We start from the raw sequence: 57,671 nt of genomic DNA, 5'->3' as shown, positions 1-57,671 counted from the left end.
CGCTTCACGATGATAAATTTAGCGTTTATATACGTGGCAAGGTAAAAGCCGGAACGCAGATAAAATTTGACGCGAATTTAAAGGCTACGGTTTTTGAAATTTTTGAAGATGGAACAAGGGTTGTTAAATTTAGCCAAGATGATAAAATTTTAAGCACAAACGAGCTATTTGGTTTGCTTGAAAAGATCGGACATGTTCCGCTTCCGCCTTATATAAAAAGAGCCGATAACAAAGACGATGAGAGCTGGTATCAAAGTATATTTGCAAAGCATCACGGTGCAGTCGCAGCTCCTACGGCAAGCCTGCACTTTAGCGACGAGATGATAAAAGAGCTTAAAAAAAGCCATGATATAAGCTTTATAACCCTTCATATAGGCGCGGGAACCTTTAAAAGCGTGGAGAGCGAAAATATAAACGATCATAAAATGCACGGAGAATTTTATGAAATTCCAAGTCAAACTCAAGAGCTTATCAACTCAAATAAACCGATTTTAGGCATCGGAACGACTGTTACAAGATGCATTGAAGAGTTTGCAAGAAGCAAAAAACCTAGCGGAATTTGCAAGCTGTTTTTAAACCTTAACAACAAGCCAATTCGCCAAAACTACTTGCTTACAAATTTTCACCTGCCAAAATCAACGCTAATCATGCTCGTAAGTAGCTTCATAGGGCTTGATAAGACTATGCAAATTTATCAGACCGCCATAGAAAACAGATATAAATTTTACTCTTACGGCGATGGGATGCTTATAATATGAATATCAGCTATCTTTTTATAGTCTTATTTTTTGTTTATATTACTGCCTTAGCAATCTATTTTTTGTTCTCAAAAGGATTTGGTAAAACCATTAATTATAAACGAATAAAAATATCCGAGAAACAGGAAGAGTATTTTACTCACTTTGAAAAAAATAGACCTAGGCAGACAGATCTATTAAGTAGCCTATTTTTTTTGATGTACTCTATTCACGAGGACGGAAAAAAGAATTGTAATTATGTTATTTTCGACTATAACATGAACTATCCTAGAATTTTTAATATAGACTCCTCAAATATTATTAAACTAACCGATGCTATGGCTCAAATAATGCTACTTAATACATCGGAATCAACTATAATTATAAAATTTCTATTAAGTAGCTACCATAAAGAGCATGTTAAATTTACAATTTCGATTTGGTCCGACAATAATTTTGCAAAAGACTATAGGACGGCAAATATGATCCATGTTAAAATGAACAAAGAGAGTCGAAAATTTTTAAACCTGGCAAGAAAACTTGCCGTTCAAAATCGATCCGACATTAAATTTGACTTTGACACAGCAAATTCTATTAAAATTTCCACAAATATCACAATGCAATTATCAGATACAAAATCAAACACTCTAGATAATGTAAAAATAAACAAAAACAATAATATAAAGGCTTTAATAGCAGAAAACAACTCTCACGCTTTCAAAATACTAAAAAAAGACTTGGAGCTTATAGGGGTAGAGGTAAAGCCAAGCGGAGATTGGAGAATCATTAAACGCCATATAGAAGACGTTATTTTTAATCCAGATATAGTGTTTATACAATCAGCTATAATTAATACCGCCGCATTTAAAGAGATAGAGTCTTTTTTTGTAGATAAAAACATAGCTATGGTTATAATAAAAAATAACAAGTACCAATACAAGCTAGACTCTAAAATTTATATACAATACCTGCCTCAGCCTTATACGCCCGATGTTTTAATTAATATCTTAAACAATATACAAAACTACCGCTTAAGCGGTAAACGAAATACACTTATAACTTTATAAATTCAAATAGCGCTTTAAAATAATCATCGCGGCTATACTATCAAGCCTTCCGTCTTTTGCGGAACTTTTATGAATTTCGCTTGCCTCAAAGCTGCTCATGGCTTCATCTACATAGACTATCTCGCCGCTAAAATTTAGAAGTGATACCAAGTGGCTTATGCGCCTTCTCATCTCATCTTCGCTACTTCCGCCAAGAGGCACTCCTACGACTAAAGTCTTTGCGTTAAGCTCTGATAAAACGGCACTCACGTCGCGAGCCGCTTGATTGCGATTTTTTCTTAGAATCGGCTTTTGAGGCATTACTACACCACCTACTCCAAGCGCTACGCCTATGCGTTTTAACCCCACATCTATAGCAACTACGCTCATGCCAAACTCACTCTAAGTCCTGATATGACAAGCTTTCCAAATAGTTCATACTCATAAATTTTATCTCCGAATTTAGCCAATGCTTCATCCAAATTCGCTCCATTTTTGCAAAAATCCAAAATTTCATCTTTTGCTTTAGGCAAATTCGTTGTAAATTTAGAGGTAAATTCATCAAAATCATTTATAAGCTCGGCTTTGCCACAAGCCAAAAGCTCATTTGTGCCATCACTTTCGCCAAGTCGCTGAGGCAAGACGTAAATTTTAACTCCAAGCTCTTGAGCCATCCTTGCACTTTGCATGGAGCCGCTTTTAAGATCGGCTTGCGCGACAACCAAAGCCTTGCTTAGCGCTACAACTATTCGGTTTCGTTCCAAAAACCTATGCGCAGCAGCAGGAGTAGAGAAATCATACTCGCTTAAAGCAAGGCAAGAGCCGTAAATTCGCTCTATGGCTTTTAAATTCGCTCTTGGATAGACTATATCAAGTCCGTTGCCAAAAACGGCTATCGTGTTTGGAAAGGCTCCTTCATGAGCCTTGATATCCACACCCAAAGCCGCTCCGCTTACTACGCAAATTCCGGAATTTGAGAGAGTTTTAGCTAAATTTAAAACGCAGTTTTTGGTATATACGCTTGCTCTTCTTGAGCCCACTATCGATACCATTGGAAGCTTTAAAAGCTCTAAATTTCCCTTATAATAAAGCTTTTTTGGAGGTTTTTTAAGTCTATTTAGCTGAGGAGGAAGCTCACTTAAAAAATTCACAAAATATCCTTTAGATAAACAACCTCTACATCTTTTAGTATCTCTGAGCTGTTTTTCAAAACATCCATAGTGTTTTTATAAGGATGTCCTATAGCTATAGCTCTACTATGCTTCTTGGCAAGCGCAACGGCGTATTTTAGCTGCTTTGTTATAGCGGCCTTGCTGTCTTCGTGATCTAAAAACACATCCCTTGAGATATAGGGCATGGAGTGCTTTTTGGCTGCGGCTGCGACTTTTGTATTGGCTATCGTTTTACTATCGACAAATATCAAATTCTCATGTTTAACAGCTCTCATAAGCCTATCCATGGCATCAAAATCGCTTGTAAATTTACTGCCTGTATGGTTGTTTATATATATCAAATTAGGAAAATCGCGCTTAATCGCCTGAAGTCGGTTTAAAATTTTCTCATAGCCGTCATCCACTCTTAAAGTATCTATCTCCTCACCTTTAAAATTTTTAGCCTGAAGCGGCAAGTGAATCATATGAAAGCTGAATTTTTTCGCAAGCTTTGGGGTATCGGGATGATCTTTAGTGGCAGGGAAAAACGACGGAGTAAGCTTTAGTTTGATTGATTTTATCGCATCTACTTGATGTTTGTGAGCAACATCGTCTATTATGATTACCAGCTTTGGTTTGCCAAATTGCTTCTTTGTGCCGTTTAGCACCTGAGCTTTACTGGTATCTAAAGAGGATTCGGGCTCTTTTGTCTTCCTTTGAGGAGGTTGCTTCTTGGGCACTTCACCAACTCTGCGCTCATCTTGCTTGGCTCCGTCTTTATCAAACACTTCTATATGTATAGAGCCTTTTTTAGCAGGCTTTTCATCAGGAATTTCAGGTGGATAAAATTCTTGTTGTTCTTTAGGAGCTATTTTTGTCTCCGGTGTGCTGCTATCTATTTCATTTAAAGTACCGTCTTGCTTGACAGCTTCTGATTTTATCTCCGGCTTTACTTCGTTTTGAGTTTTAGGTTTTATCTTTGGCTCAACACTGATTTTAGGCTCGATTTTTGATTCTGTTTTAGGCTCAAATTTGACGGCAGGCTCTTTTGCCGGTGGGTCTTTTTTGACGCTTTGTTTATCAAGATACTTTTCTATTTTTTTTATAGTGTTTTGGCTATCTTTATTTGAGTAGATATAAGACAAAGCCGCGTAGGTAAGAGCTCCTACGATAAGGCATACGATAATGATTTTAAGATAACCCCAAAAAGCGCTCTTTTGCTCTTTTTTCTTAACGCTTTTAGTATTTTTAGCTACGGTGCGCTTTTTGGTAGTTTTTTTCTTTGTTTTAGGACTCAATTTTAATTTTTGCTTTGATCTACGATTTTACCTGCGCTTATCCAAGGCATCATAGCTCTTAACTTCTTGCCGGTTTGATTAAGCAAGCTTCTTTCGGCAATTCCGCGCTCGGCATTCATTCTTACGTATCCCGCTTTGCGCTCAAGGATGAAGTCTTTTGCAAATTTGCCGTTTTGAATCTCTTTTAAAATTTCCTTCATAGCCTTTTTACTGTCTTCGTTTACGACTCTTGTTCCGCTTACATAATCGCCATACTCGGCAGTATTTGAGATAGAGTAGCGCATATCCGCCATTCCGCCTTGATACATAAGATCAACGATGAGCTTTAGCTCGTGAAGACACTCAAAATAAGCCATCTCAGGCTCATAGCCCGCCTCAACCAGAGTTTCAAAGCCTGCATTTACCAATGCACAAAGTCCACCGCAAAGCACAGCTTGCTCGCCAAAGAGATCGGTTTCGGTTTCGTCTTTAAACGTAGTTTCTATGATGCCAGTTCTTCCTCCGCCTATAGCGCTTGCATAGCTTAAAGCAAGCTCTTTTGCTTGTCCTGAAGCGTTTTGCTCAACCGCTATCAGATCAGGAATTCCACCGCCTTTTACAAATTCGCTTCTTACGGTATGACCAGGCGCTTTTGGAGCTATCATTATGACATCAACTCCTTCAGGAGCTTTGATCTGTCCAAAATGAACGTTAAATCCATGTCCGAAAGCTATCGCATTGCCCTCGCTTAAATTTGGTTTGATCTCGTTATAAAAAATTTCAGCTTGCATCTCATCTGGAGTTAAAATCATAATCACATCGGCCATTTTTGAAGCCTCACTAACGGTTTTTACCTCAAAGCCTTTGGCCTCTGCTTTAGCCCAGCTTTTTCCGCCCTTTGCAAGACCTATTACTACTTTTACGCCACTATCTCTTAAATTTTCAGCGTGTGCGTGTCCTTGGGATCCAAAGCCTATCACGGCAACCGTCTTACTTCTAATAAGACTTAAATCGCAATCTTTATCATAGTATATATTTACCGCCATATTTTCTCCTTTGAGATAAAATTTGCGAGATTATACAATCAACCAACTCAAATGTCACTGAAACAAAATCAAATTTACGATTTAAGTTTTTTAAAAAGCCATTTAGTGTAAAATGCCCAAAATCAAATTCAACTTTAAAGCGTGAAATTATGAATCAATCAATATATAAACACATTAAAGCACTACCGCCACTTGATGATACGGTTATAAAAATTCAGGCAGTATGTGCAGACGAGGAAGGATCAATAGGAGATCTTGCTCAAATAATAGAAAAAGACCCCATGCTTACGGCAAACATATTGCGTTCGGCAAATTCTCCGCTTTACGGCTTTAGTCGCGAGATAACCACTATCTCAAGAGCGGTTTCACTATTTGGAATGGCTACGATTCGAGGTTTTGCACTATCAAGTGCGGTAAAAAAGAGCTTTAAGATAGATCTTGACCCATACGATATCACAAGTCAGGATTTTTTAAACATCTCAATTATGCAAAATGCTCTTATGTATAACTGGTACTCTAAGATAAATCCAAGAGCCTTAAATATACTTTCTCCCGCTTCTTTTATGCTTGAAGTAGGCAAAATAGTATTGTCCAATGAAATGGTTGAGATTGGGAAAGCTAAATACTTCAAAGATATGCTTAAGGAAATTTCAAATCCTTTTGATCTTTCAGAGCTTGAAAACGAAATTTTAGACATATCAAACGAAATTGTAACGGCTAAGATATTTGAACAGTGGAATCTTGAGACCGAGCTTGTTGATTCTATCTTTTATTCAAATTCTCCTGAAGATGCTCCTGAACATATCAAGCCTTACTCCGTAGCTTTAAGAATAGTAAAAAATGCAGTAAATATCTTCCATCAGCTTGATGACGAAAGCATTCAAAACACTCTTCCTTTCCTAGACGAATACGGCTTTGCCCACGATAAGTTTTTAGAAGCCGTGGCTAAAGTAAAAGCTAATTTGTGAAAGAATTTTTAACCAAACTACTTGATGGATTAAACGGGAAGGAGATTTCAAGCGAACACAAAGAAACGCTTAGAAATCTCCTGAATTTAGGCGCCATAACCTCTCACAACGACAAATTTTATCTTAATAACGGTTTTGTTTGCGGCAAGCTTGACATAAGCTCAAACGGCACAGGATTTTTGATACCATTTGATAAGAGATTTAAACAAGACATATTAATAGAAAATAAAAATTTAAACAACTCTCACTACGGCGATATCGTCTTAGCCAAACTGCTTCCTCTTAAGAAAAAACGTCAAAGCGCAAAGGTCGTTCTTACTTTAAAATTAGCCAACGAAACGAGTGTGGTTTATACCAAGCATTTTGGTCAAGCTATTTTAGGAGTAAATTTAAAAACAGGGCTTAGCTTATCCTTAAAAGCTACTCAGAAATCACTAAAAGCACTGCCTATAGGAACTCTGCTTAAGATAAATAATCTTAACAACGAGATTACCGAAGTTATAGGCAATATCAACGATCCTTTTTCGGATGAGAAAATTTCACTTGCGATCTATAATAAAAACGATAAATTTAGCGAAGCGAGCGAACTTGAAGCTACATCTTGGGGAGATAGCGTCGATGCTAGCATGTATCCAAGCAGAGTTGATCTAAGCGAGCTTGAGTTTTGCACTATTGATCCCATTGATGCTAAAGACTTTGACGACGCGATATATTTTGATGAGAAAAATTTAGAAATTTACGTCGCGATCGCCGATGTAAGCGAATACGTAAGCAGCTACGGGGCAATTGACAAAGAGGCTAAATCACGTGGATTTTCGATATATTTTCCACATATCGCCATACCTATGTTGCCAAGAAGCCTAAGTGAAAACATCTGCTCGCTTAAACCGAACGTAACAAGGCTTGCGTTTTGTTTTAAGATCAAACTTAATAAAAATTTAGATGTCGTTGGCGAAGAGCTCTTTGAAGCTATTATAAATTCTAAAAAGCGATTCAACTACGACGAAATCGATGAAATTTTAGAAGACAAAAGGACAAGCGAGATATCTTGGATAAAGCCGCTTTTTGAGCTAACATCAAATTTACGTGCAAAAAGGCTTAAAAACGCATTTGATTTTAGAACACAGGAGCTTAGAATGAGCCTTGATGATGAAGGCAAGCTTCTTTCAACCCGTTTTGAAACCGACTCAAACTCCCATAGGCTTGTTGAAGACTGCATGCTTTTAGCCAACAAAGCCGCGGCAAAGCTAATAGATGGCGTAGGAGTTTTTAGAAATCACGGAGCGCCGGATATCAGAAAGATAGAAAATTTACTTCAGGATTTAGCCGCTCTTGGATTTGACTTCACATACGAAAGCGATTTAGCCAACCTGATACGCAAAATTCAAGCCCAAGCAGACGCTATGGGCAACCGCGAAGAGATAGATAAGCTGATCATAAAAGCTCAAAAAAAGGCCGAATACTCAGCTCAGAATTTAGGACACTTCGGGCTTGGGTTTGATCGCTATACTCACTTTACAAGCCCGATTCGCCGCTACTCGGATCTTACTTTGCACCGCTTGCTTAAAGCGAAAATGAAAGATGACAAAAAGCTTTTTAACTACCTGCTTTTAAACATCGAAAGCACTTGTGCGAATTTAAGCGAACTTGAGCGAGAAGCTGATAAAGTGGCATACGACTTTATGGATAGGAAATTTGCCAGATGGGCAAAAGAACGTATCGGACAGAGGTTTAAGGCTTACGTAAGCGAAAATCAAAATATGCTTGTCGCAAAGCTTGACGATGAAATAAAAGGCGCAAGAATATTTTTAAACTCATATTCTGCCGAGCTGCTTCAAAAACTTATCATAGAAATTACCGATGCAGACATAGCAAGCGGTGAAATTTTCGGTAGGGTAATTAAAAAAATCGATGTATAGAAGAGAGCTTGAAGGACTACTGCAAAGTCCAAAATTTCCAAATACATTTCTGCTTTTTGGAGCGGATGAGTATCAAATAGAGCTATTTGCGAAGGAAATTTTAGCCAAATTTGAAGGGCTAAATTTGCTCAGCCTTTACTATGACGAGTATGATTTTAACCTTGCCAAATCACATCTTTGCGAACCTTCGCTTTTTGGCGACGAGGCTTTGCTACACATAAAAAGCGACAAAAAAATCCCTTCAAAAGAGCTTAAAATTTTAATCGAAGCTTGCAAAAACGGTGGCGCTTTTATATATGAATTTTACGAAGCGGACACAAAGATAACCTTTGATACGCAAAAAGCATTCGGCGTAAATTTCGCTAGATTTTTTAAGCCAAATTCGCCTGATGAAGCCGTAACTCTGTTAAGCAGGCAAGCAGGCAAGGTAAATTTAAACATAACCAAAAACGCTCTTTTTGAGCTTTATAGAATTCACAACGAAAATTTATATTTAGCCGCAAGCGAACTAAACAAGCTTGCAAGCCTAAATGAGCCGATAAATGAAAATACGGTCAGAAATTTGGTATTTTCGCTTTCAAGCATAAGTTTTGATGACTTTTTTGATAAATTTATAAATTTAAAAGACATCAGGCAGGATTTTTTCTCATGCGCAGACGATGGAAATTTTAACGAAATGCTATTTATAAATTCACTCTATAGAGCATTTTTTAGATTGTTTAAACTGCATAGCTTCATAAAGATAAACGGAAAATTCGATATCAAAGAAACTCTTGGTTACACACCGCCTCCAAACATCGCAAACGAGCTTAAAAAGCAATGTTTGAGCATAAATTTAAAAACATATAAAGAAATTTTTATGGCCTTAAATTTAATGGAATTTGAGATAAAGACCAATGCAAAGCTTGATAAAACGCATTTTTTATTATCCTCACTTATCTCTATGCAAAATTTAATCCATAAAAACAGCAAATATTAAGTAAAAAAAAGATAAAATCAGTCCTTGTCTTTAAACGGACATCCCCTTGCTCGCATGCGAGCTTAATACCCACAAGGAGAATTAATGAAGCATTACGAACTTTTATTCGTATTTAAGCCTACCTTGACAGAAGAAGAGGTAAGCGCAAAAGTTGATTTCATAAAAGAAATCCTTACAAAAAATGGTGCAGAGATTACGTCTTTGCTATCGCTTGGCACAAGAAAGCTTGCTTATACTGTTAAAAAACACGAGCGCGGCGTATTTTTTGTAGCTTATTTTACAGCCCCTACAGTTGCGATTGCAGAAGTTGAGCGTATCATAAGAATCAATGAAGACATCATCAAATTCTTAACAGTGAAATTTGAGAACAAAAAAGAAGTTGCGGCTTGGGAAAGACTAAGCAAAGGTATCAAGCAAAGCAAAAAAGAACCAAAACCAAAAGCTGAAGAGACTCCATCACAGGAAGTATAAGGACGAAAAATGTTTAATAAAGTCGTTTTAGTAGGAAATCTTACAAGAGATATCGAGCTTAGATACACAACAGCTGGAGCGGCAATAGGAAACAGCTCTATAGCCGTTACTAGAAAATTTACCGCAAACGGCGAAAAACGTGAAGAAACCTGCTTCATCGATATTACATTTTTTGGCAAACAGGCTGAAATAGCAAACCAATATCTTTCAAAAGGCTCAAAACTTCTAGTTGAGGGTCGCTTAAAGTTTGATCAGTGGACGGACAATAACGGTCAAAACAGAAGCAAACATAGCGTAAGCGTTGAAAATATGGAGATGCTAGGCGGTTCAGGACAACAAGGCGGATTTAATCAAAACAGTAATCAACAAGCTAATTACGGACAAAGTAGCGGCTATGGCAATCAAAGCTACAGCAACCAGGGATATAGCCAAAACACAAACAGCCATAATGCCTCAAGAGCCCAAAACCAGCAAAGCTACAATAGGCAACCAAGGCAAGATGATTACAACGATAAAATTCAAGATATAGATGTTGATGCTGACAAATACGACAGCGACGAGACAATACCATTTTAATTAAGGATTAGGATTTAATTATGGCAGAGAAAAGAAAATATTCAAGAAAATATTGCAAATATTGTGAAGCAAAAGTTGATTTTATAGATTACAAAGACACAACGCTTTTAAAATACTCTCTTTCAGAGCGTTTTAAAATAATGCCAAGACGTCTTACAGGCAACTGCAAAAAGCACCAAGAAATGGTAGAACAAGCTATCAAAAGGGCGAGACACGCGGCATTTATACCTTACATAGTAGATCGCGACAACGTAGTTACAAATCCTTTCGAGGGTCTATAATACAAAGCCCTTTTTAGGGCTTTTATCTTTTTATATATTTAAATTTCACTTTTAATTTCTTCAATTTCATAAACTTTATCAATATTTACGTAGTATAATTTCCTTACTCTATTCAAGGAGATAATATGCGACTTCATGAAATTCCAACACCTGCTTTAATAATAGATAAAAAAATCGTAATGCAAAATTTGCAAAAAATGCAAGAGTATGCAGAAAAACACAAAGTAAATTTGCGTCCTCATACTAAAACTCACAAAATGCAGTATTTCGCTAAGCTTCAAGAAAAATTTGGAGCTAAAGGCATAACTGTGGCTAAAGTAGGTGAAGCCGAAGTGATGGCTAGAAATGGGCTTAAAGATATATTTATAGCAAATGAAATAGCAGGCGATGAAAAATTTGAGCGAATCATAAAACTCACAAAAGACGGCATAAATTTAAGCTTTGGCATAGACAGTATCGAGCAATCAAATTTAGTTCAAACTACATTTGAAAAATTTAGCGCCAAAGCCAATGTGTTAATAGAAATAGAAGTCGGTGAAAATCGCTCAGGAGTAATAGAAAAAGAAGATTTTGCAGCTCTTATAAACCATCTTAAAATTTGCAAAAATATAAATTTCAAAGGCATATTTTCACACGACGGTCACTCATACAAAGCTACTAATAAAAAAGAGTGTGAGCAGATTCACTTAAAAAGCCAAAAGCGCACTCTTGAATTTGCGTCTATCGCTAGCGAGCTAAATTTGCCAGCCGAGATAGTAAGTATCGGATCTACGCCTTCGCTGATTAATGATTTTGAGATACTAAAAGGCATAACAGAGATAAGGCCTGGAACTTATATCTTTATGGACGCATCTCAAGCCATGGCTTACGGCGACTTTAGCATGAATGCAGCTACCGTGCTTACGACTATCATCAGCAAGCCTACAGACAAACGCGTGATAACCGATGTAGGAGCAAAGGGTCTAACCCAGCAAAGACGCACCGTAGGATTTGTAGCTACACCGGGACTTGGCAAGATAAAAGGAACTGACGTATGGATTGACTCCGTCTATGACGAGCATGCCATAATCTATGATAAAAATTTAAGAGATAGCCTTAATATAGGGGATAAGATTGAAATTTACCCAAACCACATCTGTCCTGTCGTAAATTTATATGAATTTGCTTATTTAATTGAAGATGGGCAAGTTGTGGACAAAATAAAGGTGAGCTGCAGGGGTAAAATTTACTAAATTTAATCATAGATCATAAAAGAATAAATCATAATCCAAAAATATTGTTAATTATATTTATGTAAATTTGTATCATATGCAAAAAATAAATAAAGTAGAATTTATTACCATAGATAAACAAGAGAAGCATGAATTAATTATGCGGGAAATTTTAAACTAGAGCAAAAATACAATATACAAAAGTATAAAATTTTACTCAGCTACTAGTTAAATCAACAACATAAACGAAGTCTTGCCTTTTCTAGCAAGACTTCATAAAATTTATTTTAAGACCAAAGCGACCTTTAAAACATCCTCTATCGTATCAACAGCAACGATCTTCACGTCGGTTTTTACATCGTTTGGCACATCGTCTAAGTCGCGCTCATAATTTTTGCGAGGGATTATCGCCGTCTTTATACCCGCCTTATGTGCCGCGATAAGCTTTTCTCTAAGCCCTCCTATAGGCAGCACTCTGCCGCTTAGCGTGATCTCACCCGTCATAGCCACATCGCTTTTTACTTTTGTATCGGTTAGTATAGAGGCAATAGCCGTTACCATCGTGATACCGGCACTCGGTCCATCTTTTGGAGTTGCTCCTTCGGGAACATGAATATGCAGATCATATCTTCTATACACGTCGCTTACGGTCGGTTTTTTCTTATCTTCAGCTAAATTTGGGATTATCTTAGCAGGTACTTTTAGCTTCTTCTCATCTATTAGAACTTTAACAAGGCTAAATGCGATATACGCGCTCTCTTTCATCACTTCTCCAAGAGAGCCCGTCACTTGCATAGCGCCTTTGCCTTGTATCCTTATAGCTTCGATCTTCAGCACATCCCCACCCACGCTCGTCCAAGCTAGACCATTCACCTGCCCTACCTGATCAACCTTGTCGGCAAGCTCTATTTCAAAGACCTTTTTTTCCAAAAATTCATTTAAATTCTTAGTCGTGATACTTACCTTACTTAAACTACTGTCCATAAGCAGTTTTTTAGCCGCTTTTCTAAATATATCGGCAAGCCTTCTTCGCAAATTTCGCACACCGCTTTCTCTGGTATAGTCGCTTATGATAAGTTTAAGCACATCTTTTCCGAAACTTACCTCGCTTGGTTTAAGTCCATGCTTTTTTAGCTCTTGAGGAATGAGATATTTTTTAGCTATCTCGAATTTCTCTTGCGGGGTATATGAACTAAGTTGGATAAATTCCATCCTGTCGCGAAGCGCAGGCGGTATCGACCCAACATCATTTGCGGTAGCTACAAATACTACTTTGCTTAGATCGATATTGAAATTTAAGTAATAATCTCTAAATTTATTATTTTGCTCAGGGTCTAAAATTTCAAGCAAAACCGCCGTAGGATCGCCGCGAAAACTTCTGCCTACTTTATCTATCTCATCAAGCACTACCACAGGATTCATCTGCTTAGCCTCTATGAGACCTTGCACTATGCGCCCTGGCATCGCTCCTATATAAGTTCTTCTATGCCCCCTAAGCTCATTTACGTCCTCAAGCCCGCCTAGTGCTACGCGCACCAGCTCTCTTTTAAGCGCTTTTGCGATGGAATTTGCAAGGCTGGTTTTACCCACTCCCGGAGGTCCTGCAAAGCACAAAATAGCTCCGTTATTCACCTTATCGGCAACTCCTCTAAGCTCCAAAAGCTCACGCAAAGCGAAATATTCCTCAATCCTAGCTTTTGGTCTTTCAAGTCCATAGTGATCGGTGTTTAGATGTTTACTTACTTCGGCAACGCTTGATTTTTTATTGGCTATATTTTCAAAAGGCACTTCTATAACCCAGTCAAGATAGCTCTGTATAGTGTTCGCATCGGCAGAATCAGGATGCATCCTACCAAGCTTGTCTATCTGCTTTTTAATCTCCTTATAAGCATCCTCGCCCATAAATTTCTTCTTTTTCTCAAGCTTTTTTCGATACTCTTCGATCTCTTCCTCGCGAGTCGTATCGCTACCTAGCTCTTGCTGAATTTGCTTTAGCTGCTCTTTTAAAAAATACTCTTTATTTACCTTATCGATACGCGAATGAACCTTGCTTTTAATCTCTCTTTGAAGCTTATTAGCTTCTATCTCTTCGATGATAAAGTCGATTAGTTTAAGTAGTTTTTGCTCTAAATTTTCCTCTATGAAAAACTCATATGCGGTTTGTTTTTTAAGTCTAAGCGAGCTTAAAACCAGATCGCACACTCTGCTTACCTCAACGCTTTCTTCGATAGTTTTTAGCAAATCAGGCGGGAAAAAATGGCTAAGCGCAGCTAGATCACGCACTTTTTCGCGAAGCACGGTTACGAGCGCATCGCTTTTTACGGCTGTCGGGCGCTTTTCATGGATGATATCCACTGTAGCTCTTAAAGGCTTGCCTTTAGACTCAAGGACAACCCTACCCTTACTCATGCCTTGAAAGAGAATTTTGACTCTTCCGTCAGGCAAAGGAACCTTGCGCATGATAGTCCCAATAACACCCGCATCATAAATTCCTTCAAAGTCGCGCGCGCCTTCATTTTGAGGCTTTGTCGGAGCTACTAAAATTTGGCTTTGGTTTTCTATAGCCAAATTTAAAGCGGATAAATTTTCATCATCGCTTAAAAATAGCGGAGTTATCATAAATGGATATAAAAATAGCTCGTCTTCAACGATTATAGGAAGCTCTGCGGGAAATGTTTTTGATTCGTTTATCTGCAAATTTATCTCCTACTCAAAAATTTTTCTATACCAAGGAAGCTGAGGCTTAATAAGCTTAGCGTCATTTAACGGCGAATTTTCAACCTTTTTCTTGTAAATTTCAGCAGATTCACTTCTGCCTGTTCGCTCGTACAAATCAGCAATCTGCTCGTCAAGATAAAATATCGCAAGCTGAAATTTCGTAAGCATCGTCTCTATGAGCGGTCGATATTTGGTATTTGGATAGATATAAAGAAATTTTTCTATCTCGTTAATACTATCTTGCATAAGCTTTTGATTGCGATTTGGCTGAGAAAACGAGTCAAAATTCGCTTTTATCTTAAGATAGTGTGCAAATTCGGTCTTAGGTCCGTTGTCGCCGTATCTCTTAATATACTCATCAAGATAGAAATTTGCCAGCAAATACTCCTCTTCGTTTGCGTGAGCCTGAGAAAGGATAAGCAAAATTTGCTCTAAAAGCGGGCTTGCTACGTGTTCGCTTGACATTGAAGTATAGTGCTTATCGGCACTTTCCAAGTCGCGATCTTTTATGTCGGCAATGATTTGAGAGTACCATTCTTCGGGAGTTAAATTATAAAGCTCGCTGTATTTTTCGGCACAACCGCTTAGTAAAAAAATAAAGATCGTCGCATATAATATTTTAGTGACAAATTTCATAAACGTCCTTATATTAGAATTTAAAATGTGATATTTTACTATGCATTGGGTTATTTTTCGATAAATTTAAAATAAATTTACAATTTAGCTTAAAATATAAAAAAATTTGATACAATATTGTAACATTTTAAAAGCAGGAGAACTTTGATGGTATTTGAGGTTAAAAGTCCTATTTTAGGCTTTGAGCACATTAAAAGCATGGAGCTTATAGAGCTTGACAAATTTTTTGTAAAACTTAAAAGCAAAGATGATGAAACATCTTTTACAATGATAAATCCATATGCTTTAAGAAATTACGAATTTGAGATACCGACATACTATCAAGAGCTCATGGATATAAATGACAATAGCGAGTTAAGAGTATATAACATAATGATTGTAAGCGTTCCGATAGAGACTTCAACCGTAAATTTTATGGCTCCTATCGTGTGCAATATGACAAATATGACATTATCTCAAGTGGTTTTGGACGTATATAACTATCCGGACTATAAACAAGCGGAGAAAATTTCAGATTTTATACAAAAATAGGATACCTTAACTTAAAAGGACACCGTATGAGAAAATTAAAGATATTTGCCTTTTTCATTATATTGAGCACAAATCTTTTTGGAGAAACGTATCAGGATTTAGATGGATTAACACACAATATAGAATTAAATGCCACATGGGTTTATGGATATAAAGATTTAAATATAGGAGATGATCAGGTATACGGCAATTTACACAAAAGAACTACAAACTCTGTAAGAATTTTTGGAGATATAGAGACGATAGGTGCTACTATAATGGTTCCGGAGGATGGTGGATTTAATTTTCAATACGGTTCAGGAAGCGGGGGGTCTGTTATAAGACCTTTTGAATTCATAAAAGAAGACAAAGACATCCCTGTTAACTCTGCAAAGTCTACTTTTAAATTTGATAACGAATTTGTTCAAGAAAACTTAACCGGAGACAATATAATCTTTGCAAGACTTTATTGGGGAGGAGGATTATCAAAATTTTGGGAAGATGACTATAAATCAAAGCCAACCAAAGATGAAATTATCCGAGAAACAAGAGCAAAATACTTTGAAGAAATTAGAGGTTTTAATAAGATAAAATTTAAAACTCCGGACGGAACTATTCACGATATAGAAGCGACAAGCGATAGAGATATAAAATGGTACGGCTCTTATTCAAGAAGAGGTATGCAGTTTATGTATCAGGCAAGCGCTGATGTTACGGATATAGTAAGAGCAACTTTTGGCAAAAACATAAAGTCTAGAACATTCAGCGCAGGCAATATCAGGACTTTTAAAGAACAGCCCAAGGATCCCGGTGGCTTTAGAGATCATGGCTGGAACGGTAGCTTAGCGGCTCCTCACTATGGAGGTTGGGTTTTAACTATAATATACGACTTTACAGAAAAAGTAAATGCAAATTTAAGCAAAAACAATCAAATTAAACCAAGAGGTGTTCATCTCTACGACGGAATTTCTATATTAGCTCCTTATAGAACGACAAAAGAAGAGGAAAAGCAAAAAATACCTTATAAGATAGCCGAATCATTAATAGACATAGACGGATTTTTTACCCCAACCAGAGGAAAAGTTAATTCCACTCTTACGGTTTTATCATTCGGTGCTAAAAAAGAACTTGGCTCTGAAAATATCGAGATACAAAAAGCTGCAGATAAAAGATTTTACCCAGCAACTTCAAATGTAAACCCTGCAGGAGGGCAGTTTAATAGCACAATTGCAAAATTTGACAAGCACATGGATGAAAACAAAAAATTTAATGCTCAGATGGATCTTGATATACTTGATATATCAAATCACATCTCAAACAAACAAACATCTACAAAGATTAGGCTTAACGCCAAAGTGGTGTTTGGATATAGTGTTGCAGGAAACATTAATTCTATTAAAGGAGAAAGGGCAAATATAGGGTTAGTTGCATTTTCTACAGAGCTTTATCAACCAAACGTTTGCTATGTCGAGACACTGTTTCATCGAATAAAAGGATCAACAGACGAAAGAGACTTTAGAGAAGTAAGTAAAGACTCAAATAGCGCAACTCAAGCCAGACCGGGAGATGACCTCAGGGTAAAATTGGTCATAAAAAATACAAGCAATGAAGAGGCTCTCTTTACAGCAGTTAGAAGTATGCTTGATCCAAAAAGTCTTACTTATACTCCTAAAAGCATATATGCCATACCGAGTGTTAATGAAAGCATTAATGATAATTTTTCTATGATAAGTGCACATAAACAAAGCGATACAAACTCGCCTATATTTAAAAAACAAGAAAATACACTAAAATTTCTTATAGGAGAAGGAGCCGGAATAAACGGTAACGGCGGAAAGCTTACAAACCAAAACAAAGCCTTTATACAATATGACACGGTATTGGTAGATAAATTTAAACAAAATTCTTATCAAGCATCTTTTGAAAACAAAACAATAAATTTAGTGTTTGACGGAACCATAAACAAATGCGAGGATGACAAGTACCATCTTATCGTAATAAGAGATATATTAACCAAAGTAGTAAATAAAAATTTCAATCAAGTAGGAGACTCTGAAAATTTATTTACTCAAATTTCAGGCAAGCCGTTTAGTGTAAAACTTGCAAATTTTGATACAACATACGGAGCAAAAGCTTTATACAACTTCAACGAAGATAACAATATATACATAGATGCCATAGAAGACAACAGCAAATGCTCTAGCGGAGCTAATATACTGGCAAACAACAAAAAAATAAAACTTTCTAAAGACGATTTAGAAAATAAAAGCGTTGTAGATGTAAGAAGTATTTTAATCAATGACGCTTATAAAAAGGTTTATTTTAGAATTTCTGTAACAGACAAAGAAGGTAATCAAATATCAACATCATGCTCTTCAGACCCATTTTCGGTAAGACCAAAAGAGTTGGACGGTCAAAGAAGTATGTCAGGCTTAAACTATTCGCTTCTTGTAGGAGGAAAAAAATATAACACTATAGAAGTAATAGCCAAAAACAACAATGGGCAAAAAACCGACAACTACACTACAGACATAAAGCCTATAAAATTTATAGCACCTAGTCCTCTTCCTACGGGTTGTGATTCATCTAAATTTAATTTTTTATCAAATATCGAATTGGCGGCTGTCTTTGATAACGGTATAGCCAAACTAAAAGTTATAAGAAACGAAAAAGGATTGGTATCGAACAGCGACTTTTATTATCCAAATGTCGGACAGGTATCTATAAAAAATATATTAGATACAAAATGGACTCTTATAGATCAAACGTCATCCAAAGAGGACTGTATATTAAATAGCTATTCAAACGATGAAATAGACGGAAAAATAGGATGCAATGTAAGGCTTAAAGATAGTATAAATTTTACATTTATACCAAAGGATATACATGTATCCGAAGTTAATATAAAAAATTTTAGCGGTACCGATATGACGTATATGTCTAACGACTCTGATATGAGCGCTCGTATGGATTTAAAAACAACAGCAAGGCTTGAAGACAATAGCCCTGCAACTCTATACACAAAAAATTGCTATTCAAGAGATGTTAATTTAACTATAGATATAAATAAAGCCGTAACTGACATAACAGACGATTCCGGACTCGCAATAGCAAGCGATAGCGATAAAATAGCCCAAGCAAAAAAAGATATATTATATTTTGATAACTTGACAATGATAAAGGCAGACAATAATCCAAACAGTGGAAAATATCAAATAAAGAAAAATCATTTTGAAGAAGGAGAAGTAAGATCGTATATAAATTTCGGTTTTTCTAAAAATATACAAATACCAAAAAATCCTTTTCAGGTAACAAGCGATAATTTTACATTTTTAAATATACAAGACGAGGATGGAGTAACAGGCTCTACATACGCTCCAAACACCATAAAAACGGATGTAAAATTTTATTATGGAAGAGTATTTGCTCCGGATTACACAGGTCCTATGAGTGGATTTGATGCACATGTTTATTATGGTTTATTTTGTAAAAATTGTGTTGAAACAAAATATACTTCAATTATCAAAAACCAAACCTTACCAACAACAAGCAATTGGTTTGTTAATAAATCTCACAGCAGTCCTGTTCAAGGAACGGCAGGAAATTACGAACACCCTTCTAATATAGCTTTATCGCAAAAAAATCCAGCAAATCCTATAGTTTCAGGAGTTGAAAAGATAACATTATCAAGTTTAAAACCTGATACCGTCACTATATTTATGCCTGCATCAAAATGGCTTATTTTCAACCCATTTAATCCATCTGCAGAAAAAAATAGCTTTGATGTAACATTTATTGGAGGCTCAAACTGGGGAGGTCAATCGCTCAATAAAAACAAAGAAGATGTAGGCGTAGGAAATCTGGTTGGAGGAGATTCAAACAAAAATTTTAAAGACATACAAGGGAACAAGACAAATCAAAGGTTAAATTGGTAATGAGAAGAGGATTTTCATTAATTGAACTGGTCGTATCTATAGTAGTAGTTGGCATTACTTTGGCTTCAGTTCCGACACTTTTTTTACAAACCTCATCAAATAATAACTCTGCAATAATTCAAGAGAGCGTTATGGATGCGAAAACGAGAATGGCTTTGATACTAAAATCACCATGGGGGTGTGTTGACAGTAAAGATGAAAATAGAACATACACAAGCACGCCTATCTTTAAAACACCCGCTATTACTAATAACTTCTACTTAATTAACGACATTTCTCCCGATGGAAGAAGAGAATATATTAACAAAAACTCTAGTACGTCTTGTAGTGACGGAATCAAAACTATCAGTGACTTTAAAGGCATGACAAAACAAGAAACCTCAGCAGGATATAATAGAGATAGCATAGTTTCTGTTGAGCTTATAACTACCATAGACACGAAAGATATGGCAGGTAACGAAAATGAAGACATAAAAAAAATCGAAATAACGGCAACAACTAAAAATATCAAGTCTAAAAATAAAGAAGGATATCAAATTATACTAAGAAGCTACTCTGTAAATATAGGAGACGGTCCAAAGATCGCAACTAGCACATGGTAAAAAAAATGAAAAAAGGTTTTACTTTACTAGAACTTGTAGTTGTGATAGTTATCACAGGCGCTTTAACTTATATGGGGACCGAAATAGCACTAAATATATATAAAAACTATTTACAAAGTAGAGCTATAAATACTCTTGAAACACAGACAGAGATAGTTCTTGAGCAAATTTCAAAAAGACTGGCCATTAGAGTCAAAGGATCTTCTATAGGAAGAAAAAAGAACTCTTATGAAGATTTCATATCACTTCAAGACCCGAGCTTAAATCAAGATTATAATATCTTGGAATGGATTAGCTACAGCTATGAAAGTTTTCAAAATGGCGGCTGGAGCGGTTTTGCCGATCTAAAAAATACGATAACCTCAAGGACAGGGGTTTCAGAGGGTACAATACTAACACCTCAAAGTAATTTAGGACTTGCAAATAACGACATATCAGATCTAACAAACAAAAAGGCGACTTTAAAAAATAGCAAAGTTGGCGTTATATTTAAAGGAATACCTACAGATGTTAAAACATCATTCGGATTTGACGGCTCAAATACAGCTGATTCTATAGCTATCGTTAAAGATGCGCTTGACGATATAACCTTAAAAATAGACTTTCCTCAAGGAAATAAAATATCAGAACAATATTATCTCCTTCATACGGCGTATGCCGTAGTGCCTTCAAATCCATCCGAGAATGGAGATTTTGATTTAATGCTACACTACAACTATAGACCATGGATTGCAGGCGAAAAGTATAATAGCACTGAAACATCAAAGCAAATATTGGCAACAAATGTTACGAGATTTAACTTCACTAGCGTAGATGGCATGGTGGTTCTAAAGCTCTGCATAAGAGATGCGGGAAAATCTTTAAATAAAGATGAAGCAGAAGTTACGGTATGTAAAACAAAGGCGATATATTAATGAGAAAAGCATTTAGTTTGGTTACTGCAATATTTTTCATGGTTTTGGTTGCTACTATTGCAACTTTTGCATTAAATTTGTCTGCTACTACAGCAAAGCATACAACTGATATATTCTTAAGAGAGCAAGCGGAGCTTTTAGCGCAAGGAGCAACCGAGATGGCAGTAAAAAATTTGTTGTCTATGGAGATAGGCTCTAGCGGCGGTACAAAAAAATGTCCAACATCAAATGATACTTTAAGAAGGATAGTAGATACTAATCTTACAACAAGTGATGGAAAAACTTTATTCAATGCAACCGTTGACGTAGTTGATTTTATAGGTCAGATAGACGGTTGCGGTACAGCCATATCGACTCCTACGTCAGTAGGCACGGTTGTCTTGGATACAACAGTAATTTTAAATCCAAATTTTAACATTCCAGTTAGATTCCACAGACGCACTATCCAAAAGCTTTAATATGCTATAATAGACGCACATTAATGCAAAGGAGCTATGATGAATACAAGCATCACAGGAAAACAATTTGAACTAACCGATCCGATCAAAAGCTACATCCAAAACGCTTTTGATTCGCTCAACAAATACAATTTAGATATTATTTCGGGACGTTGCGTCGTTTCGGCTGATGAAAAAAACGGCAAAAAAGGTTTTAGCGTAGAATTTGCTATAAATTTGGCTAGAAAAGACACTATAGTTATTCGCCAAAAAGACAAGGATTTATACGCAGCGGTTGATCTTGCGATAGATCGCGCATCAAAGGTGCTTCGCAGAGAGCATGATAAGAACGTAACCGTTAAAAACAAAGACGACGGCAAAGCTATAAGGGCAACCATAGCCGATGAGCCTAGCGACGAAGATATAGATGAGGTTATTCCTATGGAGCTTGAGCTATATAAGCCGCTTGAGATAGAAGAAGCTCTAGCAAAGCTTAAAGATAGCGACATGCAGTTTTACGTATTTAACGATATAGATGCCAAAATGAGAGTTTTATACAAACGCTCAGACGGCAAATTCGGACTTTATTAAAATTTAGGGGCAGCCTTTGCCCCATCATTCTATTTACTTAAATTTATCTTTAATCTATTAAAAAACCGAGATAAACCAAACTATTAGCTAATTTAAGCGGTTCAAATTTCACCATCAAAATTTGAAGTTAATTTTATCTTCCTTGTTTTTTCCTGACTTGAGTTATACTTTCGCCTCCAAGCCCGTAATTATCCATTTCGATTTCATCTATTATTACTACCGTTGAAGCCTTGTTTCTTCCTAAAATTTCAGCCACAAGCTCAGTTACTCCCGATATCAATCTTTGCTTTTGCTCTGTAGTTACGGGCTCTTTTTCTTTTGTGATTTTGATATTTACAAACGGCATTTTCAACTCCTTGTAGTTATAAATTTCATGCTAAAATCCATCTTGCAGCAAACAGACATCAAATTTTAGCGCTTTAGACAACGTTCTTAAAAATTTATTTATGCCAATTTCTCTAAACGATTTTTTGCCGCAGCCGTTAAATTCTCTTCAAATTCATAGTATTCAAACGTCGCTCCATGCTGAAACACTCCGCCTAATATATCTCCGCTTTGACGATTTTTAAGATCTATCTGTGCTATCTCAAATCCATCAAGCGTGGCACAAAATTCACGCAGTCTCTCAGGCGGATTTTTAAGCTTAGTAAAGAGAAAGCAAAAGCCCTCTCCGCCCTGCCTACCAACCCTGCCTCGTAGCTGATGAAGCGTGGCAAGCCCTAGCCTTTCAGCCCCAACTACGACTATCGTACTAAGCCTAGGCAAAGAAATTCCCACCTCAACAACCGTAGTTGAAAGCAAGATATCTCCACTCTGTCTAAATTCACGTAAAATTTGCTCTTTTTGCCTGTCTTTACCGTGGGTTATAAATACATTTTTAAAATTTTTAAGCCAAAAATCCTGCGCCTCGCTTAAGCTTTGATAGCTTGAACTTTCGCTTGTTTCCACTAGAGGATATACTATGATTACTTGCTTATTTTTTGCAATTTCTTGCCTGATATGATTTAAAAGCCGTTCAAAGTCCGCACTTTGTAAAATTTGCGAATGTATAGTTTTTTTAAACGGCATCTGCTTTAAAAAGCTAAATTCCACAAACGAGCTTTGTATCATACTAAGAGTACGCGGTATGGGTGTGGCTGAAAACTGAATTACATGAGCGTAGTTTTGCCCGTCGCGCACCAGTTGATTTATCTTCTCGCGCTGGTTTGAACCGAAGCGATGCTGCTCATCTATCATAACGACAGGCGATTTGACAAGCTCGTTATAAAGAAGCACATGCGTGCCTATTATCAAATTTACGCCTTCAAATTCAAGCTCTTTTTCACCGCTTTTTACAAGCTTGATATTCATAAATTCAGGCAACAACCTCACCGCTTCATCGTAAATTTGCTCGGCAAGTATAGAAGTAGGAGTCATCACAATTGCAGCTTTAGGATATACGCTTAAAGCAGTAGCAAGGATAACTATAGTCTTGCCGCTTCCCACATCGCCCATAACAACTCGCCTTTTTGCCTTATCGCCGCTAAGATCAAGCCTGATATCGGCTATGGCGTTTTTTTGATCATCGGTAAGCTGAAACGGCAAGGATGCTACCCAAGAGCTTATATCAAAAGTTTCTACTTTCTCGCTTGCAAAATCGGTTTTTTTAGCACTTAGCTTTCTTAGATAGTTATAAATCTCAACAAATTTTAAAATTTCAAGCCCGTGCGAGCCTTTGTCTAAATTTTCAAGCAAATGCGCGCTATTATGATCGCTTTTGTGCAGATCGCTTAAGAATTTGGCTTCACTCTCGTTAAGTCCTTCGGCAAGCAAATTTTCTATAGTTACATATCTGCTTGTAAGCTCTTTAAATCTATCGTCACGCAGGCTTAGTTTGTATTTAGGGATTATCTCGTTTATTTTTGTGATTATCTTTGGATTTGTTATCTGCCAAGAGCCAAAAGCAAAGGAGCATTTGCCGTTTATATAAATTTGCTTGCCTGTTTTAAATGCTCCAAAATGCCAAGACTTGGCATTAAATATAATGATTTTAACGTTTTGCCCCCAGCTCTCGCACCATGCTAAGACATGCAAGATCCCGCTTTGCTTATATGAGTTTTTTATCACCACTTCGATGCTCACGTTACCGTCTTTTGGGCTTTGGGTTATAGTCGTGTCATCAAAGCTCTTTGGAATTTTAAGAGAAAGATCAAGTAGCGTAAATACGCCTATTTTGTTTAAAATTTCCTTGTCGCTGGGTTTAAATTTCATTATAAAGCACGGCAAAACTTAGCTTGGTTATCTCATCGTGAGAAGCTATAAATTCGTTAAGCTCGCTAAGTTTTAGCTTAGAAATTTTATCAAGCTCATCTTTAAACGAGCCGATCTTAAAGCCGTTATAAACCTCACCTTGAGCGATATTTAACCTGTTAAAAAGCGTCTCTTGGCGAAGCGGTTGAGACCCCAGCAAAAATCTCTTAGCTTGAGCTAATTCGCGCGCCGTAACGCCCTTTTTGACAAATTTATCAAATTCGTCCTTCACTACTGATATCGCCTCGTCCTTACTCTCGTTTTTGGTTTGAAGATAACCTGAAATTTGAGAGTAGCTTAGCATAAATCCGCTTCTTGCGTAAGCTGAATACGCAAGTCCTCGTTTAACTCTAATTTCCTCCATAAGCCTAGCGCCAAAGCCACTCTCGCCTAGTATAAAACTAGCCACTTTAGCCTTAAATCTTTCATCTATACCCACTTCAAAAGGAGCGCCGAAGTATATATAAGCCTGTTGGCTTGGCTTAATGATAAATTTTTGACTCATCTTTTGGCTAGTTTGCAGCTTCTTTAGCTCTCGCGCCTTGCCGTCGCTTAAACCGCTTAAAATTTGCTCTAGTTTTAGCTCGTTAAGATCTACATCTCCGCCAAAAACTACCATCAAATTAGCCAAATCAAGATGAGAGCTTATAAAATCTTTAATCTCTTTAAGCGTGATTTTAGACACGCTCTCTTTAGTGCCTATCGACCCTCTTGCAAATGAAGTGTTTGGATACAAAAGCTCGTTTAAAGCAGACCGCGCTACATAATCAAAGTCGCTTTCATTGCTTAAAATTTCGCCTATTACTAGCTTTTTTAGTTTATCAAGGATATACTCGCTAAAATTTGGATCTTTTAAAAGCTCGGATAATTTTAAGTATGCAAACTCAAAATGCTCTTTTAGGCAGCTTAGATCGATATTTAGCGTTTCAAATCCTGTTTGTGCATGAAGCGATATGGCACGCATCTCAAGCTCTTTTGCAAAAGCATTTGAGCCTTTTTTAAGAGTGCCTTCGTTTAAAAGTCTTGCGCTTAAATTTGCAAGTCCCGCAAGCTTACCGTCCTCATAGCTTCCCGCCACTTTAAAAACAAGCTTTAAAGACACTACAGGCAAAGCCTTTGAGCTTTCAAAGATAACCGGAATTTGAGTGTTTTTAACTTTTAAATTTACAACTTTCATTAGTAAAATTTCTCCAATATATCGTAATTTGTATTGCGTTTTGCAGGTTTTTCGCCCACATCGCGTATTAAATTTATCATCTCGTCCTGATTCATTCTATATGCCGCACCTGCTGCTTTTACGACATTTTCTTCCATCATGGTTGAGCCTAGATCGTTTGCGCCAAAGAGCAGTGCAAGCTGTCCTATATAGCTTCCTTGCGTTACCCAGCTGCTTTGGATGTTTTTAAAATTATCCAAAAAGAGCCTTGAAACGGCAAGTAGTCGCAAGTAGCGATTTGATGATTGTTTTTGTATTTCCGGTCTCTCGGCGGCTAATTTGGTATTTAGACCCTGAAAACTCCATAATATAAACGCCCTAAAGCCTCCGGTAAGATCCTGTAAATCCCTAATATGCTGCCAATGCTCAACTATCTCGCGAGTCGTCTCAACCGTACCAAACATCATGGTAGCGGTTGATTTTACGCCGATCTCATGAGCTTCTTTATGAACCCTTAGCCAAGTTTCTGTGTCGCATTTTTTAGGCGCTATGATATCTCTAACCCTATCGCTTAGCACCTCAGCACCGGCTCCCGGAATAGAATAAAGCCCTTTTGCCTTTAGACGAGCTAAAACTTCGCGAGTTGAAATTTTGGAAATTCTTGCGATATAGTCAATTTCAATCGCAGAAAAACCGTGAATAGTGATCTGTGGATAAGTTTTACTGATCCACTCGACTAAGTTTTCATACCAGTCGATCTTAAGCTTAGGATGAACGCCGCCTTGAAAGAGAATTTGCGTACCGCCTATGGCTATTAGCTCCTCTATCTTTTGCCCGATTTCTTCAAAGCTTAGCACGTAAGCATCTTCTTCTTTTGCATGGCGATAAAATGCGCAAAATTTGCAATCAACCCAGCAAACGTTCGTATAATTTATGTTTCTATCGACGATAAAAGTTGTGATTTTTTCAGGATGAAGCTCTCGCTTTTTGGCTAGCGCCATAGCCCCAAGCTCGTTAAGCTCGGCATTTTCTATCAAATTTATAGCTTCATCTACACTAAGTCTTGCCAAAATTTTCCTTTGTTTAAATTTGCAAAAGTATATCTAAAAATAATTATATATATGCTAAAATGCGCACTTTAAATTGAATTTAACAAAGGAGTTAATCATGAAAAAACTAGCTATCATAGCTACAATGGCACTGTTTTTTGCAGGATGCGCACAAGACAAGCCAAAACCTACGGCAAACCAGATGCAAGATGGATGTCCACATCATCAAATGCATCATAAAGACGGCAAATCCTGTGGTCACTCTTGCGAGCAAGGCTGTGCTCATCACGGCGGTCATGGACATCATCACGGTCATCACCACCATTAATATAAAATTTGAGTGCGCTAAAAGCACTCAAATTTCGCTTTAATCGTTTTTTAGTATGACTTTATTTCCTTTTGTGCCGACTACTTGGACTTTCTGTCCATCTTTTAAATCACCGTCATAGCTCCAAAGAGTACCTTTAAAATATACCATTCCTTCTTTTATCTCGCCCTCTCCGCTCTCGTTTAAAAAGTCATCTTTTACCTCATCTTTTGAGCTATAAAACCTCTCTTTCATAGGTTTTTTAAGCAGGATTAAAAGCCCAACGGAGATAAGCGAAGCGAGTAAAATTTGAACATGCCATGAAAAATCTATAAAAAATCCTAAAATTCCGACAGCTAAAAATCCAAGCCCAAAAAATAGAAGAAAAAACGATCCCACAAGCAACTCTGCAACCACCAAAAGCATACCAAAAGCCAAAACAAGATACGGAGGTATCATTTCTGCTCCTTATTTTGCTTTATTTGATATAAAATCCTTTAGAACGCTTAGCGAACCTATAAGCTCGGTAGCCTCATAAGGGACTAAAATTTTATCATTGGCGCTGTTTTTAGCCAGCTCATTAAATGCCGCAACTCTATCTCTGGCAAGCAAAAATTCAGCCGCATTTTTATTCTGAGCCATACTCTCGTTTATCATATCCATCGCGTCTTTTTGACCTTGAGCTATGGCGATTTGCTCGTATTTTTTAGCATCCGCCATTCTTTCGATAGCTTCAGCTTGAAGCACTTTTTCTTGTTTTAAAGCCTCTGCGTTGCGTATCAAAGCCTCTTTTTCAGCTTGAGCCTTAAGCTCGATGGCTCGCTTTTCACGCTCGGCTTTCATCTGCATATTCATAGCCGCTTCAATGCCCGCAGGAACCGAAATTTCAGAAATTTCAACGCGCATAATCTTTACGCCCCAGTTGCTGGCAGCATCGCCAAGAGCCACTTGAAGAGCCGAATTTAATCTGTCGCGAGAGCTTAACGTATCATCAAGATTCATAGCGCCTATCTCGCCGCGCAGGGTCGTCATAGCCAAATTTGCGATAGCTTTTTTATAGCTATCTACGTTATAAAGCGCCATTTTTCCGTCGGTTACTTTTAAAAATACGATTCCGTCAACGGAGATATTGACGTTATCCTTAGTGATAACTTGCTGCTTAAGTATATCCACAAGCTGTTCTCTTACCGTTATAACCGCGCGAATTTGATCTATAAAAGGTATTATAAGGTGAAATCCGCCATCTAAAATTTTATGAAATTTACCAAGCCTCTCGATAATCATAATATCAGATTGAGAGACGATTTTGATACCTGCTTTTAAAAACAAAAACGCTAAAACAGCTACCACTAGCCCAAACACCATAAATTCGCTATACATCTTAGCTCCTTTTTGAAATTTATCAAATTATAACACATATCAATTTAAAGGGCGGCAATGCAAACTTATAAACAAATTTGTTATATAATTGCTAACTTTAATCAAGCTATAAAGGCAAAAAATGAAAAATTTTATATTTTTGGGTGCGGCTTTGATTTTATTTAGCGGTTGCGCCTCGCAAAATTTAAGCAAACAAGATTGTGGTATCAAAGAAACTATGCCAGCCTGTAGCGTTATCGCAGACGTAGCTGGAGTGTATGAGGCTAATATCTTATGCGCCGACTGCAAAGTAGCCGTTAGCACGCTAGAGCTTTTTAAAAGCGGAAATTTTATGCTTGAAACCGTCATTCATAAAAAAAGCTCTCAAAGAACCCTTGAAAACGGAACATACACTATAAAAGGCACCGAAGTAACTCTCGTAAATCAATACAAAGAAAAGACGGTTTACAAATTTGACGGAAAAAATTTAACCAAGCTTGAAAACAAAGATAGCTTCATAAAAGAGGTTTTCGGACAAAATTTGATATATAAACCCTTAAAGTAGGTTTTTAAACAAGATTTATTTACGATTTTAAAGCTTCTAAATGCCTCTTTAAAGACTTGGTTTAATATCTTTTAATAATAAAAAGTTGTATAATCGTTTAAAATAATAACTTTAAGTAGGCTTTTTGATGAGAATTTACATAAATGCTTTACTGTCGATTTTAGTAGCCGTCATCTTCATAGGGTGTACTCCCAAAAGCACTCCTGAGCCAATCGTAACACCTGATATAAATACAACCCAAGAGGTGATCAAACCAAAGCCTAAGCCAAAACCAAAGCCTAAGCCAAAACCAAAGCCCGAAATAAAACAAGAAGAGGTCAAAAAAGAGCTTAGCCAAGAAGATTACTATAATAAAATTTTCATCAAAAGAGACATATCGGCAAACTCTCAAAGTATAGTTTTTACACATTATAAAGACGAAACAAGAGTTGTTGTGTATTCAGATAGCCTAACCGATGAAGGTAGGCAAAAATGCAAATTTGACGAAGCGGTAAATTTCAAAGACGGAAAATTTTATTATGAAAAAGATGGAGTCAAAGCTGCATTTTCTCTTCTGATAGAAGATGGGATTTTAAGCGTTACGACTAGCGGTAAAAAAGTAAATTTATGCAAAAATGGCACCTTTCACGGGATATATAAAGAAAATAAAAAATCCAAAAATATAATCGCCAAATACTCATTTACAAAATTTAGCAAAGACGCCAAACTTGAAGATATCCTAAAAGAGTATCCACAAGATCGCATCAAAAAAGGTGCGGGGTATCCCGATAAAAAAGGCGACGAAACATTTGAATACTATGTGCTTGATTCTAAATTCGAGCCTCTGTTTTACATCATAACCACGGCAGACGACAAGATACTTGAAATTCACGTCATATCGCCGATTTACAAAACTCCGCAAGGACTATCCACAGCCTCTACGCTAAAAGATATCTTTAAACAGCTTGAAGTAACGAAGATATCCTCAAAAGAGGATAAGATATTTATGGAGGTCAAAATACTTGGCGTGAAATTTGAATTTGACGGCTCAAATTTGATAGGCAAAAAACAACACAGCATAGATACTTTAAGCATTGACAGTCCCGTTTCTAAGATCATAGTGCTGTGGGATAAATAAGTTTGAATAAATTTATATCGCTTTTAAAGAGAGAGCGAATTTTTGCAAGGCTCTCTCTTATTCAACTCATTTGTTATTTTGGAGTTTGGTTTTCTCATACGGGAGTTTTTACGCTTCTTATAAAGCTTGACGCACCCGTTTGGGCGATAACTCTAGCCGCAGCTACGGCGTTTTTGCCCGGAGTCGTGCTAGCTCCTTTTAGCGGCGTTATTGTAGATAAATTTAACCCAAAACCCATGCTTGTATCTCTTATCGTGATTGAAGCGGTAACTGTTTTTATCCTGATTTTTATCAACTCTCTTGATATGCTTTGGTTGCTTTTTATCATCATTTTTGTCCGATCGGCGGCAGGCGGGACATACTTTCAGGTCGAGATGAGTATGTTTCCTAAAATTTTAAGCAAAAGCGATCTAAAACTAGCTAACGAAATTCACGCTCTGATATTTTCTATCTCCTACACCTCAGGCATGGGACTTGCGGGAATTTATATACACTTTTTCGGGATCAAAAGCGCATTTTTTCTTGATTGCGCTCTATACGTATTTGCTCTATTTTTGCTTTTAAAGCTAGATATAAAAAATATGGCGAAAAATAAAGGCGAAAAAGCTTTGCATATGCTTAAAGAGGGGCTTGGCTACATAAAGCAAAATCCTCTTGTGATGCATCTAATCATCTTACACGGCATCGTAGGAGTTACTTCATACGATGCTCTTGTGGCGCTTTTAGCCGATTATCAATACAAAGAGCTGCTTTCAGCTTCGCTTGTCATAGGATTTATAAATGCGGCTAGATCTATTGCGCTTTTGATAGGTCCGATACTTCTTAGCAAATTTGTAAATACAAAGACCTTATTTTATATCTACATCGGTCACGGCATAGGCGTTTGTATATGGGGAATTTTGCAGTTTAACTTCTATCTTGGCTTTTTAGGGACGATGGCGGCAGGGTTTTTTACCTCAAGCCTTTGGAGCTATACCTTTACCCTGCTTCAACAGAAATGCGACGATAGATACTACGGACGAATTATCGCCTATAACGATATGGTTTATCTTGGCATAGGAGCGCTAACTTCAGCCGGCATAGGATTGCTATTTAAGCTAGGTCTTACGCTATGGGGCATTACTATCATCATGGGATGTATGTTTTTCCTAGGCGCTATCTACTGGAGCGCGGTTTATAAGCGATATAAAGAGATATTGGATTAAGCCTTGACGTAATACGAAGCTCCGCTGATTATGATTTTCTTATAAAGCGAAGTGTAAGGCACCAAATCCGCATGTCCGGTATAAAGCCTACCGTCATCATTTAAGATTTTATGAAATCTCTCGATAGTCTTTAGTTTATAATCTTCATCAAAATATATCATCATATTTCTTGAAAATATCACGTCAAATTTACCGAGCTTAAAGAGTGAATCGTCAAAGATATTTACCACGCTAAATTCGCTTCTTGGCAAAAGCTCTTTTTTAATCTTAAATCTATCATCAACTTTATCAAAATATATATTTTTTTGATTATCGTTTAGTCTATGAAGCGAGCGTTCGGAGTAAGTAGCCTCGCGGCATTTGTCAATCGCTTCGGAGTTTATATCTATGCCGACTATCGAAATTTCAGACAAATTTAGCAAATTCGAATTAGCCAAAATTCCAAGTGAATAGACCTCCTCTCCCGTTGAACAGGGTGCGCAAAGTATGCGCGTAAATCCACGCTCTTTAGCATAATAAATCGCGGCTTGAAGCTGAGCTAACTCTCTATAAAAATAAGTTTCGTTGATAGTGATTAGATTTAGCACCTCTTGCCTTAAAACACGATCAACTATAATCCTCGTGCTTAAAAGCTCAAAAGTCTCGATCGAGTGAGCCTGAGCGAAATTTGCCACGCGTTGTTTTATAGTCTCTTTTTTACTCTCCAGATCAACACCGCAGATGCTTTTAATGTTTTGGATAAACTTATCAAGCCCTTTCATATCGCTAGGCAGAGGGGTTGCTTTAGACTCTTGCAAATTATCCGAAGGCGAAACTTTCTTAAATTTATCAAAAAACACTCACAAACCTCTCTAGCTCCGCTCTTATCTCGCTGATAGAAAGCGATCTTAAATTTGAATTTATCTCTTTAGCCCGTTTTGGCATACCATATACTATCGCGCTTGCTTCGCTTTCGGCTATGCAAGTTGCGCCGGCTTTATATAGCTCATTTAGTCCTTTTGCACCGTCATCTCCGATACCCGTTAAGAGTATAGCCATCACATCGCAAAATTTACAAGCCTGCACGGCGGATTCAAAGAGCAAATTTACATTCGGATTATAAGTAGTCTCCTTGCCTTTTGCGCAAACGGCTGCACTAAGCGGTTGGGTAGGCAAAATTTCGGAGTTCTTTTCGCATATATAAATTTTATTTTTTAGCTGCGTTTTGCCTTCAAGCTTTAGCACATCGGCACTGCACTCTTTATCAAACTGAGTTATAAAACTCGGTATAAACATAAGGCTCATGTGCTGAGCTATGACTACACTTGCGCTGCCGATATCTAAATTTTGAAAAAGCTTTTTAAGGTGTCCGGGACCCCCCGTAGACGCTCCTATCAATACTAACTTCTGTTTCACTTTCAGCCAACTTATTTTTAATTTTGCGCATTATATCTTAAAAACGCAATATATTTAAATTTAATTTATTTTTTATTCGTCATTTTATATAAAAAGCTAAAAATTTCAGCCACCGCCTTATACAAATTCGGCGGAATCTCCTCATTTATATCCACTTTGCTTAAAAGCTCGACAAGATCGGCGTCCTCTTTAATAGGTATATCATGCTCTTTGGCTAAATTTATGATATTTTTAGCCACCTCCCCGGAGCCGCTTGCAAGCACTTTTGGAGCGTTATCTTTGGCTTTATTATAACCAAGAGCGACAGCTTTTTTTGTTTTTATCTTAGCCAAACAAGCTCCTAAATTTTCTTATCAAAGCCCATATCAAGCCCGTCAAATCCCGTATAAGCGGAATTTGCCAAAAGCTTTGGCAACGTTTTTAGACTAAAATTTGATACTATCAGACCCTGATCGCTTATAGCCTTTTTAAGCTCTTTCGTGCCGCTTAAAATCAGCTCTTTAAACTCATCTTTTTGCGTAGCTATTGATATATCAAGATATTTGTTTTCGCTTAATCCTACCATTATATTTATGGCGCCGAATTTTTGAAAATTTAGATCGATTTGTGCGTAATGCTTTTGCTTTTTACCGCGCTTAAAGGATATATTTCCTCCATCAACTCCGTCCCAGACATAAGGAAGATAGGTTTGAAGTCCGCCGGCTACGCTTGAGACGAGTTGATTTATCTCGATTTGCGCAAGCAGTTTTGAGCTTAGTTGATTGATTTGAGAGTTTGGTTCGCTTTTATTTTGGATATTTAAAAGCGTGCTTTTTACATCGTTTTGAAGCGTTTTTATAGTATCTTCTGTAATCTTTGGCTTTATTAGTTCGATATCTTTTTGAGCTAAATTTTGTTGTTTAAAGAGATTTGAAATTTCATCAAGTCCGCTCTTAGCGTCAAATCCCGCCTTATCAGCCAGTATTAGAGCTTGATTTAGCCTTTTAGCAACGGTTTTTAGCATATCTTGAAGGCTTAAATTTTCGCTTGCGTTTGAACGATTTAAAATTTGCTCTCCGAAGGAATTTATCAAATTTGACTGCTTTAGAGTGCTTTCAACGGAATTTTCAAGCTCGTTTACGGCGCTTAAAAGCTCTTTTAAATTTGAGCTATAAATTTTGCTTTGCGCTAACTTTTCACCCGCTATATTTGGGAGTTTTTCTTTTAAATTTATTAAAATTTCAGAGATTTTTAAAAGCTTGGTTTTTACACTCTCCTCGCTTAAAGCAAGTCCTTTTTGATTCATTAAATTTGCCTGCTTATCTAAAAATTTAGCCATATTTTCAAGCTTAGAGCTTTGCGTTAGAAGATGCTTTATATTTGAAGAATTAAGAATTTCTTTATTTTGCGCTTTAGCACTGTTTAAAATTTCAGAAAGTTTATTAAAACTTGCGTTTGTGCTTAAAGTATCGTCCTTTGCAAGAGTTAAAATTTCATTTAAAAGCTTTGGATTAGAAAGATTTTTTATATCTCCTAATAGCTTATTTATAGAGCTTGGAAGCGTGTTTTTATTTACAAGGAGATCTTTTAAATTTGCTTCAAGCATGACGCCTGAGCTTTTTATCTGCTCGTTAAGCAAAGAGCCCTTAAGCTCGCCAATAGGCTTTAAAAACGCTTTTAGCTTCTGCGCAAGCTCTTTTAGTTCCGGGTTTTGCTCGGCTAGAGCTATAAGATTTTTAAGATCTTTAGCCAAATTCGGCGACACTTGCAGGCTCTTAGCCTGATTTGTGATCTCTGCGAGTTTTGCTTCGCTAGGATTTGATTTTAGCTCGTTTAACAAGCGATTTACAAGTCTATCAAGATCTTGCAAGCCTTTTTGGGCGATTACTTCGCTTTGAGTTTGATTTGAAGGGCTTGGCTGATTTTTAAAAAGCGAGCCGACACCCTTTGTGTCACTATTTTTATTAAGGGGTCTATTTTCTACCCCTGCGCCTTTTGTGATTAAATTTTTAGTTATTTCCATACCGATAAATCGCCGAAATTCGATTTTATTTTAGCTGTTTGCCATAGTGCCTGGACTATGCTCAAAGCTCTTGCGATATTTTTCGGGAACCGTTTTTTGAGTAAGGGCAAATAGTATCAAAAGCGTTAAAAGCACGACATAAACCCACATAAACCCGCTAGCTCCGTAAAAACTCATAACCACACCCATAATAACAGGCGAAAACAGCGAGCCGATAGAATAGCTAAAAAGTATCGCGCGCCCTACTTCGATCGATTTTGATTTATGCACGAGCATATCGTTTGCTCTGGCAAGCGCAAGAGCATATAGGCAAAACACGCCCGAGCCCAAGAAAAACGACAATACGTATTGTAAATTTATACTCAAATCAAATTTCACAAAAATAATCGCAGCCGCAAGAGAGACAAGAGAGCATCCGATGATAACGGGCCTTCTACCGAATTTATCTGAAATTCCGCCTATGATACCGTGCGCGATAAATCCTCCCGCCATCGCAATCGTCATAAAAAACGACACCTCTTTAGGACTAAATCCTTGAAGCAAGATATAAACGCTAGCCATAGAAAAAAACCCATTTACAAGCACTCCCGCTACTATGCTCGTGATCAAGGCAAGCGGCACGAGAGCGAAAATTTTAGGTATGCTTATGTTTTTACGCTCAGGTATCGGAGGCTCTTTTATGCGAACTAAATTTAAAGGTATGCTTGATATAAGGATAAAAGCCGCACTTATCAAAAAAATCTCGGACGAGCTAAGATCAAGACTAAGCACTAAAATTCCAAGTCCGAAACAGACGTAAAATACGATCTCGTAAAAAGCTATCACGCGTGAGCGAACTTCGTTTCTCGCTCTTTCGTTAAGCCAGCTTTCAACTATCATCAAGATAGAGTAATAACAAAATCCAAGACAGCCCCTTAGTAGCGACCAAAAGTATAAATTTGAGCTTAGCTCATGAAACATCGCGGCAATGCCAAAAAGCGATGAAAATATCGCAAAACTTCTGATATGTCCTACTTTTGAAACGATCTTGTGCGACATTATGGTGCTAAGCATAGCTCCTATGAAAAACGCGGCTATTACAAGGCCTGTCGCAAGCTCGCCTGCGCCCATTCTTTTAAGCTCTATACCCGCCGAACTTATCACAAGACCGTTTCCGATAAACAAAAACGAAATGCCGACAAACAGCGGCCCCATCGTCTTTATCGTCCTTTTACTACTAATCGCCACGAACAATCACTCCATACACCAAAGCTCCTATGGGCATAACCCCAAGAGCAAGCAAAAATGCCGTCATATCAAAAACTTCGTTTCTGTTTAACGCCAAAAATCCGACCACCAAAAACGCATAAGCCATAAGTCTAAAAGGCACAAATGCAGTTTGCAAATTCTCAAATTTTATATTTTTTTTAGCAAGCCGCTTTTCTCTTTTTAAAAGCTCTTTTGCGCTTAAATTTTCTAAATTTTCCTCTTTTTTATCTGCTTTAGAAGGATTGTGAGAACCCAAATTTGAACCTTCATCAACCTCGCTAGCTTGATTTGCCCTAAATTCTTTCGCCTTAGCTTCAAATTTAGCTTTTAAGTCATCTTGCGAACTCTCGCCCCAAATTTCATCTTCATCATCGTCTTGCAAGGTAAGCCTAGCCTCTTCCACTTTTGAAAGGACGCGATTTTTATAGCTTCTAAAACTTGCCAGCAGTATTAAAATCGAGCCAAAAAATGCAACTTGCGAACTAAAAAACCAGCTTTTACCCATAAAAAACGAGCTTATCAAAAGCAAAATTTCAAATCCGCCATAAACGACAAAAAGCCTTTTATCAATGAGCACTACCCATCTTCCTCGTCGTCTTTATCGCTCTTTGCGCGCTTAAATTTACTCTCATCCTTTAACTCTTCAAAGCTCTTCATCTGCTTATCATAGGCTTTTTTTACATTTAAAACGGCAGCTGCGATACCAAGGGCAAATCCCGCAAAAAGCGCCCAAGTCCAGCCTGTTTCTTTCATCACCCAAAATCCAAGTCCTGCGCCTATTGCAAGCGCTACGACTATGGAAATTCCAAGGCTTAACTGCTCGGCTCCCTTTACGACCTCGCCTATTTTCAGTTTAGCCATTTTTTATCTCTTTAAAAGCCTCATTAGCCATATCTACGGCAAATTTGATCTCATCTTCGCTCATCACCGAGCAGATAAATCCCGTCTCAAACTGACTAGGAGCAAGATAAATGCCCCGATTTAGCATAGCTCTGTGAAATTTGGCATACATTTTCGTATCGCTCTTTAGCGCATCATCGTAGTTTTTAACCTCGTCTTTTGTAAAGAAAAAGCCAAACATAGAGCCGCGAGTGCAAATTTGCAGATCTATGCCGTTTTTATCGGCAGCCTCTTTAAAGCCCTCAACAAGCATCTTGGCAAGTAAGCCGAGCCTATCATAGAGCTTTTCGTCTTTGTAAATTTTGCTAATAGAAGCAATACCTGCAGCCATAGCAACAGGATTTCCGCTTAGCGTGCCCGCTTGATAAACGGCGCCGTCAGGGCTTAAGCAGTCCATTATCTCGGCCTTCCCGCCAAATGCAGCCGCACTCATTCCCCCGCCTATAACTTTACCGAAAGTTACCATATCGGCTTTTATTTTATTAAACTCAAACGATCCGTGCTTGCTTGCTCTAAAGCCGCTCATCACCTCATCAAAGATAAGCACCGCCTTATACTCATCACAAAGCGCCCTAAGACCTTTTAAAAACTCATTGCAAGCAGGCACAAGCCCCATATTTCCGGCTATCGGCTCGATTATCACCGCTCCTATTTGCGCACCGCTTTTAAATATCGCTTCAACGCTTGCAAGGTCGTTATATTTTGCCAAGTAAGTATTTTTTACCACATCCTCAGGAACTCCCGAGCTTGAAGCGTTTCCATAAGTGGTAGCGCCGCTTCCCGCCTTAACCAAAAGCGCATCGCTATGACCGTGATAGCAGCCTTCAAATTTTATGAGACCATCTTTTTTACTGTATCCTCTTGCAACTCTTATTGCGCTCATCGTAGCTTCCGTGCCTGAGCTTACGAAACGAATTTTTTCTACATTTTCAAACTCATCGCAAATAAGCTTAGCAAGTTTCGTCTCAAGCTCACAAGGCGCGCCAAAGCTAAGTCCTCTTTTAGCAGTTTCTATAACTGCATTTTCTATATCCTTATCACAGTGTCCAAATATAAGCGGTCCCCAGCTTTGAATAAAGTCAAGATAGCGATTTCCCTCTACATCCACAAGATAAGCGCCCTTGCCGTAACTTACCATAAATGGCTCGCCGCCAACGCTACCAAATGCTCGAACGGGCGAATTTACGCCACCTGGAATATAGCTCTTTGCCTCTTTGAAAGCCTCTTTATTTGTCATCTTTTTTGTCCTTATCATCATTGAAATTTTTTACGTATTCGTATAATAAAAGCGTCTCTTCATCTGTTAAAAAATAGCTTGGCATAACGTCTTTTGGGCGCTTTAAAGCTTCGCTAAATTTCCAAAAATCAAGGTTGTTGATACGAGGAGCTTTTAGTTCTGCATCAACCATTTCGTTTTTCTTTTTGTCAAAGTGCTTAAATTTAGCTATGAGCGCACCTTCGCCTTTTTTGCCGTGGCACTTATCGCATCCTATGCCGCGCGGGTTTGAGTAAAGCATCTTGGCGTATTCGTTTTTGGTTATAAAATCGCTTGCAAAAACGCAGTTAAAAAGCAAGATCGGCAGAATAAATTTTCTCATACGCCCTTTTCGTTTTTTGTAAAATTTAATATAAAATTAGCTATGATACAATCTTTGTGATTAAAACAGCATAAAGGATTGGTTATGATTTTGCTAGACGGAAAAGCCGTAAGCGCAAAGATGAAAGAAAGAGTTAAAAACGAAGCCGTGAAGCTCAAAAATTTAGGCGTTGAGCCTGCTCTTGCGGTGATACTAGTCGGAGAGGACAAGGCAAGCCAAACATACGTCGCCTCAAAAGAAAAAGCCTGCCACGCTTGCGAGATCAAATCCATCATGCACAAGCTACCCGAACAAACAACTCAAAGCGAGCTTTTAGCACTAATAGATCTTTTAAATTTAGACGATAGCATAGACGGGATTTTAGTCCAGCTTCCGCTTCCAAAGCACATCAATACGGATAAAATTTTAGAAACCATAAGCCCAAACAAAGACGTAGACGGCTTTCACGCGATAAACGTCGGCAAACTTTCAAGCGGACTTGACGGATTTGTGCCTTGCACACCGCTTGGCATAATGGAAATTTTAAAAGAGTACGACATAGATGTAAGCGGCAAAAACGCCTGCGTAATCGGAAGAAGCAATATCGTAGGCAAACCTATGGCAAATTTGCTACTAAACGCAAGCGCAACGGTTACCGTAACTCATAGCAAAACTAAAAATTTAAAAGAAATTTGCAAAAGTGCAGACATCCTCGTAGCTGCGATAGGAAAGCCGTTTTTTGTAACCGAAGATATGGTAAAAGATGGTGCTATCGTGATAGATGTGGGCATAAACCGACTTGATGACGGAAGACTTGTAGGTGATGTGGATTTTGATAAAGTAGCTTCAAAATGCTCTTACATCACGCCGGTTCCCGGCGGAGTGGGTCCGATGACGATTGCCATGCTGCTTTCAAACACCATAAAATCAGCCAAAAACAGAGTAAAAAAGGCGTAAATTTTGAAAAAGGCATTTAATAAATTTTTAGATTTCTCAAACAGCTGGACAGGCACTGTCGTAATCGTCCTGCTTATAATATTTTTCGTTGCGCAAGCCTTTGTTATCCCTTCAGGCTCTATGAAACACACGCTTTTGATAGGCGATCATCTATTTGTCAAGAAATTTAGCTACGGAGTGCCGACACCTCGCATTCCTTGGCTTGAAGTTAAGGTGCTGCCTGATTTTAGAGGCAACGGACACCTTATAAACGGAGAAGGTCCAAAGCGCGGCGATATCGTGGTCTTTAGATATCCGCACAACGAAAAAATCCACTACGTAAAAAGAAATTTCGCACTCGGTGGCGATGAAGTTGTATTTAGCGAGAAGCAGATGTTTCTTCGTCCGCACGAAGGAGATGAGTTTATCAAAGCAAACTACCCAAGCGAAAAAATCGTAAATTTTGCAGGCAAAAATTTCGTAAAAGAGCCTTATGATTTTCCGGGAATTCAATACGACGAGAAGATAAATCTCTTTGAACAAGCCTTATACTACTTAAACGCAGGCAAATTTGCCATGCAACCTGTGATAATAGATAATTTGCCAAAGGTAAACGAACTTCCATTTAATGCGTTTTATTTCAAAGTGCCCGATGAGGAGTACTTCATGGTGGGCGATAACCGCGACCACTCAAACGACAGTCGTTTTTGGGGAAGCGTTGCGTATAAAGATATAGTCGGTAAGCCGTGGTTCATCTACTTCTCGCTTGATGATGATTATAAGATCAGATGGAACCGTATAGGAAGGCTGATAGACACTATACAAAACGAGCCTGAATTTGCTAAAACCGCAAGAGATGAGAGGCATGATGACGGCGACAGGATCGAGTAAAATTTCATTCTCGCAAAATTTAAAGGAATTTGATAGTGAGCGCGCTTGAAAATATCGACATAGTAGAGATAGCAACTCTAGTCGTAGCTCTAACCATGGCTATCGTGGGGCATGAGATAGCTCACGGATTTGTAGCGTATAAATTTGGCGACACAACAGCCAAAAATCAAAACAGACTTAGTATAAATCCGATAAGACACGTAGATCCGCTTGGCACCATCATAGTGCCTGCACTTTTGTATCTAAGCACGGGATTTGTGATCGGCTGGGCAAAGCCGGTGCCCGTAAATACCTACACCGTCATAAGAAACGGCGGATACAAGGCTGCTATTTTGGTCTCTTTAGCAGGGATCATATATAACTTCATCCTTGCGATTTTAGCCTTTTTTGCTATCAAAAGCGGCTTTGTGCCGTCTATTTTGATACAGTTTTTCTTTATGCTGATGGCCGTAAATTTGATCTTAGGGATGTTTAATCTCTACCCTATCCCTCCGCTTGACGGCTCAAAAGCGCTTGAGTATCTATTTAGGATGTTAAATTTACAAAGCGTGGCAAATTTACTGTCAAGCGCACAAAAATACGGCATGATAGTGCTCGTTATCATTGTGATCTCGCCTATCAGCCAACAAGTATTTTATCCCATAAGATATGTATTCGCTCTGTTTAGAAATATGCTTTAGGGCTTAAATTTTCTCCTAAATTTGCTCTAAATTCGGCAGCAAAATCTTTCTTTAATCCTACATTTGCTATAATCAGACATTTTTAAATCACGGAAAATTTATGAATATCGATAAAATTTTTATAGCAAGCGATCATGCAGGTTTTGAGCTTAAAGAGGAGATAAAAGCGTTTTTAAAAACGCTAAATTTTGACGCAATCGACCTTGGCACAAACGACGCCGTTACAAGTGTCGATTATCCGGACTTTGCAAATTTGATGGCCAAAAATATCCGCCAAGCAGAAGAATACGGCATACTTATATGCGGAACGGGCATAGGTATATCAATCGCGGCAAACAGACATAAAAATCTCCGTTGCGCACTATGTCACGATACCTACACCGCTACTATGGCGCGCGAACACAATAACGCAAACGTGCTTTGCTTTGGTGCAAGAACGACAAATTCAGAGGACGCAAAGCAGATGGTTAAGACCTTTTTCTCGACCGAATTTGCAGGCGGAAGACACGCAAGAAGAGTTGATAAACTAAGCTGTTGCGAGGCAAAAAATGATCTCTGATTGGCTAGTCTTAACATTTTTAATCTGCATCTGCATCTACCTTGCCGTTATGGTATTTTACTTTAAAACACTACTTAAAAAAGAGCGCTCCACAAAAGACTTCATGAAAGGAAATTTGCAAGACACCGAAGTAGTTATAAGAAAGCTTCAGGTGCAGCTTCAAAGAAGCCTTGGAAATATCGACATCCTAACCGATGAGCTAAACAAAGTAAAAAACGACGCAAACGCTCTTCGCACAAGAAATTCTCAATACAGACTGGAAAACGAAAAACTCAGGCAGCGCATACGTGAGCTTGAGGGCAAAATCGAAGCATTATTATAAATTCAAGGAATGATATGAAAGAACTAACTCCACAACAAAGAAAATTTTTATTAGACTCTATTCGTTGCGTTAATGACTTCCCAAAGCCGGGTATCGTATTTCGCGATATAACGACACTTTTAAACAACAAAGAGGCTTTTGATCTGCTTATGGATCACTTGGTTGAGAGATACAAAGAGCTTGATATAGATTTTATCGCAGGAATCGAATCTCGCGGATTTATCTTCGGCGCTGCGCTTGCAGCTAGGCTAAGAGTGCCTTTCGTGCCGATAAGAAAGCCTAAAAAACTTCCATACATAACTATTTCTCAAAAATACTCTCTTGAATACGGAGTTGATGAGATAGAAATTCACATAGACGCTTTTGGCAACAAAAAGGGTGCAAGAGTTCTTTTAATAGATGATCTTATAGCAACGGGAGGAACTGCAAAAGCCTCAGTTGAGCTTATCAATCAAACTGATGCCAAATGCGTTGAGGCTTGCTTTTTGATAGATTTAAAAGAGCTTAAAGGAAGTGAAATTTTAAAACCGCTTACTAAAATTTATAGCATTTTAGAGGTTTGAAATGGAAGAATTCCTAATCGAACTTCTTGCCAAATACGGCTACATCGTGCTGTTTTTATGGTGCATGATGGAAGGTGAGATGGCTCTTATAATGGGCGGAATTCTGGCACACTCGGGACACATGGATCTGCCTCTAGCGATATTTATCGCGGGGCTTGGCGGTTTTGCGGGCGATCAGGTATATTTTTATCTAGGCAGATACAACAAAAGATACATAGCCAAAAAGCTGGCAAAGCAGCGGCGAAAATTCGCTATAGCGCACATCTTGCTTAAAAAATACGGCTGGCCTATCATCTTCATACAGCGCTATATGTACGGTTTTCGCGTTATCATTCCGATGAGCATAGGCATAACAAGATACAGCGCAAAAAAATACGCATTTATAAATTTGATAAGCGCGTGGTGCTGGGCGGCTATCACGATAATACCTGCTTGGTATCTGGGCGAGGAAATTTTAATCATGCTAAAGCATGCCAAAGAACACTGGTATATAGCAATCCCTATTGTGCTTGGATTTTTGGGCACTCTGCTTTACGGATTTAAGAGGATTGAGGATAAAATTTTAAAAGAAAGAAAGGTAAGAAAAAATGAAATTCAACATAATCAATAAACCTATCGACAAGATAAAGGCTGATTTGGAGCTGATTTTTGTCGTGGATAAAAATTTAAAGCATAAATTTATAAAAGACGACAAAAGCTTTAAATTTAGCAACTACAAAGGCGATAGCCCCCTACTTCTAATAGAAAATGCAAGACTTTATCTGCCGCTAGCCAAACTTGAATTTGAGGAATTTAGACTAGCTGCGGCAAAAGCCTATAACGCCGTCAAAGTGCTAAACGTCAAAAAACTCAAGCTTGCAAGCTATCTTGGCGAATGCACCAAAATGAGCTTTCAAAGCTTGGTCGAGGGCTTTGTGCTGGGAGCTTACGAATTTAACAAATACAAAGAGAAAAAAGAATCTTACGCGCTAGATGAGATCATCTTTAGCTCGGAGGAATTTAACGGCAAAGAAGTTGATATATCAAAAGCCCAACTTGGTATCAAGCACGGTGAAATAATGGCAAATGCGGCAAATTTCACAAAAGATATCGTAAATGAAATTCCTGAAATTTACACTCCGGTAAAAATGGCTGAAGATGCGCAAATTCTAGCTAAAAATTTAAAAAACGTAACATGCAAAATTTACGACGAAAAATTCCTAAAAAAAGAGAATATGAACGCATTTTTAGCCGTAAATCGCGCAAGCGTGCATCCTCCTCGCCTCATACATCTTGTCTATAAGCCAAAATCTCCTAAAAAGAAGATCGTATTTGTAGGCAAAGGCTTAACATACGATAGCGGTGGACTTAGCTTAAAGCCTGCTGATTATATGCTTACGATGAAAGCCGATAAAGGCGGAGCGGCGGCGGCGCTTGGTATCATTAAGGGAGCAAGCGAACTTGAGCTGCCTTTTGAAATTCACGCTGTTTGCGGAGCGACTGAAAATATGATAGGAGGAAACGCCTACAAACCTGATGATGTACTGATCTCACGCTCAGGAGTAAGCATAGAGGTAAGAAACACTGACGCAGAGGGCCGCTTGGTGCTGGCTGACTGCCTAAGCTGGGCGCAAGAGCTAAAGCCTGATATCTTAATCGATATGGCGACACTTACGGGCGCTTGCGTAGTGGGTCTTGGCGAATACACCATAGGGCTTATGGGAAATAACGAGGAGCTAAAGAGCGAGCTTAAGACAAAAAGCGCAAAAAGCGGAGAATTTGCTTCCATCTTAGAATTTAACCGCTTTTTAAAAGAGCTTGTAAAAAGCCAGATAGCAGACGTTAGCAACACCGCTTCAAGCAGATACGGCGGAGCTATCACGGCAGGCATATTCCTTGATAAATTCATAAAAGAAGAGTTTAAAGATAAATGGATTCATCAAGATATCGCAGGTCCTGCATATACCGAAAAAGCGTGGGGATACAACCAATCAGGCGCAACGGGCGCGGGCGTAAGAATGAATTTATACTACCTTAACGCACTTGCAAAGGAGCTGTAATGGGTCTTGGAGTAGGTATAGTAGGACTTCCAAACGTCGGCAAATCAACTACTTTTAACGCTCTTACAAAGGCGCAAAACGCAGAAAGCGCAAACTACCCGTTTTGCACGATCGAACCAAACAAGGCCGTCGTGCCAGTGCCTGATAAGAGATTAAACGAGTTGGCTAAAATCGTAAATCCAAATAAAATTCAGTATTCTACTATCGATTTTGTCGATATCGCAGGACTTGTTAAAGGCGCAAGCTCGGGCGAAGGACTTGGAAATAAATTTCTTTCAAACATCCGCGAAACCGAAGTCATACTTCATATTGTGCGCTGCTTTGAGGATGAAAACATCACTCACGTAGAAGGCGGCGTAGATCCGGTGAGAGATGTGGAAATCATAGAAACCGAGCTAATCCTAGCCGATATCGAGCAACTAAATAAAAAAATCGAACGCCTGAATAAAGATGCAAAAGCCAATCAAAAAGGTGCAAAAGAAGCGCTTGAAATAGCAACCAAGCTTTTAGCCCACCTAAATGAGGGCAAGAGCGCAAGTAGCTTTGAAGACAGAGAAGAAGAGGCGTTTGTATCCTTAAATAAAGAACTAAGGCTACTTAGCGCAAAAGAAGTAATATATGGCGCAAATGTCGACGAGGAAGGCATAAGCGAAGATAATGAGTATGTAAAAAAACTTCGCGAATTTGCCGCTCGTTCAGGGCATGAGGTGATAAAACTATGCGCCAAGATAGAAGAGGAGCTTGTAGGGCTAAGCGATGAAGAAGCGCATGAGTTTTTAAGCTCGCTTGGCGCAAACGAAAGCGGTCTTGAAAAGATCATTCGCACCGCTTTTGCTAAACTAAATTTGATAAGCTATTTTACTGCAGGCGTTGTCGAGGTGCGAGCATGGACGATCACAAAAGGCTGGAAGGCTCCAAAAGCCGCAAGCGTAATTCACAACGACTTTGAGCGAGGCTTTATCAGAGCAGAGGTAATCAGCTATGATGACTACATAGCTTGCAACGGCGAAACAGGCGCAAAAGAAGCCGGCAAAATGCGCCTTGAAGGCAAAGAATATGTAGTACAAGACGGCGATGTAATGCACTTTAGGTTTAATGTTTAATTTAATCAAAGCGATAAAATAAGTCATGAATACTATAACCGAGGCTATTTTACATACGCCTTGGTGGGCTTTTGCGATATTTATCGCTTTGATTTTTCTAGGCTACAAGCAAAGCTTTGATCGCAAACTAAGCTTAAAAAGAGCGGTTATTCTGCCTATTGTTATGCTCATATTCTCGATTTTTAGCCTTGTGTCATCTTTTGGATTATCTTTTTACTCCTTTATATTTTGGCTACTCGGTATTACACTTAGCGTCTTTATAGGTTTTAACAAATTTAGCAGTCAAATTACACAAATTAATCCAAATTTATTTCTTATAAAGGGAAGCTTTCTCTATATGGCATTAATGATTGGGATATTTTTTACCAAATACACAGCCACTTATGTCGAGACTAGAGGGCTTGAAATTTTTAACTCAAATATTTTTATAAGCGCATTAAGCTTTATGCTTGGGGGATTTAGCGGAGTATTTTTGGCAAGAATCTTGGCTATTTGGAATTTAAGGAATAAAAATTAGCGAATATAGCCTAGCGCGGCAATTTAGCGTTTTAGCAAAGCCTTACCGATCAAGCCAATCCTACTGCGATATTTTCAAAAGCTTACCACGCATATCGCGTTTTTACAAATTCATTTATGCGACTGATGAGAATTTCGATCTTTAATCTGTTATAATTATGCGTAAATTTAGTTAATTTACAAGATCAAATACACCAAAAAGGATAATTTATGATATTAAAAAATATTTTAAAAGTAAATTTTGTAGTATCTTTACTACTTTTAACAGGCTGCACGCAGTCTAGTTCATACACCGTTAAGCTACCTGCAAGCGAACTTGAAGCAATAAATTTACCTAATGATATTGAGCTAGACGGGTTAAATTTCACCCTTAAAGGGCAAAATTTAAAAACGGCGGAATTTTATCTTGAAAACGAAAAAAACTTCGGCTGGAGTAAGCTAATTAGCGTAAGCTTAGATAGCAAAGCTGAAATCAAAACATATAAAAAGATTTTTGAAAACACCCTAAAAAGCGGGCAGTTTGGCAAGACAAAATTTGAGTTTAAAGATATATCTGATAAAGAATATCAAGGATATACGATCTACTATCCCGTAAAAGGAGATAAGAATTTTGATAACTATGAGATAAATTTAATCCAAACCAAAAAGCTTGATTGCGGACTTGCAGCTACGCACTATGCGGTTAAATTTAGTAGCGATACGGACGAAAAAGTTATTACAAATTTTATAGATCAAAAACTAAGCGCGATTAAAACTGATTTTCCAAATATAACTTGCAAATAATCCAAATCAAACCCGTCATTTATATGTTTTGACGGATTTGAGTTTTAGCCCAATCTTAAAAAGGAATTCAATGAGTGATTATAGTTTAGCGCAACATTTTGGCGTGAATTTAGCAGAGCTTTTATCAGGCAAGATCAAAGCCGTTTATCCAAAATTTGACGAGCAAAAATATATAAAAAATATAGCAAGCAAGGTTCATGACCTAGCATATTCAGGCAGGATAGAGCTTCACGCAAGAGAACTTAACTCTACGCTAAATTTGGACTACAAAAACCAAATAGAAATTTTAACAAGCGTTTTAGGCGAAGAAAATCCAAACGAAACAGGCATGTTTAAGCAGTATTACTGGGTGCTGCCTATGGGCAAATTCGTTGAAATTTATGGCATTAACGACTTTAAAACCTCCATAGAGGCGATTTCTGAGATAACCAAGCGAAATACGGGCGAATACGCAATAAGAGCTTTTATAAGAAAATATCCTAAGGATACTCTAGAAGTTATGAAAGGCTGGGCTAAATCAGAAAATTTTCACCTTCGCAGACTTGCATCTGAGGGCTTGCGTCCAAAGCTTCCTTGGGCGAGTAAGCTTGAAAATTTCATAGACGATCCTTCGTCGGTATTTGAAATTTTAGAAATTCTAAAAGAAGACGAGATAAAATTTGTGAAAAGATCGGTGGCGAATAATATCGCTGACTACCTAAAGGTAAATTTCAATGCCGCCAAAGAGCTACTGCTTGATTGGAGCAAGTCGCCAAATCAAAACACGCAGTGGATAGTAAAACACGCCACAAGAAAAATTAGTATTTAGTTTTTATGACCATTATTTTACATGAATTAAGGTTATTTTAAAATAATGGACTCAACAAACCGCAAATGAGTGTTTGCAAACCATAAATAGATTGGATAGTCGGAAAGATATTACAATGTCTAATATAACTTGTCCGCCTATCAGCAATACTCTTAGGCGCGCAAGATGTTAATTGTTCGCGATCTTAATTATCACAACCCTTCTTTGCAACTGCATGTATTGAGAGTTGTTATAAATTTTACGCAAAAGATTGCTTTCGTATTTAAAAAAAGATATGTAGATTTAGTATATCGATAATCTAAATTTTATTTAATTACTAAGCTCTTTTAAGATATCTAAAAAACAAATTTCAATTTTATCTCCATCAAAATACTCAAAAAGCTTATTGCAATTTTTTCCATCTAACTTCGGATAATAAAGCCAAGTTTTTGGACTTTTAAAAAGCTTGTGATATGCAAAAAGTTGGTAAAAATCATTTTGACTAAAATCATTATTTTCACTGATTATTTTCCACTTTGCATCAGCGATAAACTCTATATCTTCGGAATTTTTCGCAATAAAATCAGGTCTAACACCAAACAGTCCTTTAACAAAATCGCGGCTGTTAAACTGCTCTAAAATAGCTAAATTTGGTTCATTCTTTCTTAAATACCAGCCCACAAAACTCTCAAAAAGAGTCTGCATAGGAAATAAAATCGCAAAAGCCACACTATCGCCATTAAAAGCATCAAAGCTTGAGCGGCTTAGAAATATTTTAGACCATATCAGTGCTTTCTCATAATGCTTTAGTCCTCGCTCTTTTTTAATACTGCGAAAATCAGCCATAAAATTTGACGAGTACTCCACCTGCCCCATATGCTCCAAATATTGTAAAATAAGGCGTTTATTGTTTCTGTCGCTTGATAGTAGATAAAGAAATTCTAATGTGCTTTTTAAAAGGCGGTTTTCAGGGCGATTTTGATTGTAATCTGAAAACTCGACGAAAAATCTCTCCTTGTGAGCCAAATTTAAGCGCAAATTCTCATTAAACAGCAGCTTGCCCTTTAGAAAATGCTGATTTTCTTGCAAAAGGATATAGTCAGACTTAATCCCCTGCTTGATAATTCGCCCCATCTCATCTAAAAACATATTAATAAAAATCTCAAAAACTCGCATATGTTTTAGATAATTAAAATTTGCTTTATCTATGTGTTTATAGTTTGGCAATTTATAGAGTATGTGCAAAAGCTTAGTTAATACTACTTTTGCATCATCCTGACTTGCCTGCTTATTTTCGCCTGTTTGAATTTTTGCTATTTTTGGGAGGATTTCTATCGTAAGACCATTTTTTAACTGTAAAGTTCCAACATAATTTTTAGCACGCAAGCACTTACCGTTTTTAGCAAACTCAAAAACCTGTTGCCCCGCATCGCTTTTAGCGAACTCTTCCAACTCTTGATATTGCTTACTGCATTTTATGGAGTCACAAAGATACTTGCTGTTGTATTCATCACTACTCTTTTCGCTATTAAAAATAAGCCCAAATTCACTTATCTGTATTATCTTCTGCTTCATTTACATACTGCTCTTGGCTAGAAATGTCAGATTTTTCGTAAATTGCTTTAAAATTCCACTTGTCAGCGTTGGATATTTTATAAATTATCTTATTATTGCCACCCTGTATATCTTTTAAATATTTCGATCCCTCTCTTTCTTCTTCAAAAAAGCTATCATTTAGAATCTTCTTAATACTTTCCCAATCCTCATAAAAATACTCGGCTAAAAGAGGGATTATCTTATTTTTAAATACATTTTTAAGATCATCCAAGTCTTTAATTCCCGTTAAATAAGCGTGTCCAATTTGATGATCTCTATTGTAAAGAAACTCGATTCTTTCATTAATAGCTTTTAGCATTTCTTGTAAATTTATACCCTCTAAATTATCTGACAAGACATCATAATCAGGCATCATCTCTACAAATTCAAACCTTCTGCGAAGTGCTGTGTCGATAGGAGTTATACTTCTATCTGCTGTATTCATAGTACCTATTATATAGAGATTTTTTGGCACTCCAAATTTTCTCTTTGAATATGGCAAAGTAAGAATGAGCTCATTGTTTCCTCCTAGACGTTTATTGTCTTCAAGTAAAGTTATAAGTTCGCCAAATATTTTAGAGATATTGCCTCGGTTAATTTCATCTATAATTAGAGTAAATTTTGGTGTTTCGTATTTAAAAATTTTACATCTTTCTTCTTTGCTTAAATTGCAAAATTCTTCAAAACTCCCTTTAAAATCTGTTAGAGAAATAGCCTTTTTGCAACATTCATAAAAAATTCCATCTTCTATTTTATAGCTAATCTCTTTACCTTGTTCGTCAAAATTAGGTCTAATGCCTTCAATAAATTCTTCGTATCCGTAACTTTGGTGAAATGTTATAAAACTATAATTGCTACTATCGTTTAGTTCTTGCATTGCTACATAAGTCTTTCCTGTTCCTGGAGGTCCGTATAAAATTTGGTTTAAAGGTAATTTTATTTCTTCTGCTTTGTTTTCCAATTCATCTTTATTCTTAAATTTTTCAATGCGATTGAGATTGCTTTGCTGGTTTTTACTATCATAGTCTGACCACAACTTCCATAAATCAGAAGAATACTCGTAAAAATCTTTATCTTCTGGTTTTTTAGCAATAAGTTCTTTTTGGATTTGAGAGATATTATTTGAATCTATATGGTGTATTTTTGCCAAATAATAAAATGCTTCTTTTTTTACAATATGCAATAATGTTTTCTCCGGTGCGTATAAAAAAGCTATTTTCCACTTTACTGCTGAACCAAAGTCTATATCATCAATATTGCCGAAATCTTCATTTTTAGCATAAGTTATAATTTGAATGATTAGATTTTTAACGTTTTCAAATGCTTCATCTCTATCTTTGCCGTATTTTTCATACCACCCATACTCGCCATCACTAGCTTGACCAGATTTTAATTCATTAACACTATCTTTTTGATTTCGTTTAAAAATACCAAATTTATAAGCAGATCCTCCCCAGATACTTATTAAGTCTTGAGTTTTACTTTCAAGCCAATATGTAAAAGTATCCTTTGAGCCAACATCTGTGTAATCGCTTAATTTCATATTTTTTACAGTTTCAAAATGCCATCTTTGTAAAAATTCACGCTTCAGTTTTAGTTTTTCAACCATGCTCAGCTCCTTTTTGATATGCGATTGAAATTTCATGTATTTTCGCACCGCTACATTGTAGTCGTTAAATGTTGTTTGGCTTTTGTTTGTTAATGATAAGAATTCTGCTGTTAAATAATTTTTATCCTCTTTTCTTTTTGACCAATAATCAAATATTGAATCATTAGAATATTTCTCTAAAAAATCAACAAAATTTTTAAAGTCTGACTGGTATGTTAATACTGTAGATTCGGCTAATGATTGATTTTGACAATATTTTTTAAAGCCTTCATAATCTATATCTTGTTTCATATTCATTCCTTGTTATTTTTTACAATATAATTATTAAAATTCTATCTCAAACTTTAATAGTATGTCAAGCTGATTTATTAAAGTGGTTATCAAAAAATTAAATAATTAAGCTTCTTGCAATCACGTTTTATATGGTCATAAAAATTTCTTACTATTTTTGGATATTTCATCTTTTTATAAATGCTCTCTATTTGATGTACGAGCTCACTACTTACTTTGTCAAGAGCAAGACTTAGCTCTTCAAGTGTGTATCAGTTAAAGACTACGCTTTTGATATTAAAACACTTAAAAATCCTTGATATATCTTTACTTAATATTATATAGTCATCAATTAAAGCTATGAAATTATTATTTTACAAGCATTATGTTGTGTCGGTTTTTTGGTCTTTTAAAATTTTTGAAGCTAGATTCTTGCTTTTTATTATCGGCAATAAGCCTACCAGCAGGAGCGTCTTGAGTCTTTCAAAGTATTACATAAATATCACTATAAGACATTTTAGCATTATAAATATCCTGTCCAAAATCGAGATTAAAAGCAAAATATAAAGTCAATAAAAAGCCAAAATTTCATGCAGTCTCTATGTTTTTAGCTAAACAAAATTTAAAAATCAAAGCCTAAAACACAAAAGTAGCTATCTTAAAAAGCACAGCACCTACAACAACTCCGACAGCAAAGGCGCAGGCAAGATTTATCTTGTGCTTTTTATTGATGCCTTCTGATTGTTTTTCATAGTGTTTTTTAACCCCTTCAAAGGTTAGGCTAAGTATCTTTTCGTTCATTTGATTTAGCCCCTGCGCAAACTCCCTAACCTGCTCTTCGTTTACGTATCGCATAGTTTTTACGGTAGTGCTTGCAAGTCGCTCGAAATCCTGCGAATTCTCCCAAATTTCAACAACGGTGTTGTTTTCTATATGCTCTTTAAGCTCAAGCGTCTCTTTGAGTTCCGAATTTTCCACAAGTTGCGTTCCCATCGCGATCTCCTTATTTGATTAACCCTATAGATTCGCCGAATTTCAGTGTCTTGCCTTCAAAAAGATTATGCTCTAACGCACCGTCTTCAGCTATCATCACAATAGTTGATCCAAGCTCGAAGTAGCCGAGCAAGTCGCCCTTATTAACCCGTAAATTTTCATATTCGTAGCTTTGTATGAAAGAAGCCGTAGCGTTTGTCTGGATTCGCTCGTCAAAAATAAATTTCATCTTGCCAACATTTAAAGCGCCCACAAATACCAGCCAGAGTATCTTACCCTCGCCTATTTTGCACTTTAGAACCACACGCTCGTTTTTGGCATACAAATTTTCAACCTCTTTAAGAGCCTTTATGCTTACGCTATAAAGATCTCCCGGGATATAAAGAGCGCTTAAAATTTGCATATCGCTTGGCGAGTGATATCGATGGTAATCGCGCGGAGATAGGTAGATATTGATATAATCAAATTCGCTTGATCTAAATTTATCTTCAAGAGCCGAGCCTAAAAGTTCGGCGATATCATACTCGCGTCCTTTTATGCTTAAAGCCTTTTGCGCGTTGCTTTTTCCACACTCAAGGCAAAGTCCGTCGCTTGGACTGATAAGAACCTCTTTGGCTTCATCAAATTTTCTCATTATCACAAGCTCTCTTGTAAAAAGCGCGGTTAAACTCTTATAATCTTGAGGTCTTTTAAACTCGCTCATATCGATTTTAAAATATTTGACGTAGTTTGAATTTATAAAATCTTGCATAAATTTAGGAAATGCGGTTCCTGCAATTTTGCCGAAAATTTGAGAAATCCTCTTTCTCATCTACTCTCCTTTAAGCTCCAACAAAGAAATTTCACTAGGCGCAAGCACTCTTACGGGAGGTCCCCAAAATCCCGCACCCCTGCTTACATACACCTGCATTTTATCATTTACTTGATAAAGCCCCGCTAAATACTTCTGATCAATCTTTACAAGAAGCGAAAATGGGAAAATTTGTCCTCCGTGAGTGTGTCCGCACAAAACCAAATCCACATCTTTATGCATGTATTTGATAAATTTAGGCTGATGCGCAAGCAAAACGGTCGGCAAATTCTTATCGGTATTTTTAAGAGCGGCTTCTAAATCAGGCTCGTAGAATTTATATCTATAGCCGATGAGATCATAAACTCCGGCTAAATTTATACCGCCTATACTCACGCTTTCATTGCCTAAAATTTGAATACCGATCTTTGATATCTCTTTTAGCGTTCCTTCAATACCGTTATAATACTCATGATTTCCCGGTGCATAAAATGTCCCGTAGCGAGATTTAAACTCGGCAAAAGGAGCTATATACTCGCCAAGTTTGCTTGGAGGAAGATCGGCTATATCTCCTACTATAACGACCGCATCGGCATTTAGTAAATTTATACGCTCAACCAAAGCCTTGGCAAAAGGGACTCCTAAGAAATCTCCCAAATGAATATCGGTTATCATTGCTATCCTAAGAGGGCTTTTAAGCCCCTTAAGCACGATACTTTGGCGCTTTACTTCAGGGACGTGCGAAGCGTTATACATACCTTTAAAAAAGTAACTAAATGCAAGAATTAATATCGTAACATCAAGATAAAATCTTAAAAATTTACGCCTACTTTCGCTAAAAACACGCTTCGTAACCGGTCTAAAGGCGACTATAATCAAATTTGAAAAGAGAACAAATGAAAATAGTATAAAGCTAAGTGCAAGCATAAGCGAAAAAGCGAGTCTAAATTCTGCATTTAAAAAGTTAAACCTAAGCGAAAAAGCAAGCAACACACCGCCCATAGCAAGAGTCGTAAAAAACACGCCAAGCAGGAATTTGTGCAGACCTCGGCCCTCAGTTTTAGCAAACAGCCCTCTATAGGCAACAAAATTCATAAAAATTATAATAAGTGAAGAAATTACATAAAACATCGCATAAATTTATCCAAAATTATTAAATATCTATCACAAAACGGCGAAATACCAAATAAAACAATCAAATTTAGCAAAATCTAATTTATTAAGCATAATCAAATCAAGTGATATAATAAAAAACATAAATATATAAAGGACGCAAATTTTGAAAAAATTTTATTTTATAAATGTGGTTTTATTGTTTTTGGCATTAAATTTTATTCAGGCAAGCAACTTTGAGCAGATAAATACACAGACACAAATCGACTCAAAGCGAGATTTTAAAAACACTTTTTTATATGGAGTTACCATAGATGATAGCTGGTATGACGCAGTCAAGTTATCAGGTATCATAAATACTCTAAAAAGCATGCCGAGTAAGCCTGTGGTAAGGATAGTCATGTCAAAAGATACTCATCCTTCAGGCTATATCCAAATGTTTAAAAAGATAAATGAAGTCGCTTACATAATGGCAACGCCCGTTGATTCGTATGAAATGAAATTATATAAAGACATTAAAAGCTATAAAAAACGCTTTGAGGATTCTTATGACAACTTATTACCTTACGTTAAAATTTGGGAGGTTGCAAACGAAATAAACGGCGAAGGCTGGCTGGGAGATGATCTAAATTTGATAGTTAATAAAATGAAGGCGGCTTATGAATTTATACTGAGCAAAAACGCTTTAAGCGCATTAACGCTTTATTATACGCCGCCAAATTTTCAAAAAATCAAGATGCTAGATTGGGTAGAAAGATATATCAGCAACAATATAAAACAAAATATAGACTATGTTTTTGTAAGCTACTATGAAGATGATAATGGCGGTTTTTTGCCTGATTGGAAAAATATTTTTGATGAGCTGCAAGTAAAATTTCCAAACTCAAAATTAGGCATAGGAGAGTGCGGAAATGTAAGCAAAGATGCAAACAAAACAAGTAAGGTTAATATGGCCAAAAGATACTACAATATGCCGAAATTTAATGAAAATTTTATCGGCGGATATTTTTGGTGGTATTTTGTTCAAGATTGCGTGATGGATAAAAACGATGAGGTTTTGTTTGAAATTCATAAAGCCATGAGAGTTAAAAAATAGTAAATTTAAAAAGATTATTTGAAAAGTAAATTTTAAAACGGGCGAGAAAGCTCCCGCCCGTTTAATTTGAAACAATTACTCTATCGTTCCGCTTTTTAGTCTCTTGTCATAGATCTCTTGAAGTTTTCTGATATCGTCTTTCACCTCAAAAACTCCATGCCAGTGAGCATAATCAGGTCCGTTCATCAAAGCGCCCTGTCTCATACGGCGACCCTCGTGATGCCATAAGTGGTAGTAAATTCTTTGGAATTCATCCGCCCAAGGATCTTCTTTAAGAAGCTTTTTGGCTTTAAGATCATCAAGCATAGCTTTAGCATCTTTATGATAATCGTTATAAAGCATTACGTGCTTGTCCGCCATCTCAAAGAAATTATCGGTATGCAAGGATACGTGGCACTCTTTACAAACCATCTTCATCTCTTTTCTAGCGGCTTCCGGACCATCTACGTGACCTGCCAAAGGCGTGCCTATGTTTAGTTTGCCAGTTTTTTGATACTCGCTTACCGCCGTGTCGTTACCGCCTGTTCTTAGCTCGCTATGAGGCGCCCAAAGATTCCATTTAAGGCGTCTTGAAACGTTGTGAGTAGTTTGCAGCTCGCCAACTCCGCTCATATGGCAAGTCGCGCAAGTCGGCGCTCTATAATCAGGAACAGCCCAAGTATCAGGAGCGCTGTCGAAATTCCACGTATGACCCTCTGAGTTAAAGATATGTCCGTGCATTGAGTTGTTGTAAATTTCTATATCCGGATGATCAGGTCCAAGGTGGCAAGATGCACAGGCTGCAGGTTTTCTAGCCTCGCTTATAGCAAATTTATGCCCGCTGTGGCATGATTTACATCCGCCGATTCCACCGTCAGGATACAGGTTTCCTATACCGTAGTTTGGCCATGTCTCTTTAGTCGGGCGATTATCGCCGTCCATCTTAATGATAGAGCCGTGGCACTGCATACAGCCTGTTGAATCAGGAGAAATTTGCAAATCAGGATGACCTCTACCTTCAAAGTGATACATCAGATCAAGCATGCCCTTTTTAGCATAAACCTGAATACCACCTCTTGCGTGACCGCTCTCGTTAAATTCCTTAACTTCATTGGCGTGACACTTCTCACAGGTTTTTGGACTTACCAAAACCGACACGTGGTTATCGCTATCTTTTGGATGCACTTTTTTACCCACCATAGGACTATCGGCCGGATGCGAGTGACAATCCGTACAGCTTACTCCGACATGCGCGTGACGGCTATTTTTCCAATCAGCAACGATGCCGGGGGTCTCTTTTGCGTGGCACTCAACGCAGCTTTTAGCAAGCGGAGTTAAATTGCGATTAACTTTTAAGTTTTTCACAAGATTTGCATCCGAAATGCTTTCTGCAAATGCGAACGAAAAAAGACAGGTTAATAATACAACAACTTTTTTCAACATTGTTCCTCCTTTATAGGTTTTATTTATTGTTTGCATTTATATTGTCCCAGTATTTAGTAATCTCAATGCCCATATTTTTGTGTCCCACGTTGTTGTGGCACTGAACACAGGTTTTATTTATATGACCTGCGAAATAATCCCTATGAGCAAGCCAAGCTTTATCGACTTGATTATTAGCCTCTTTTAAATTCGAATGACAGGTCATGCACCCGCTGTCGTAAGTAAATTTATAAGCATGATCTCGCTTTTTATGCCAATCAATCTTACTTACATCGGTAAATACGGTTTTATATCCGTCATTTATAGAAACTTTTGCCTTTGTCCATAGATACATTAAGGTATTATCATGCGAAAGATGACAGGCTGAGCACTCGGCTTTGACACCAAGTTTGTTATTTCCTCCGTGAACGTCGTTTTTATATGCCGTTACCATAGGATTCATAGTATGACACATAGTGCAGAATTTATCGCTTCCGGTATAATGAAGCATATCGGCGATACCGATTGATGATATTAAACCTATAAATATGCCAAGTACAACCGACCAAACAAAAAACTTCTTTTTCATACGGATCCTTCTTGTAACATTTTATTTTCTTTAAATATTATAATAAAATATTTAAATTATTATACCTAAGCCGGAATTAAAAATTATTGACGAAAATCAATTAATCTTAATTTGATATTAAATATTAGTTATCAAAAAAATCTTTAAGTTTATCTTCGGAAATACTGATGATTTTGTTATTTGAGTCCAAATTTACAAGCTCTTGGGCTTTAAATTTAGCAAGTATTCTTGAGAAAGTTTCAGGAGTTATGTTTAAAATAGAAGCTATTTTGATGTGTTTTAAGGCATTAAAAAGATCAGAGTGATTTACTAAAAATTTAGCCACTTTTGCCTCCGAGCTTAAAACAAGCTCTTGATGGATAAGTTCGCTTGCGATTTTTAGTTTCTGAGATAGAGATTTTATGATGCCGACTGAAATTTTAGGATTGGATAAAAATTCTTTGTAAAATTTATCGTAATCTATCTTTAGCACTTCGCCGGAAGATACAAATATCGCCGTAGCTGGAAATTTGATATTTTCAAAATTCGCAAGCTCGGCGACGAAAGTCATGCCGTTTAGCTGATGAAGGAAAATTTCCTTTCCCTTAGGTCCGATTTTATAAAGTTTCAGCGAACCTTTTATCATGAGATGAAGCCACTTTGACTCCTCTCCCTCCATAAATAAAAACTCGCCTTTTTTATATTTTTTAACTATGCTTATATCTTCAAGTCTTTTAAGTTCGCCTTCATTTAGCTCGTTAAAAAATCCTATTTGCCTAAGCATTCCATTATCCGCTGTTGTTTTGATTATATTAAATTTTCATGAAGGAGAGCTCCTTCATGAAAATAATTTTATTTTCTAAGAAGATCTCTAATCTCAGT

General features: G+C 37.3%; 62 protein-coding genes (2 of these 62 cut by a window edge). 32 read left to right on the top strand and 30 right to left on the bottom strand.

Annotation, left to right across the window (positions count from 1 at the left end):
* A protein-coding gene (gene queA, locus ACHJH3_RS05405; RefSeq protein WP_407063903.1) for a tRNA preQ1(34) S-adenosylmethionine ribosyltransferase-isomerase QueA crosses the window boundary here: on the top strand, nt 1-758 show its 3' portion. Its footprint begins 280 nt before the window's first position; 758 of the gene's 1,038 nt are visible here — the last part of the coding sequence; the start codon falls outside the window, past its left edge; it ends in the stop codon at nt 756-758.
* Nucleotides 759-1,219: 461 nt separating this feature from the next.
* A complete protein-coding gene (locus tag ACHJH3_RS05400) occupies nt 1,220-1,804 on the top strand; it encodes a hypothetical protein (protein WP_407063902.1) in 585 nt (194 codons plus the stop codon).
* On the opposite strand, the gene ruvX is transcribed toward ACHJH3_RS05400, so the two are convergent.
* The 4 genes from ruvX to ilvC are packed head-to-tail and all read right to left on the bottom strand — an operon-like array spanning nt 1,799 to nt 5,257.
* Entirely contained in the window at nt 1,799-2,173 is a 375-nt protein-coding gene (ruvX, locus tag ACHJH3_RS05395) for a Holliday junction resolvase RuvX (RefSeq protein WP_407063901.1), read from the bottom strand. The two genes, ACHJH3_RS05400 and ruvX, sit on opposite strands and share 6 nt — an antisense overlap.
* The gene (gene dprA / locus ACHJH3_RS05390) at nt 2,170-2,934 is read right to left on the bottom strand and encodes a DNA-processing protein DprA (protein WP_407063900.1); all 765 of its coding nucleotides are present in this window, start codon (nt 2,932-2,934) and stop codon (nt 2,170-2,172) included. The genes ruvX and dprA overlap by 4 nt, the downstream gene beginning before the upstream one ends.
* Nucleotides 2,931-4,232 (bottom strand): divergent polysaccharide deacetylase family protein, encoded by a 1,302-nt coding sequence (locus ACHJH3_RS05385; RefSeq protein WP_407063899.1) that lies wholly within the window; start codon nt 4,230-4,232, stop codon nt 2,931-2,933. Before ACHJH3_RS05385 ends, dprA begins: the two co-directional genes overlap by 4 nt.
* A 2-nt stretch (nt 4,233-4,234) precedes the next feature.
* Nucleotides 4,235-5,257 (bottom strand): ketol-acid reductoisomerase, encoded by a 1,023-nt coding sequence (ilvC, locus tag ACHJH3_RS05380; protein WP_407063898.1) that lies wholly within the window; start codon nt 5,255-5,257, stop codon nt 4,235-4,237.
* Nucleotides 5,258-5,406: 149 nt separating this feature from the next.
* On the opposite strand from ilvC, the gene ACHJH3_RS05375 reads away from it, so the two are divergent.
* From ACHJH3_RS05375 to ACHJH3_RS05345, 7 genes are all read left to right on the top strand, one after another.
* Nucleotides 5,407-6,225: an HDOD domain-containing protein gene (locus tag ACHJH3_RS05375; protein ID WP_407063897.1), complete on the top strand. Its 819-nt coding sequence runs from the start codon at nt 5,407-5,409 to the stop codon at nt 6,223-6,225.
* Nucleotides 6,222-8,144, top strand: coding sequence for an RNB domain-containing ribonuclease (locus ACHJH3_RS05370; RefSeq protein ID WP_407063896.1), 1,923 nt, complete (start codon nt 6,222-6,224; stop codon nt 8,142-8,144). Before ACHJH3_RS05375 ends, ACHJH3_RS05370 begins: the two co-directional genes overlap by 4 nt.
* Entirely contained in the window at nt 8,137-9,123 is a 987-nt protein-coding gene (gene holA / locus ACHJH3_RS05365) for a DNA polymerase III subunit delta (protein ID WP_407063895.1), read from the top strand. The genes ACHJH3_RS05370 and holA overlap by 8 nt, the downstream gene beginning before the upstream one ends.
* Nucleotides 9,124-9,207: 84 nt before the next feature.
* A complete protein-coding gene (gene rpsF, locus ACHJH3_RS05360; protein WP_407063894.1) occupies nt 9,208-9,594 on the top strand; it encodes a 30S ribosomal protein S6 in 387 nt (128 codons plus the stop codon).
* Nucleotides 9,595-9,603: 9 nt separating this feature from the next.
* A complete protein-coding gene (locus ACHJH3_RS05355; protein WP_407063893.1) occupies nt 9,604-10,170 on the top strand; it encodes a single-stranded DNA-binding protein in 567 nt (188 codons plus the stop codon).
* A gap of 20 nt (nt 10,171-10,190) precedes the next feature.
* On the top strand, nt 10,191-10,451 hold the full coding sequence (gene rpsR / locus ACHJH3_RS05350) for a 30S ribosomal protein S18 (protein ID WP_169942306.1): 261 nt from the start codon (nt 10,191-10,193) through the stop codon (nt 10,449-10,451).
* Between the two features lie 125 nt (nt 10,452-10,576).
* On the top strand, nt 10,577-11,683 hold the full coding sequence (locus ACHJH3_RS05345) for an alanine racemase (RefSeq protein ID WP_407063892.1): 1,107 nt from the start codon (nt 10,577-10,579) through the stop codon (nt 11,681-11,683).
* Between the two features lie 261 nt (nt 11,684-11,944).
* On the opposite strand, the gene lon is transcribed toward ACHJH3_RS05345, so the two are convergent.
* Nucleotides 11,945-14,359 (bottom strand): endopeptidase La, encoded by a 2,415-nt coding sequence (gene lon, locus ACHJH3_RS05340; RefSeq protein ID WP_407063891.1) that lies wholly within the window; start codon nt 14,357-14,359, stop codon nt 11,945-11,947.
* A gap of 9 nt (nt 14,360-14,368) precedes the next feature.
* On the bottom strand, nt 14,369-15,016 hold the full coding sequence (locus ACHJH3_RS05335; RefSeq protein WP_169942300.1) for an outer membrane protein assembly factor BamD: 648 nt from the start codon (nt 15,014-15,016) through the stop codon (nt 14,369-14,371).
* A 147-nt stretch (nt 15,017-15,163) separates the two neighbouring features.
* Between ACHJH3_RS05335 and fliW the strand changes: the two genes are divergently transcribed.
* Genes fliW through hpf form a run of 6 tightly spaced genes read left to right on the top strand, consistent with a single transcriptional unit; the run spans nt 15,164 to nt 22,005 of the window.
* Nucleotides 15,164-15,547, top strand: a complete 384-nt coding sequence (gene fliW, locus ACHJH3_RS05330) for a flagellar assembly protein FliW (RefSeq protein WP_169942446.1) — start codon at nt 15,164-15,166, stop codon at nt 15,545-15,547.
* 26 nt (nt 15,548-15,573) lie between these two features.
* Complete coding sequence (locus ACHJH3_RS05325) at nt 15,574-19,461, top strand: hypothetical protein (RefSeq protein ID WP_407063890.1); 3,888 nt, start codon at nt 15,574-15,576, stop codon at nt 19,459-19,461.
* The gene (locus ACHJH3_RS05320; protein WP_407063889.1) at nt 19,461-20,063 is read left to right on the top strand and encodes a prepilin-type N-terminal cleavage/methylation domain-containing protein; all 603 of its coding nucleotides are present in this window, start codon (nt 19,461-19,463) and stop codon (nt 20,061-20,063) included. The genes ACHJH3_RS05325 and ACHJH3_RS05320 overlap by 1 nt, the downstream gene beginning before the upstream one ends.
* A gap of 5 nt (nt 20,064-20,068) precedes the next feature.
* Nucleotides 20,069-20,977, top strand: coding sequence for a type II secretion system protein (locus ACHJH3_RS05315; protein ID WP_407063888.1), 909 nt, complete (start codon nt 20,069-20,071; stop codon nt 20,975-20,977).
* Entirely contained in the window at nt 20,977-21,435 is a 459-nt protein-coding gene (locus ACHJH3_RS05310; protein WP_407063887.1) for a hypothetical protein, read from the top strand. The genes ACHJH3_RS05315 and ACHJH3_RS05310 overlap by 1 nt, the downstream gene beginning before the upstream one ends.
* 39 nt (nt 21,436-21,474) lie before the next feature.
* Nucleotides 21,475-22,005 carry a ribosome hibernation-promoting factor, HPF/YfiA family gene (gene hpf, locus ACHJH3_RS05305; protein ID WP_172197586.1) on the top strand — a complete coding sequence of 177 codons (531 nt, stop codon included), beginning with the start codon at nt 21,475-21,477 and terminating at the stop codon, nt 22,003-22,005.
* 133 nt (nt 22,006-22,138) lie between these two features.
* On the opposite strand, the gene ACHJH3_RS05300 is transcribed toward hpf, so the two are convergent.
* From ACHJH3_RS05300 to ACHJH3_RS05285, 4 genes are all read right to left on the bottom strand, one after another.
* Nucleotides 22,139-22,351, bottom strand: coding sequence for a 2-hydroxymuconate tautomerase family protein (locus tag ACHJH3_RS05300; RefSeq protein WP_169942444.1), 213 nt, complete (start codon nt 22,349-22,351; stop codon nt 22,139-22,141).
* Between the two features lie 98 nt (nt 22,352-22,449).
* A complete protein-coding gene (recG, locus tag ACHJH3_RS05295; protein ID WP_407063886.1) occupies nt 22,450-24,255 on the bottom strand; it encodes an ATP-dependent DNA helicase RecG in 1,806 nt (601 codons plus the stop codon).
* Entirely contained in the window at nt 24,245-25,471 is a 1,227-nt protein-coding gene (locus ACHJH3_RS05290; RefSeq protein ID WP_407063885.1) for a M16 family metallopeptidase, read from the bottom strand. The genes recG and ACHJH3_RS05290 overlap by 11 nt, the downstream gene beginning before the upstream one ends.
* A complete protein-coding gene (locus ACHJH3_RS05285) occupies nt 25,471-26,520 on the bottom strand; it encodes a dehypoxanthine futalosine cyclase (protein WP_172197577.1) in 1,050 nt (349 codons plus the stop codon). The genes ACHJH3_RS05290 and ACHJH3_RS05285 overlap by 1 nt, the downstream gene beginning before the upstream one ends.
* Before the next feature lie 97 nt (nt 26,521-26,617).
* Between ACHJH3_RS05285 and ACHJH3_RS05280 the strand changes: the two genes are divergently transcribed.
* Nucleotides 26,618-26,827 carry a hypothetical protein gene (locus ACHJH3_RS05280; RefSeq protein ID WP_407063884.1) on the top strand — a complete coding sequence of 70 codons (210 nt, stop codon included), beginning with the start codon at nt 26,618-26,620 and terminating at the stop codon, nt 26,825-26,827.
* Nucleotides 26,828-26,866: 39 nt separating this feature from the next.
* Here the strand turns inward: ACHJH3_RS05280 and ACHJH3_RS05275 are convergent, their stop codons facing one another.
* Together ACHJH3_RS05275 and ACHJH3_RS05270 are read right to left on the bottom strand one after the other, a co-directional pair.
* Nucleotides 26,867-27,265: an NfeD family protein gene (locus ACHJH3_RS05275; RefSeq protein WP_407063883.1), complete on the bottom strand. Its 399-nt coding sequence runs from the start codon at nt 27,263-27,265 to the stop codon at nt 26,867-26,869.
* A gap of 9 nt (nt 27,266-27,274) precedes the next feature.
* Nucleotides 27,275-28,186, bottom strand: coding sequence for an SPFH domain-containing protein (locus ACHJH3_RS05270; RefSeq protein WP_407063882.1), 912 nt, complete (start codon nt 28,184-28,186; stop codon nt 27,275-27,277).
* A 121-nt stretch (nt 28,187-28,307) separates the two neighbouring features.
* Between ACHJH3_RS05270 and ACHJH3_RS05265 the strand changes: the two genes are divergently transcribed.
* The 3 genes from ACHJH3_RS05265 to ACHJH3_RS05255 all read left to right on the top strand — a co-directional run bounded on the left by ACHJH3_RS05265 (nt 28,308) and on the right by ACHJH3_RS05255 (nt 31,052).
* Nucleotides 28,308-28,730, top strand: coding sequence for a copper resistance protein NlpE N-terminal domain-containing protein (locus ACHJH3_RS05265; protein WP_407063881.1), 423 nt, complete (start codon nt 28,308-28,310; stop codon nt 28,728-28,730).
* A 127-nt stretch (nt 28,731-28,857) separates the two neighbouring features.
* Nucleotides 28,858-29,847, top strand: a complete 990-nt coding sequence (locus tag ACHJH3_RS05260) for a hypothetical protein (protein ID WP_407063880.1) — start codon at nt 28,858-28,860, stop codon at nt 29,845-29,847.
* Nucleotides 29,848-29,849: 2 nt separating this feature from the next.
* Entirely contained in the window at nt 29,850-31,052 is a 1,203-nt protein-coding gene (locus ACHJH3_RS05255) for an MFS transporter (RefSeq protein WP_407063879.1), read from the top strand.
* Here ACHJH3_RS05255 and ACHJH3_RS05250 read toward each other — a convergent pair.
* The 9 genes from ACHJH3_RS05250 to ACHJH3_RS05210 all read right to left on the bottom strand — a co-directional run bounded on the left by ACHJH3_RS05250 (nt 31,049) and on the right by ACHJH3_RS05210 (nt 38,195).
* Nucleotides 31,049-31,813 (bottom strand): CheR family methyltransferase, encoded by a 765-nt coding sequence (locus ACHJH3_RS05250; protein ID WP_169942604.1) that lies wholly within the window; start codon nt 31,811-31,813, stop codon nt 31,049-31,051. The genes ACHJH3_RS05255 and ACHJH3_RS05250 overlap by 4 nt on opposite strands.
* Nucleotides 31,814-31,880: 67 nt before the next feature.
* Nucleotides 31,881-32,447: a CheB methylesterase domain-containing protein gene (locus tag ACHJH3_RS05245; protein WP_169942466.1), complete on the bottom strand. Its 567-nt coding sequence runs from the start codon at nt 32,445-32,447 to the stop codon at nt 31,881-31,883.
* A 65-nt stretch (nt 32,448-32,512) separates the two neighbouring features.
* Nucleotides 32,513-32,779, bottom strand: coding sequence for a FlhB-like flagellar biosynthesis protein (locus ACHJH3_RS05240; RefSeq protein WP_169942468.1), 267 nt, complete (start codon nt 32,777-32,779; stop codon nt 32,513-32,515).
* An 8-nt stretch (nt 32,780-32,787) separates the two neighbouring features.
* A complete protein-coding gene (locus tag ACHJH3_RS05235; RefSeq protein ID WP_407063878.1) occupies nt 32,788-34,449 on the bottom strand; it encodes a flagellar hook-length control protein FliK in 1,662 nt (553 codons plus the stop codon).
* A gap of 30 nt (nt 34,450-34,479) precedes the next feature.
* Nucleotides 34,480-35,670, bottom strand: coding sequence for an MFS transporter (locus ACHJH3_RS05230; RefSeq protein ID WP_407063994.1), 1,191 nt, complete (start codon nt 35,668-35,670; stop codon nt 34,480-34,482).
* A complete protein-coding gene (locus tag ACHJH3_RS05225) occupies nt 35,666-36,274 on the bottom strand; it encodes a hypothetical protein (RefSeq protein WP_407063877.1) in 609 nt (202 codons plus the stop codon). Before ACHJH3_RS05225 ends, ACHJH3_RS05230 begins: the two co-directional genes overlap by 5 nt.
* Nucleotides 36,274-36,558, bottom strand: coding sequence for an AtpZ/AtpI family protein (locus tag ACHJH3_RS05220; RefSeq protein WP_407063876.1), 285 nt, complete (start codon nt 36,556-36,558; stop codon nt 36,274-36,276). Before ACHJH3_RS05220 ends, ACHJH3_RS05225 begins: the two co-directional genes overlap by 1 nt.
* Nucleotides 36,551-37,834, bottom strand: coding sequence for a glutamate-1-semialdehyde 2,1-aminomutase (gene hemL / locus ACHJH3_RS05215; RefSeq protein ID WP_407063875.1), 1,284 nt, complete (start codon nt 37,832-37,834; stop codon nt 36,551-36,553). The genes ACHJH3_RS05220 and hemL overlap by 8 nt, the downstream gene beginning before the upstream one ends.
* Complete coding sequence (locus ACHJH3_RS05210; RefSeq protein WP_169942476.1) at nt 37,824-38,195, bottom strand: c-type cytochrome; 372 nt, start codon at nt 38,193-38,195, stop codon at nt 37,824-37,826. The genes hemL and ACHJH3_RS05210 overlap by 11 nt, the downstream gene beginning before the upstream one ends.
* A gap of 84 nt (nt 38,196-38,279) precedes the next feature.
* Between ACHJH3_RS05210 and folD the strand changes: the two genes are divergently transcribed.
* The 12 genes from folD (at nt 38,280) to ACHJH3_RS05150 (ending at nt 47,374) form a co-directional block, all read left to right on the top strand.
* On the top strand, nt 38,280-39,131 hold the full coding sequence (gene folD, locus ACHJH3_RS05205; RefSeq protein ID WP_407063874.1) for a bifunctional methylenetetrahydrofolate dehydrogenase/methenyltetrahydrofolate cyclohydrolase FolD: 852 nt from the start codon (nt 38,280-38,282) through the stop codon (nt 39,129-39,131).
* Nucleotides 39,132-39,134: 3 nt separating this feature from the next.
* Complete coding sequence (lepB, locus tag ACHJH3_RS05200; RefSeq protein ID WP_407063873.1) at nt 39,135-40,001, top strand: signal peptidase I; 867 nt, start codon at nt 39,135-39,137, stop codon at nt 39,999-40,001.
* Between the two features lie 95 nt (nt 40,002-40,096).
* Nucleotides 40,097-40,681 carry a site-2 protease family protein gene (locus ACHJH3_RS05195; RefSeq protein ID WP_407063993.1) on the top strand — a complete coding sequence of 195 codons (585 nt, stop codon included), beginning with the start codon at nt 40,097-40,099 and terminating at the stop codon, nt 40,679-40,681.
* Nucleotides 40,682-40,781: 100 nt separating this feature from the next.
* Complete coding sequence (gene rpiB, locus ACHJH3_RS05190) at nt 40,782-41,240, top strand: ribose 5-phosphate isomerase B (RefSeq protein WP_169942484.1); 459 nt, start codon at nt 40,782-40,784, stop codon at nt 41,238-41,240.
* Nucleotides 41,230-41,562 (top strand): hypothetical protein, encoded by a 333-nt coding sequence (locus ACHJH3_RS05185; RefSeq protein ID WP_169942486.1) that lies wholly within the window; start codon nt 41,230-41,232, stop codon nt 41,560-41,562. Before rpiB ends, ACHJH3_RS05185 begins: the two co-directional genes overlap by 11 nt.
* A gap of 14 nt (nt 41,563-41,576) precedes the next feature.
* Complete coding sequence (locus tag ACHJH3_RS05180; RefSeq protein ID WP_169942487.1) at nt 41,577-42,125, top strand: adenine phosphoribosyltransferase; 549 nt, start codon at nt 41,577-41,579, stop codon at nt 42,123-42,125.
* 1 nt (nt 42,126) lies between these two features.
* The gene (locus ACHJH3_RS05175) at nt 42,127-42,735 is read left to right on the top strand and encodes a DedA family protein (RefSeq protein WP_172197544.1); all 609 of its coding nucleotides are present in this window, start codon (nt 42,127-42,129) and stop codon (nt 42,733-42,735) included.
* A complete protein-coding gene (locus ACHJH3_RS05170) occupies nt 42,713-44,164 on the top strand; it encodes a leucyl aminopeptidase (protein ID WP_407063872.1) in 1,452 nt (483 codons plus the stop codon). The genes ACHJH3_RS05175 and ACHJH3_RS05170 overlap by 23 nt, the downstream gene beginning before the upstream one ends.
* Complete coding sequence (gene ychF, locus ACHJH3_RS05165; protein WP_407063871.1) at nt 44,164-45,267, top strand: redox-regulated ATPase YchF; 1,104 nt, start codon at nt 44,164-44,166, stop codon at nt 45,265-45,267. The genes ACHJH3_RS05170 and ychF overlap by 1 nt, the downstream gene beginning before the upstream one ends.
* Nucleotides 45,268-45,292: 25 nt before the next feature.
* Nucleotides 45,293-45,784, top strand: coding sequence for a DUF6622 family protein (locus tag ACHJH3_RS05160; protein WP_407063870.1), 492 nt, complete (start codon nt 45,293-45,295; stop codon nt 45,782-45,784).
* A 209-nt stretch (nt 45,785-45,993) separates the two neighbouring features.
* Nucleotides 45,994-46,566, top strand: coding sequence for a hypothetical protein (locus tag ACHJH3_RS05155; protein ID WP_407063869.1), 573 nt, complete (start codon nt 45,994-45,996; stop codon nt 46,564-46,566).
* A gap of 70 nt (nt 46,567-46,636) precedes the next feature.
* Nucleotides 46,637-47,374 carry a DNA alkylation repair protein gene (locus ACHJH3_RS05150; protein ID WP_407063868.1) on the top strand — a complete coding sequence of 246 codons (738 nt, stop codon included), beginning with the start codon at nt 46,637-46,639 and terminating at the stop codon, nt 47,372-47,374.
* 309 nt (nt 47,375-47,683) lie between these two features.
* Here ACHJH3_RS05150 and ACHJH3_RS05145 read toward each other — a convergent pair whose 3' ends face one another.
* The 5 genes from ACHJH3_RS05145 to ACHJH3_RS05125 form a co-directional block, all read right to left on the bottom strand.
* Nucleotides 47,684-48,928, bottom strand: a complete 1,245-nt coding sequence (locus ACHJH3_RS05145) for an McrC family protein (RefSeq protein WP_407063867.1) — start codon at nt 48,926-48,928, stop codon at nt 47,684-47,686.
* On the bottom strand, nt 48,900-50,849 hold the full coding sequence (locus tag ACHJH3_RS05140; RefSeq protein WP_407063866.1) for an McrB family protein: 1,950 nt from the start codon (nt 50,847-50,849) through the stop codon (nt 48,900-48,902). The genes ACHJH3_RS05145 and ACHJH3_RS05140 overlap by 29 nt, the downstream gene beginning before the upstream one ends.
* Before the next feature lie 615 nt (nt 50,850-51,464).
* On the bottom strand, nt 51,465-51,821 hold the full coding sequence (locus ACHJH3_RS05135) for a hypothetical protein (RefSeq protein WP_407063865.1): 357 nt from the start codon (nt 51,819-51,821) through the stop codon (nt 51,465-51,467).
* Nucleotides 51,822-51,831: 10 nt separating this feature from the next.
* Nucleotides 51,832-52,632, bottom strand: a complete 801-nt coding sequence (locus ACHJH3_RS05130) for a phosphatidylserine decarboxylase (protein ID WP_407063864.1) — start codon at nt 52,630-52,632, stop codon at nt 51,832-51,834.
* The gene (locus ACHJH3_RS05125; protein ID WP_407063863.1) at nt 52,633-53,706 is read right to left on the bottom strand and encodes a metallophosphoesterase; all 1,074 of its coding nucleotides are present in this window, start codon (nt 53,704-53,706) and stop codon (nt 52,633-52,635) included. It abuts the gene before it with no gap.
* A gap of 184 nt (nt 53,707-53,890) precedes the next feature.
* Between ACHJH3_RS05125 and ACHJH3_RS05120 the strand changes: the two genes are divergently transcribed.
* On the top strand, nt 53,891-54,820 hold the full coding sequence (locus ACHJH3_RS05120; RefSeq protein WP_407063862.1) for a hypothetical protein: 930 nt from the start codon (nt 53,891-53,893) through the stop codon (nt 54,818-54,820).
* Between the two features lie 75 nt (nt 54,821-54,895).
* Here the strand turns inward: ACHJH3_RS05120 and ACHJH3_RS05115 are convergent, their stop codons facing one another.
* The 4 genes from ACHJH3_RS05115 to mscL all read right to left on the bottom strand — a co-directional run.
* The gene (locus tag ACHJH3_RS05115; RefSeq protein ID WP_169942508.1) at nt 54,896-56,242 is read right to left on the bottom strand and encodes a multiheme c-type cytochrome; all 1,347 of its coding nucleotides are present in this window, start codon (nt 56,240-56,242) and stop codon (nt 54,896-54,898) included.
* Nucleotides 56,243-56,261: 19 nt separating this feature from the next.
* Nucleotides 56,262-56,810, bottom strand: coding sequence for a cytochrome c3 family protein (locus ACHJH3_RS05110; RefSeq protein ID WP_407063861.1), 549 nt, complete (start codon nt 56,808-56,810; stop codon nt 56,262-56,264).
* 124 nt (nt 56,811-56,934) lie between these two features.
* Nucleotides 56,935-57,573: a Crp/Fnr family transcriptional regulator gene (locus ACHJH3_RS05105; protein WP_407063860.1), complete on the bottom strand. Its 639-nt coding sequence runs from the start codon at nt 57,571-57,573 to the stop codon at nt 56,935-56,937.
* Nucleotides 57,574-57,641: 68 nt separating this feature from the next.
* Nucleotides 57,642-57,671: the 3' end of a large-conductance mechanosensitive channel protein MscL gene (gene mscL, locus ACHJH3_RS05100; RefSeq protein WP_407063859.1), read on the bottom strand. It continues 372 nt past the right edge of the window; the window shows 30 of its 402 coding nt (coding positions 373-402); the start codon falls outside the window, past its right edge — the gene reads right to left on this strand; it ends in the stop codon at nt 57,642-57,644.

Origin of the sequence: Campylobacter canis (assembly GCF_045504005.1) — a bacterium.
Lineage (GTDB): Bacteria > Campylobacterota > Campylobacteria > Campylobacterales > Campylobacteraceae > Campylobacter_A > Campylobacter_A canis.
Note: the sequence above shows the minus strand (reverse complement) of the source record. Positions and strands in the feature narration are given on the sequence as shown.

Bases quoted from the DNA above. Each gene is read 5' to 3' on its own strand.
- ACHJH3_RS05400 (WP_407063902.1), top strand. From the start codon at position 1,220: ATGATCCATGTTAAAATGAACAAAGAGAGTCGAAAATTTTTAAACCTG.
- ruvX (WP_407063901.1), bottom strand. From the start codon at position 2,173: ATGAGCGTAGTTGCTATAGATGTGGGGTTAAAACGCATAGGCGTAGCG.
- ilvC (WP_407063898.1), bottom strand. From the start codon at position 5,257: ATGGCGGTAAATATATACTATGATAAAGATTGCGATTTAAGTCTTATT.
- ACHJH3_RS05375 (WP_407063897.1), top strand. From the start codon at position 5,407: ATGAATCAATCAATATATAAACACATTAAAGCACTACCGCCACTTGAT.
- holA (WP_407063895.1), top strand. From the start codon at position 8,137: ATGTATAGAAGAGAGCTTGAAGGACTACTGCAAAGTCCAAAATTTCCA.
- rpsF (WP_407063894.1), top strand. From the start codon at position 9,208: ATGAAGCATTACGAACTTTTATTCGTATTTAAGCCTACCTTGACAGAA.
- ACHJH3_RS05355 (WP_407063893.1), top strand. From the start codon at position 9,604: ATGTTTAATAAAGTCGTTTTAGTAGGAAATCTTACAAGAGATATCGAG.
- rpsR (WP_169942306.1), top strand. From the start codon at position 10,191: ATGGCAGAGAAAAGAAAATATTCAAGAAAATATTGCAAATATTGTGAA.
- ACHJH3_RS05345 (WP_407063892.1), top strand. From the start codon at position 10,577: ATGCGACTTCATGAAATTCCAACACCTGCTTTAATAATAGATAAAAAA.
- ACHJH3_RS05335 (WP_169942300.1), bottom strand. From the start codon at position 15,016: ATGAAATTTGTCACTAAAATATTATATGCGACGATCTTTATTTTTTTA.
- fliW (WP_169942446.1), top strand. From the start codon at position 15,164: ATGGTATTTGAGGTTAAAAGTCCTATTTTAGGCTTTGAGCACATTAAA.
- ACHJH3_RS05325 (WP_407063890.1), top strand. From the start codon at position 15,574: ATGAGAAAATTAAAGATATTTGCCTTTTTCATTATATTGAGCACAAAT.
- ACHJH3_RS05320 (WP_407063889.1), top strand. From the start codon at position 19,461: ATGAGAAGAGGATTTTCATTAATTGAACTGGTCGTATCTATAGTAGTA.
- ACHJH3_RS05315 (WP_407063888.1), top strand. From the start codon at position 20,069: ATGAAAAAAGGTTTTACTTTACTAGAACTTGTAGTTGTGATAGTTATC.
- ACHJH3_RS05310 (WP_407063887.1), top strand. From the start codon at position 20,977: ATGAGAAAAGCATTTAGTTTGGTTACTGCAATATTTTTCATGGTTTTG.
- hpf (WP_172197586.1), top strand. From the start codon at position 21,475: ATGAATACAAGCATCACAGGAAAACAATTTGAACTAACCGATCCGATC.
- ACHJH3_RS05300 (WP_169942444.1), bottom strand. From the start codon at position 22,351: ATGCCGTTTGTAAATATCAAAATCACAAAAGAAAAAGAGCCCGTAACT.
- recG (WP_407063886.1), bottom strand. From the start codon at position 24,255: ATGAAATTTAAACCCAGCGACAAGGAAATTTTAAACAAAATAGGCGTA.
- ACHJH3_RS05290 (WP_407063885.1), bottom strand. From the start codon at position 25,471: ATGAAAGTTGTAAATTTAAAAGTTAAAAACACTCAAATTCCGGTTATC.
- ACHJH3_RS05280 (WP_407063884.1), top strand. From the start codon at position 26,618: ATGAAAAAACTAGCTATCATAGCTACAATGGCACTGTTTTTTGCAGGA.
- ACHJH3_RS05275 (WP_407063883.1), bottom strand. From the start codon at position 27,265: ATGATACCTCCGTATCTTGTTTTGGCTTTTGGTATGCTTTTGGTGGTT.
- ACHJH3_RS05270 (WP_407063882.1), bottom strand. From the start codon at position 28,186: ATGTATAGCGAATTTATGGTGTTTGGGCTAGTGGTAGCTGTTTTAGCG.
- ACHJH3_RS05265 (WP_407063881.1), top strand. From the start codon at position 28,308: ATGAAAAATTTTATATTTTTGGGTGCGGCTTTGATTTTATTTAGCGGT.
- ACHJH3_RS05260 (WP_407063880.1), top strand. From the start codon at position 28,858: ATGAGAATTTACATAAATGCTTTACTGTCGATTTTAGTAGCCGTCATC.
- ACHJH3_RS05250 (WP_169942604.1), bottom strand. From the start codon at position 31,813: ATGAAAGGGCTTGATAAGTTTATCCAAAACATTAAAAGCATCTGCGGT.
- ACHJH3_RS05235 (WP_407063878.1), bottom strand. From the start codon at position 34,449: ATGGAAATAACTAAAAATTTAATCACAAAAGGCGCAGGGGTAGAAAAT.
- ACHJH3_RS05220 (WP_407063876.1), bottom strand. From the start codon at position 36,558: ATGGCTAAACTGAAAATAGGCGAGGTCGTAAAGGGAGCCGAGCAGTTA.
- hemL (WP_407063875.1), bottom strand. From the start codon at position 37,834: ATGACAAATAAAGAGGCTTTCAAAGAGGCAAAGAGCTATATTCCAGGT.
- ACHJH3_RS05210 (WP_169942476.1), bottom strand. From the start codon at position 38,195: ATGAGAAAATTTATTCTGCCGATCTTGCTTTTTAACTGCGTTTTTGCA.
- folD (WP_407063874.1), top strand. From the start codon at position 38,280: ATGATTTTGCTAGACGGAAAAGCCGTAAGCGCAAAGATGAAAGAAAGA.
- ACHJH3_RS05195 (WP_407063993.1), top strand. From the start codon at position 40,097: ATGGCTATCGTGGGGCATGAGATAGCTCACGGATTTGTAGCGTATAAA.
- rpiB (WP_169942484.1), top strand. From the start codon at position 40,782: ATGAATATCGATAAAATTTTTATAGCAAGCGATCATGCAGGTTTTGAG.
- ACHJH3_RS05185 (WP_169942486.1), top strand. From the start codon at position 41,230: ATGATCTCTGATTGGCTAGTCTTAACATTTTTAATCTGCATCTGCATC.
- ACHJH3_RS05180 (WP_169942487.1), top strand. From the start codon at position 41,577: ATGAAAGAACTAACTCCACAACAAAGAAAATTTTTATTAGACTCTATT.
- ACHJH3_RS05175 (WP_172197544.1), top strand. From the start codon at position 42,127: ATGGAAGAATTCCTAATCGAACTTCTTGCCAAATACGGCTACATCGTG.
- ACHJH3_RS05170 (WP_407063872.1), top strand. From the start codon at position 42,713: ATGAAATTCAACATAATCAATAAACCTATCGACAAGATAAAGGCTGAT.
- ychF (WP_407063871.1), top strand. From the start codon at position 44,164: ATGGGTCTTGGAGTAGGTATAGTAGGACTTCCAAACGTCGGCAAATCA.
- ACHJH3_RS05160 (WP_407063870.1), top strand. From the start codon at position 45,293: ATGAATACTATAACCGAGGCTATTTTACATACGCCTTGGTGGGCTTTT.
- ACHJH3_RS05155 (WP_407063869.1), top strand. From the start codon at position 45,994: ATGATATTAAAAAATATTTTAAAAGTAAATTTTGTAGTATCTTTACTA.
- ACHJH3_RS05150 (WP_407063868.1), top strand. From the start codon at position 46,637: ATGAGTGATTATAGTTTAGCGCAACATTTTGGCGTGAATTTAGCAGAG.
- ACHJH3_RS05145 (WP_407063867.1), bottom strand. From the start codon at position 48,928: ATGAAGCAGAAGATAATACAGATAAGTGAATTTGGGCTTATTTTTAAT.
- ACHJH3_RS05140 (WP_407063866.1), bottom strand. From the start codon at position 50,849: ATGAAACAAGATATAGATTATGAAGGCTTTAAAAAATATTGTCAAAAT.
- ACHJH3_RS05135 (WP_407063865.1), bottom strand. From the start codon at position 51,821: ATGGGAACGCAACTTGTGGAAAATTCGGAACTCAAAGAGACGCTTGAG.
- ACHJH3_RS05130 (WP_407063864.1), bottom strand. From the start codon at position 52,632: ATGAGAAAGAGGATTTCTCAAATTTTCGGCAAAATTGCAGGAACCGCA.
- ACHJH3_RS05125 (WP_407063863.1), bottom strand. From the start codon at position 53,706: ATGAATTTTGTTGCCTATAGAGGGCTGTTTGCTAAAACTGAGGGCCGA.
- ACHJH3_RS05115 (WP_169942508.1), bottom strand. From the start codon at position 56,242: ATGTTGAAAAAAGTTGTTGTATTATTAACCTGTCTTTTTTCGTTCGCA.
- ACHJH3_RS05110 (WP_407063861.1), bottom strand. From the start codon at position 56,810: ATGAAAAAGAAGTTTTTTGTTTGGTCGGTTGTACTTGGCATATTTATA.
- ACHJH3_RS05105 (WP_407063860.1), bottom strand. From the start codon at position 57,573: ATGCTTAGGCAAATAGGATTTTTTAACGAGCTAAATGAAGGCGAACTT.